Consider the following 55,806-nt stretch of genomic DNA (forward strand, 5'->3'; position numbering starts at 1 on the left):
CATCACCGCACAGATCAAGTAACACCCCACGTACTCCGGCTGTGCATGGCAGACCGGAACGGCCAACGCCCCGTCGCTCGCGACGGGGCGTTGCTTGTTTCCGAGGAGGGGAAGCAGGCGACGTCCGACGTGCCGCCAGTTACCTCGGCAATCGAGTTCGTTCACGGAGCGCGTGACCTGTGGCCCGCTCGTTCCAACGCACCCGCTCGCTCCCGTAGACACACTCGTGCTCTCCAGAGTGACCAAGGATCAGGTCACATCTCCACCTATCGAAGGTGCTCGGGCAGATCGTCGACATCGTGCAGCAGCATAGACACCACCACCGGCGCCCTCGTCTCACTGAACGATCCATCAACGGGCTGTCTCTCAGGAGCCGCCGCCCCTACCTCTCAGCAGTCAACCGAACGTGCGGCAGTTCCGTGGCGCACCAGGCTCGGCCGTCGTGTACGAACCGGACGGGTGGGTCACTTCGAATGATGAGCTGATGGGCGTGCTCGGGTTCATCGACGAGCGCGAGGGTTCGGACGGTCCCACCGGGGTCGAGCGTGATGATTTCCCTTCATGATGCTGCCAGCCTTCTGCTCCGGCCGATCGCGTCACGTTTTTTGCACGCGGACCGGTTGATGCTGCTCTGAGGCGTGGGCTGGACGGTAATGATGCCTGGTCACCGGCGCCGCGTTGCGGGTTCCCGCACCGCTCGTTCCAGAGCGGTACGTCGCGAGTAGCGTCAGCGGCGTCGTCCCTGGGTGGGACTGACGCGGGGACCAGAACGGACGACACATGCAGCGCTTCACACGCGCGGCAGCGATGACAGCTGCCACGCTCCTCACCGCCAGCGCGCTCGGATTCGTCGGGCTCGACGCAGTATCCGCAGCGACACCGACACCTCCACCTACCGGCGGGGTTCTGCAAATCCTCTCCCCGTACTACTCGGAGCGTGGCCTGCCACAGTTCGCCGATGGCGCGAACGTGCGACGGCTCGTCGCGGACACTACCCGCGGCATCGACGCGCGGATGACGGTCTCGAGCACCAGCAGCGCGTCGTTCATCCTGACGCCGCCGAGCGGGAAACCGTTGACGACCGGCAGCTACCGCCTCGTCGGGACGCAGCAGTCCGACCTCGCGAAAGTGCCAACGTTGACCGTCAACGGCGAGTACATCTACGGCGACTTCAACATCCTCGACCTCGCATCCGACCCCACCAACGGGGCTATCACCCGCTTTGACGCGGTCGTACCCGGGATCGGAGAGTTCCGGTTCGGGGAGGACCCGGCCGGATCCGTCGTCTTCGGCGCTCGGAACATCGTCTTCGCGAAGACGTTCATCGGCCTGCCGAAGACGACGCAGGTCGAGACGCTCCACAACACGGGGACCGCCGCGGTCACACTCGGAGCTCCGACCGTCACCGGGGTGAACGCGACGTCGTTCTCCGCCAGCAACAGCACCTGCAAGGCAACCCTCGCCGCCGGCGCCACCTGCACGTTCAAGGTCGGCTTCGCGCCGAAAGCTGCTGGACCCTTGAACGCGGCCTTGAGCATGAAGGTCGGCACGGCGACCAGGTCGGTGCCGCTGACCGGGTCCGCGTTCCTCGGCACGACGGGTATCTCCTCATCCGGGAAGGACATCGTCAACAACGGGAAGACAACGAAGGTCACCGGCGCGAACTCGGCGATGACGGTCGGAGCGGGTTTCGGAGGCTGGACGTTCAACGCCGACAACCTCGACGGCAGTGGAAGCGTTCTCAGAGTCTTCGTCGAAGGGCCCGGCGACGGCCCTATCCCCGTCGGCACGCGAAAGACCTACATCCACGGGCAGGGGAACGGGTACTCCCTGCTCACCACGGTGCGTTCCATGGGCTGCGACACCACCGGCACGGAAACCGTGAAGCAGTTCACCCTCGACCCGGTCACCGGGCTCCCGGACGCTGTGAACCTGTCGTTCACCCAGTATTGCGTCGACAAGAACGCGCAGACCGGTGCGCTGCAGTGGCAGGCACGCGCCGACATGACCGCACCGGCAGCGCCGACCGCAGTTACGGTGACGGCGACCTCGCCGCAGAAGGTCACCTGGAAGGCGTCCACGTCGAAGGACGCGAAGTCCGTCGTGGCACGGCTCGTGCAAGGCAGCGGGGCCGGCGCAACCTTGCAGAGCGGAACACCGCTCACCGTGTCCGGCACCTCAGCGACAGTGCCAGCCGTTCCGTCCGGTCAGCAGTACACGGTGGTGCTGTTCGCGGTGGACACCACCGGAAACGTCAGCAAGCCTGCCGTCGCCCGGTTCGGCACTCCGCCGGTGACCGTCACAGCCCCCGGCCGGCCGACCATCACCAACGTGACAGCTGGGAGCGGTTCCGTGACCGTCACGTTCACACCCCCAACCAGCAACGGCGGGCTGCCCATCACTAGCTACATCCTCGCCGACTACCGACACACCGTCACCGGAACGTCCAGCCCGCTGACACTGACCGGACTGCCCGCGGGGAACGACATGGTCTACGTCACCCCAGTGAACGCCGCCGGGAAGGGGACAGCGTCGTACTCCGTCCCCGTCACCGTGGGATAACTACGGCGCGACGACGAACGCCCCGACCACGTGACGTGGTCGGGGCGTTCGAAGCTCGTCTCGACCGGCGATCGTCGACCGGACGTGCTGGAAGCTCCGAAACCACGGCGGTTGACAGAATCGGGTCATAGCCTGCTCGCTCGCTAGATTGGGCGGATGGTCCGTGATCGTGAGCCCGGCGCGCGGCGGAACCGTGGCCGGCGACGACGTGAGGTGGCCGACCGAGTTGGTGGAGCCCTCCTACTTCCGGCCCAGGGCGGCTGGCTTGCCTTCGCACTGGGACGTGGGGGTGCCTGGTGGGCGGTATGGGCCGTCGTACTTGGGGTTCTCGTAGCCAGCGTCGTTTTCGTCGTCGTGCAAGAGCGGCGACGACCATCTGAGGGGCGACCAGGGTCGGTCTCCCCGCTCTTGCTGGTAGCGGCATCAGCGATCGTCGGATGGGTCGTCCTGGCCGTAGTCCTTTAGCGGCCACCCTGCACGACGGCGATCGGCGAAGGGTGCCCAGCCAGAGCCCTCGTCCACCGCCACCCCCGAGCCCTGCGAGATCCCGCCGGTATCGGATCGTCTGTTGAGCCGCTGGCGCACGCTCGGCTCAAGACCCCTATTGGCACGTGGGCGGGGCGCGCCGAGGTCCGCTTGTAGGGAGGAGGGAACGCAGGCGGATGTCATCGCTCAGGCACCGTTCACGCCGGCGGCGTCGTCCCTGCGCCCTCGGTGTCGTCCGCGCCGGCCGGTCCTGTCCCGGCCTGATCGAGGTTCTCGTGCGCGTCGCCCATGTCGCCGGTGGCCTTGCCGGCGGGGGAGAGCTCGAAGTGCTTGCGGACGGCGTTCGCCTCGGCAGGGGACAGGGTCTGTCCGACTCCGATGGATGGCGCGCCCTTGATTGCGTTCTTCGTGTACCCGACGTGCAGATCCGTACCGTCGAAGGTGGCGTCCTCGACCGGGACGAGCGCCTGGTGTCTCCCGAGCATTCCCGTCGCGACGCTGACGTAGGCAGCGCTTCCGTCCTCGTCGGAGGGGAACACTTGCGTCACCTTGCCGACCGACTCGCCGTCGCGATCCCGGACCGTCGCGCTCTCGACCTGATGGATGAGGCTCTTGGAGATCATGGGCGTAGTCAACGCCGTGCGCCTGACGCTTCGCGGTAACGCGTGGTTGGGCAGGAGGCGCGGTGCCAGCTGGCACCGCGGCTCCCGTCCGGCGCGTGGCGCGCATATGCCGGGAGCGGCGACTTCGCGATCAGCTCTCGAGGGAGGCTCGACGGATGGCACGGTGCGCCACCGGAATCGACAGGAGTGCGCCGCCGACGAGCACTCCTGCGGCCACGAGGACCGAGACCGGATGGCGGAGCGGAGCAAGGCTGATGCTGGTCAGGCACCACGCCGCGGTGATCGTCCCGCTGATGATCGTGGGACGCAGTGCCGCATGATGCCCGATGCGCCAGGCCGCATCGCTGGACATGGTGATCCGGGTCCGGACGCCGGCGAGATCGTTCCGAGCCAGCGACCCGTTCGCGGCTCTCCAGGTCACCCAGGTCACGAGTACCGCGGCACCGACCTCGAGAGCCAGCGCAAACACCATTGCTCCATCCATGAGTTCGACGCTAGTGTGCCGATGTATGAACGGCAATGTTTCGGTAGTCACCTCTTCGTCGCCGAGAAGGGCAGCGGACGGAATGTCGAGACCGACGGAGGACTGGGCGTGAGTCCTCTCGTCCCGACGGCGCTGGATGGTGCCGCGATGAGCGTCTGCTTCTTCGGGCTGTTGCTTGCCCTTGCAGCTCTCACGTCGTTGATCAGAGCCGCGTCACTGACGGGACGGCATCTGCTCGCCTGGGCTCTCGTCGTCCTCTTCGTCCCCTTCGTCGGTCCGGTGTCGTGGTTCGCCGTTCGGTTCCGTGGGAAGCGGCAGAGGCTCCGGTACCTCGATGACGACGCCTGATCCTCATCGAGTGGCGAGCGGTGCTGTTCCGAGCCGCCAGTCCCGAGTCCGGTCGCGGCGGATAGGCGCTGCAGACGCCCTGACGACGCTTCTGCGGAGGGAGAGATCAGGTGCGGACCCCGTGTGAACTTCGAGGGCTCTGGCGTGCGAGTCTTCGCACAGCTGACGGCTGGCGAACCGTCCGTGAGCCCCGTGGGCCCTACGCCACTGCCTCGATGCTCGAGTGGGGGAGCATCACGAAGGGACTCGTCGGCACGACGGCCTGGCTCACACTCGAGGTCGAGCGGCCGGTCGCGCACTACCTGCCCGAGGTGCCCGATGCCGAAATGACGGTTGCTGACCTCGTCCACCACACCTCGGGCTTGCCACGGCTTCCAGTCACGATGCACGATCGCCTGTTCGGCGACCCGTACCGAAAGGCCGTTGGCGTGCCTCTGGATCTCGGGACAGCAGTGCCGGTCACGCCGCGGGGCCAGTTCGCGTACTCGAACCTGGGATACGCGCTGCTCGGCGCGGTACTCGACGAGGTGCACGGCGACTGGTTCGCCGCTGTACGCCAGCACGTCCTCGAGCCGGCGGGGATCAGCTCGGCGGCCCTCGTACCGGCGGACGCAGACCGGGTGGCGCCGAAGCTCTTCGGTCGCGCGATCCAGCCATGGGCGCTCGGAGAATCGTCGTTCGCGGCTGCAGGTGGCGTCTGGTCCACGTTCGACGATCTCTGTCGCTACGCCGACTGGGCGCTCGAACCCGGAGTTGGACACTCCCGCACGGTGAGCTGGCAGCGGGAAGGAGCATCGATCTGGATCAACGGAGAGGTGCGAGCGGCAGGAGCGGTCATCGCCAACGCGGCAGGAGTCACCGCCGTGGTCCACACGCTCGCGAAGGCCCCGCGCGCGGCCGACGCGATCGCCACGGCGTTCATCGAGCAGGAGGTGCGATCGAAACGCGACGGCTGATGACCGAGCCGGTGGAGGCGGTGAAGGGTGACGGCAGCACCAACGCGACCTGTCGGCCGGGCCGCAGCCGCGCCTCCAGGCCGGATCGAGAGCCGCGCACGCGGCGGACGCAACGAACAGAGCGGCTCCTGCTTCTGGAGGGGAGCCGCCCTGCGGTTGATGACGACTAACGCGCCGACGGGACCGCCGCGCCGACGAGCTCAGCCCGCACGATGTCCGCCCCAGCGGACAGCGCACCGAGCTTGTCCAGCGCGGCCCCACGGGCGAGGGGAGCCATCCCGCAGTTCGAGCTCGGGATGAGCTTGTCGGCGTCGACGAACTCGAGCGCCCGACGCAGCACCTCCGCGACCTCTTCCGGGGTCTCCACGGTCTCGGTCGCGACGTCGATCGCCCCGAGCATGACCTTCTTCCCACGGATGAGTTCGACGAGCTCGAGGGGAACGTGCGAGTGGATGCACTCCAGCGACACGATGTCGATCGACGACTGCTGCAGGAGCGGGAACGACTGCTCGTACTGCCGCCACTCCGCCCCGAGCGTCTCCTTCCACTTGTTGTTCGCCTCGATGCCGTAGCCGTAACAGATGTGCACGGCGGTCTCGGCGCGCAGGCCCTCGGTGGCACGTTCGAGTGCGGCCACGCCCCAGTCCTGCACCTCGTCGTGGAAGACGGTGAAGGCGGGCTCGTCGAACTGGATGATGTCGACGCCGGCGTCCTGGAGCTCCCGGGCTTCCTGGTTGAGGATCGTGGCGAACTCCCACGCCAGCTTCTCGCGGCTCTTGTAGTGCTGGTCGGAGAGCGTGTCGATCATGGTCATCGGGCCGGGGAGCGCCCACTTGATCGGCCGGTCGGTCTGCGCGCGCAGGAAGCGAGCGTCGTCCACGAACACGGGCGCCCGGCGGCTCACGGCACCGACCACGGTCGGGACGGCCGCGTCGTACCGGTCACGGATCCGGACGGTCTCCTTGCGCTTGAGGTCAACGCCGTCCAGGTGCTCGATGAACGTCGTGACGAAGTGCTGGCGGGTCTGCTCGCCGTCGCTCACGATGTCGATGCCGCGGCGCTCCTGCTCGTGGACAGCTGAGCGGAGGGCGTCCTGCTTGCCCTCGGTGAGCGATGCGCCCTGCAGGTTCCAGGGGGACCAGAGCTTCTCGGGCTCGGCGAGCCAGGACGGTTTCGGCAGGCTGCCGACGATCGAGGTGGGGAGGAGAGACGTCATGCGGGTGCGGGTCCTGTCAGGAGAGAACGAGGTCAGAGGGAAACGGCGGCGTCGGCAGCGAAACGCGAGAGGAGCGCGTGGTGCGGCGTCACGAGGTGCTCCTCGGTCCACCGACCCTGGGTGATCCCGAGGCGGCTGCGCTCCTCACGGTCGTAGGTGACCGGGGTGGGCGTGAAGTCGGTGTGGTCGAGGGTGGGGCGGTAGGTGCTCCCGGCCGCGGTGTTCGCGGCGTAGATCTCCGGGCGGTAGATCTTCTGGAACGTCTCCATGGTGGCGATCGTGCCGATGAGCTGGAGGTCCGTGTAGTCCCCGGTCAGGTCGCCGCGCGTGTAGAACGCGAGCGGGGCCGACGCTCCGGCGGGCTGGAAGTACCGGACCCGCATGCCCATCCGGCCGAAGTAGTCGTCGGTGAGCGAGGAGTGCTCGTGCTCGTACTCGGCGCCGAGGACGGGGTGGACGTACCCGGTCCGGCGGTAGGTCTGGCTCGTCGAGACGCTGATGCAGACGACGGGCTCGGCAGTGAAGTCCGAGCGGAACGCGGAGGACTCCAGGAAGCGCTGGAAGAGCGCCCCGTGCAGCGCCCCGAAGTCCTCGGGCAGAGACGGCAGCGACGGCAGCAGCACCGAGAAGTCGTAGTCGCGCAGGTACGACGAGAAGTTGTTGCCGAGGATGCCGTGGTGGTGCTCGCCGGTGTGCTGGTCGACGATCGTGACGTCGAGCATCTCGAGCAGCGGGAACTCGGCGTCGGCTCCACCATCGGAGAACGCCAGTGCGGCCGAGACGATGTCGAGCTCCAGGCGGTAGCGGTCCCCGGCAGCCAAGAGGTCGTTCGCGCGTCCGTCGATCATCGCGAGCGCAGCACGGAGGTTCTGCTGACGGTGATCGCCGCGCGCCAGGTTGGCGAAGTTCGTGGTCAGCCGGGAGCTTTCGGCGGGGGAGTAGTCCTCGTCGAACCGGGTCCGGGTGATGCTGAAGGTGAGGTCGTTCGCCATGGTCGGCAATCTGTTCGTCGAGCACCCGAGGGCACTGGGGAAGGGGTTCCTTGATCATGACGGGAACCGCAGGCCATCAGGTAATACCGAGACGCTATGCAGCGGTATAGCCTCGGCCTATGGCTCGGGTTTCGAACGACATCACCCTGCAGCAGCTCCGGTACTTCATCGAGGTCGCGACCGAGGGCTCGATCAGCGCCGCGGCCGATCTGCTCTACGTGTCGCAGCCGACGATGTCCGCGGCGATGAAGGACCTCGAGACCCGGATCGGGCGTCCCCTCTTCGTGCGATCGGCCAGGGGGGTCGTGCTCACCGTCGACGGCGTCGAGTTCCTCGGGTACGCCCGGCAGGTCATCGAGCAGGTCTCCCTGCTCGAGCAGCGGTACGTCGGCCGGCAGCGGTCGCGCCGGCTGCTCGGGGTGTCCTCCCAGCACTACTCGTTCGCCGTGGAGGCTTTCGTCCGCATGGTCGAAGCCGCAGCTGCGGACGAGTACGAGTTCTCGCTCCGTGAGACGCGCACGTGGGACATCATCGAGGACGTCCGCACGCTGCGCAGCGAGGTGGGAATCCTCTACCGCAACGACTTCAACAAGCAGGTGCTCGGCAAGCTGCTGCGGGACGCCGGGGTCGTCTTCACACCACTGTTCGTCGCCGAGCCGCACATCTTCGTGGCCCGGCGGAACCCCATCGCGTCACGGGAGCGTGCGACCCTCGAGGACCTCGCCGACCTGCCGCGGCTGACGTTCGACCAGGGCGCGAACAACTCCTTCTACCTGGCGGAGGAGATCCTGTCGACGATGTCGAGCAAGCGGGAGATCCGTGTGTCGGACCGGGCGACGATCTTCAACCTCATGATCGGCCTCGGCGGGTACACGATCTCCACCGGGCTCATCAGCGATGACCTCGACCCCGAGATCGTCGCCATCCCCCTCGACGTCGACGAACGCATCGAGATCGGCTGGATCGCGCACGCCTCGGTTCCCCTCACCGTGCAGGCGCAGACGTACCTGGACGAGTTGCGCGCGGTGGTCACCAGTTACGGCGTCGAGCCGCTCGGGTAGGCCGGCGGTGGATCCGGTGGATCCGGTGGATCCGGTGGTTCCGGCGGTCGGACTGGAGGCCCGTCACGCGTCCGTCAGGAGGCTGCGGTCTCGATCATCGCCTTCACGTGCGGCGCGCTCCACCGCAGGAGCGCGTCAGCAGGTGGACTCTCGAGGTCCTCGCCCCAGATCGCGACGGCCGCGCCCGACATCGGAGCAGCGAGACGAGCTCCGGAATCGCCGTCCCACGTCCGGAGCGACCAGTGCTCGCGGAGATCGGCGACGGTGTACTCGCTGTCGGCCGGGTCGAGGTCGGTCGGCACCTCGTACAGGTAGTACGAGTTGTAGTTGAGCAGGTCGATCCCGGCCTGCTGCAGGTCGACCGCACTGGCCCGTCGCGCTCGGCGTTCGCGGCGCTCCGCTGCGTCCTCGGTGTCACCGTCGAAGCTCCAGTACGTGACGTGGATGCGCGGATCCAGTCGCCCGACCGCAGCGCGATCGATCCCGTCGTTCCAGGCCCACACCTCGCGGTTGCCGAGCGCGGCCGCCATCGCGTTCATCCACGCGACGCGTTGGACGGCGGTGACGTCGCCGCCCCATTCGTCTCCACCGATGTGCACGGTGCGACTGGACGGGAACGTCCGCTGCACCTCGGCGTACAGCTTGGTCGCCAGCGCGAGACTGCCCGGCGCCGACGGGTCGAGCTCGCTCTCGCCTGAACGGATGCGGTCGACCCACTTCGTGCCGTGCTCCGCCTCGAGCAGGGCGAAGGCGGCAGCCATGTGGCCGGGGGTGTCGACCTCGGGCACGATCGCCACGCCCCGCTTCGCCGCGTACTCGGCGATCGTGCGTGCCTGTGCGGCGCTGAGGAACGGACGACCGGTCACGCGGCTCGTGTAGACCCCGTGGTCGAGATCGGCGTTCGCGAGGGTCTGACCGAGGACCTTGCTCTCGATCCCGACGTTCTGGTCATCGGTGAGGTGCAGGTGCAGGAAGCGGCCGCCGTCGTCGGCGAGCAGGTCGATGTACCGCTTGATCAGTGCCACGGGGTAGTAGGCGCGAGCGACGTCGAGCATCACGCCGGTCTGGGGACGTGGTCGGGGCGTCGGCTTGGTGGTGACGGTCGAAGCAGACGTGCGGCAGTGCTGCCCGGAGTACGCACCCACGCAGGCGAGGACCGAGTACTTCCCGGCCGCGGCACGGGAAGGCGTCGTGCGGACCGCGCTGACCGTCGTGCTCGAGCCCGGGGCGAGTGGTTTCACCGCGACCCGGCCGAGCGAGTACTTCTCCGTGCCGGTCGACAGGGAGAGCCAGGCCGACGAAGCCGGCTTCCGCACCGAGGTGGTGTTCTTGACCTTCAGGGTGGTCCGGACGGCGCTGCCGGTCGAGGTGACGGTGGACGCTGCGGTGACCTTGGTGACCGTCACCGGCGACGCTGCGGTGTCCGCTGATCCGACGACCGCATCGATGCCGACCAGCGCTGCTGCCGACACGGCGATCGCCAGACCGACCGCGATGGTCCGTCTGACGGAGTGCGGCGCGGTCGCTGGACCGGCAGTCGGGTCCGGAGTTCCGGTGGAGGAAGGCACGGAGACGACGGTAGTTCACCAGGGTTGCGCGGTTAGCATTGCCCGACCCGGCGCCCGGTCGCGGACCACATCCCACCCAGGGGAGACAACGTGAACGGCCACGAGCGCACCACCGATCGCGGTCGGCGTCGCGGGGCGCCCCGGCTCGTCGCCGGCCTGGTCGTCGCAATCGTGTCGATCGTCGCGACGGGGTGCTCCGCGGCGAAGACCCCGGAGGTCGCCGAGCCGCTCGCGACCTGGAACGCCGCCGTGGCCGACCGGACCGAGGCGCCCGCGAACTGGGTCGCCCTGGGGGACTCGATCACCGAGGGGCAGGGCGCCTCGTCACGCTCCACCCGGTGGATGGACCTCACGCTCGACCAGCTGCGCACGGAGCACCCGACGAACGGGGTCACCGGAGGGGCCGGGTACCTCCCGGCGCAGTTCGCCGTGTACGAACCGGACTCGACCTGGGGTGACTGGGCGACGGCGCGCACGGGGGAGAGCCAGTTCGACATCACCACCCCCGACCTCGGCTACCGATCGGTCGGCATGCAGGCGGGCGCCTCGCGGAGCTACGGCTTCACGGGCACCGGGATCGACATCTGGTGGGCGCGCTACCCCGGGTCCGGTGACTTCACCTACAGCGTCGACGGAGCCGCACCGACGACCGTCGCCACGACCGGGACTGCCAGTACCGGGACGATCACGAAGGTGGACGGACTGTCGAGCGGGGAGCACACGGTGACCGTCACCGCCGTCGCGCCGTTCTCCTTGCTGGGGTTCACGATCTACGACGGCGACCGGGACGCGGGCATCCACCGCTACGACTCCGCGCACTCGGGCTCGACGATCGCGACGTTCACGAAGAACCAAGAGGGCTTCCTGACGGCGATGCGTCGTGCTGCGCCGGACCTCATCACCATCACGCTGGGTGGCAACGACGCGGCGAATCTCACACCCGACGAGCTCGGCGCCCAGTACGTGGCGTTCCTCGAGACGCTCGCAGCGCTCCCCTCGAAGCCCTCGCTGCTCGTGATCGGCGAGTTCACCCCGGCCTCGAGCATGACGGACGGCATGTCGAGCGAGTGGTCGAGCTACCTCGCCGAGATCAAGCGTGCCGCAGCGAAGGGCGGAGCCGCGTACGTCAGCATGGCTGACACCTTCCCCGAGGCCGACACTTCCGGGACGGGGATCTACTCGACGGACGGCATCCACCCCAACGACGAAGGGCAGCGTCGGATCACGAAGCTCGTACTCGCCACCCTGGCTGCGCACGAGGGTGACTGAGGGGCGGACGGGCGGGAGGCGCGGCGTCAGCGTGCTCCGTGCCTCCCGTCCGCCGCGTGGTCCGGTTCAGGCGATGGTGCTGCCGCTCCCCGGAGTGGTGCGACGATCCACTAGCGTGAGCGCATGGGGGAGCAACGCAACCACCAGTGGCTCGGCCCCGATGAGGACGCGTACCTCCGCCCGGCACGAGCGCAGCCTCGGACACCGTACGTCCCGACGAAGCCCGGCGCGATCGACCTCGTCGTGACCGCTGTCACGCTGGCCGTCACCTACGTCGCCGCGCCCCTCGCCTGGTTCTGGGTCGTGCTCAGCCAGATGGCCTTCGTCGGGTGCACGGACACCGCGAGGAACTGCAACGACGACGCGAGTTCGGTCGTCCTCATCGCGTATCCACTCGTCTCGGGTGTCATCGCCGTCGTCGGGACGTGCTGGGTCGTCGCCCGTCGGCGCCGGTGGCAACCGGGGTCCTTCGCCGCTCTCGGCACGCTCGCCGGCCTCCTGGCGGCCTTCGTCGTCGCTGAGTTCGTCACGGACGTCGCGTCCGGCGGCTACCTGTTCTGAACCGCCGGCCGGTCCGCCGACGCACGGTGGGCAACGGACTGGAGGCGCGGTGCAGGTGAGTCGATCGACTCACCCGCACCGCGCCTCCAGTCCGGGTCGCTGCGAACGCAGCGTCAGCGAGGTCAGCCGCGGATGAACGCGAGGATGTCGGGGTTGATGACGTCCGCGTGGGTCGTCAGCATGCCGTGCGGGTAGCCCTCGTAGACCTTCAAGGTCGAGTCGCTGAGGAGCTCGGCCTGCTTCAGCGAGGCGTCCGCGTAGGGCACGACCTGGTCGTCGTCGCCCTGCAGGACGAGGACGGGCACGGTGATCGCGCGCAGGTCCTCGGTCTGGTCCGTCTCCGAGAACGCCTTGATGCCCTCGTAGTGCGCGACGGCACTGCCCGTCATGCCCTGACGCCACCAGTTGGCGATGACCGGCTCGGACGGCGTCACGCCGTCACGGTTGAAGCCGTAGAACGGGCCGGAGGCGACGGCCTGGAAGAACTCGGCGCGGTTGGCGGCGAGTGCCTGGCGGAACCCGTCGAAGACCGAGATGTCGGTGCCCTCGGGGTTCGCGTCGGTCTTCACCATCAGGGGCGGCACGGCGGACACGAGGACGGCCTTGGCGACCCGGCCCTGCGGCTGACCGTACTTCGCGACGTAGCGGGCGACCTGGCCACCACCGGTGGAGTGTCCGATGTGGATCGCATCGTGCAGATCGAGGCGCTCGACGACGGCGGACACGTCACTGGCGTAGTGGTCCATGTCGTGGCCGGTGCCGATCTGCGAGGAGCGCCCGTGGCCCCGTCGGTCGCTCGCGATCACGCGGAAGCCCTCGGCCAGGAAGTACAGCATCTGCGCGTCCCAGTCGTCGGAGGACAGCGGCCAGCCGTGGTGGAACACGATCGGCTGCGCGTCGGCGTTGCCCCAGTCCTTGAAGTAGATCTCTGCACCGTCGTCGGTGGTCACGTAACCCATGGTCGGTCTCCTGTGGCTGGTGTTCGGTTGTGGTGGTCGGTGGGTGGTCAGCCGAGTTCGGCGATGGCGTCGGTGATGAACGCCGCGACCTCGGCGGGGTGCGTCTGCATCACCAGGTGTGGTCCGTCGATCTCGACCACCTTGCGGACCCCGGCGCGCTGGTAGCCGAAACGCTCGACGTCCGGGTTGATGGTGTGGTCGGCGCTGGAGACGATGCCCCAGGACGGCTTGGTCTTCCACGCCGCGACGGATGCGGGTTCGCCGAACGCAACCGCGGACAGCGGGCGCTGCGACACTGCGAGGACCTTGGCCTTCTCGAGGTCGAGGCCGCCCGCGAAGACCGCGGGGAAGGCGTCGATGGCCACCGAGACGTCGGTGCCGGGCTCGGCGCCGTCGACGGGGTAGGGCGCGTAGACGAGGTTCGCCGCGAGGTCGCTGTCGGGGAACCCGCCCTGGAGGGCGCCGAGGCTCTCGCCCTCCTCGAGCGCGTAGGCGGCGACGAACACGAGCCCGACGACGTTCTCGGCGACGCCTGCGACGGTGAGGATCGCACCGCCGTAGGAGTGCCCGGCGAGCAGGACCGGTCCGTCGATCTGCTCGACGAACGACTGGATGTAGGCCGCGTCGCCGGACAGGCTGCGGTTGAACACGGGCGGAACGAGGACCTCGTGCCCCTGATCGAGGAGGAGCTTCGTTACGGGCGCCCAGCTGGCGGCGTCGGCGAAGGCTCCGTGGATGAGGACGATGGTGGGCGATTCGGTCACGGTGCGGTCCGTCCCGGTCCACAGCCGGTGCCGTGGACCTCCGTCGGTGGTGGAAGCGTCTGCTTCCATCCGTGACGCTAGGGCCGCGGGCCGGCGGTGCACATCGGTCACGATGACCGAGATGTGGCGTCGTGTGACTTAGTCGTCCGCCGCGGTCGTCCCGGGGGCCAGAACCGACGGCAGCTGCTGCCTGGTCGAGACGCCGAGCTTCTGGAACGCCGCGTACAGGTGGGCGCCCACCGTCCTGGGGGAGACGAAGAGGTGTTCGCCGATGGCGCGGTTGCTCAGGCCCTGGGCTGCGAGCGTGCAGACCCGGAGCTCCTGCGGGGTGAGCAGGTCGATGCTGCGTTGCCCCGTCGTCGGCAGGCGCTCGCCCGTGGCCCGGATGGCGTCTCGTGTCCGCTCTGCCCAGATCGGTGCGGGCATCGCCTCGAACAGGTCCAGGGCTGCGTGCAGGACTGCTCGGGCGGTGGTGCTCCGCCCTGCGCGACGCAGACGGCGACCGAGTCGGAGGAGCGCTCGCGCTTGCACGTACGGGACCGGCCAACGATCGTGCTGCAGGGTCGCCCACGCCGACTCGAGGTCGTCGTCCGACAGGAGCGCGGTCCGGGCGGAGTGGACGGCCGTGCGCACCAGGGGAGCGTGCCACCGCTCGTGGAGCCGCTCGAGGTCCGCCAACCGCTGCTCGGCGTCCGGTCGGTTGCCGGACTCCAACGCGGCATCGACGTAGTCGTGGGAGGTCAGCACGGCGAAGGTCGGGTTGAACGCGTCGTCGTCGGGGTCGAAGAGACGTCGCAGGGGCTCGAGTGCGTCCGCTGCCCGGCCGGAGACCAGGTGCGCCAATCCGGTCGCGCCGAGCAGCGTTGCGCGCATCGCACTCGAGCGGAGCACCTGCGCGCCCGCCTCGGTCCCGCCGGCGATCCGCTCGGTGTCGGGCTGTTCGCCCTCGAGGGCGTCGAACCAGGCGAGCGCGCACCGCGCCGCGGCGGAGAACCCGGCGTCGCCCAGGTCCCGTCCGAGCGACGCGGCCTGCTGCGCGAGGGCGCGCGCCCGGGCGACGTCCCCGGCGAGGTACGTGGTCATCGAGGTCCCCATGAGGGCCTGCGGGAACGTCCGCAACTCGCCACGCGTCTGCATGCTCGCGAGGGCACGGTCGAGCAGGACACGAGCCGTGTCGATCTCGCCCACGAGGTTGAGCGCGTACCCGAGGAGCCACGCGGTCTCTTCGTCCAGGGCCGCGGGCGCCGCCGCCAACGCGAGCTCCAGCACACGATCGCCCCGGGCCAGCGGCTCGGTCCGGGCGGCAAGCAGGATCGACCGAGGGTCGTCCTCTGGAAGCGCGAGGGCTTCGACGACGACGAGCATCGGGTCGCCCGGGTCCGCCTCGGCAGTGTGGTCCCAGGCGATCGCGGCCAGGTGGAGCAGTGCGGCGGTGGCGTGTTCGACCCCGCCTGCCAGCTGCATCTCGGAGACGGCGTGGAGCGCCGGTCCGAGGTCGCCGACTGCCAGGCCCGTCCGACCAGTGGGCAGGGTCTCGGCGACCCACGCTGCGCGCGCCGCGAGCAACCCGGGAGGCGCCTCGCCGCGAGCCTGTTGCACCAAGAGCGACGCGTCTGAGGTCCTGCCGGACAGCCCGGCGAGTTCCGCCGCGACGATGCGACGCTCGACGCGTCGGGCCACGTCCGACGTCAGCTCGGCGGCACGCTCGTACGCCCGGCTCGCGACGAAGGTGTCGGACATCGCGGTCCGTTCGTCGCCGAGCGCGGCGATCTCGTCCGCGAGGGGATCGTCGTGACCGGTGGCGAGCTCGGCGCGCCACCAGATGGTCCGTGCCGGGTCGTCCTGGTGCTCGAGCACGAGCGACCGGAGGACAGCGGTGCGCTCCGGCGGTGACGCCACCGACAGGACCGCCGACTGCACGAGCGGGTGCCGGAACCGGATTGCACGGGGTGCGACCCACTCGAGGAGCGAGGCCGCTGATGCCTGCTCGGTCCAGGTCGGCGTCGGGAACCTGCCGATTGCGCGTGCGGCGACTCGGGCGGCTTCCTCGGCGACGGTGCCACCGGACAGTGCCACGGCGAGGATCGCCAACCGGACCCCTTGGTCGAGCTCCGTGTACCGATCCGCGAACTCCTGCTCGACCCGTCCGACGACGGGTCGTTCCCGCGTGCGCTCGGCCGCCGCAGTTGACCGGCCGAGCTCGTGCAGTGCCAGGGGATTGCCCTCGGCGCGGAGCACGAGGTCGCGTCGCGCTTGCCCCGTCGGCGCTCCAGGCACTCCGTCGAGCAGTTCGTCGGCAGCGGACTGGTCGAGTGGACGGAGGTGCAGGCGTCGGATGCCCGGGTTCTCCACTGCATCGGTGTTCCGCGTGGTCATGACGATGACGACCGGGTCCTCGCCGACGCGACGGGCCATCATGCGGAGCGCCCACTCGGAGGGTGCATCCATCCAGTGCAGGTCCTCGGCGACGATCAGGAGCGGACGTTCGGCCGCCGCGTCCGACAGCAGGGTCAGCGCGGCGAGTCCGGCGAGGAGCGGCGACGGCTGGATTCCCGTGGCGACCCCGAACGCGACGTCCAACGCCCGTCGCTGCGGCGACGGCAGGTTCGCGATGCCGCCGCGCAACGGGTACAGGAGCATGTGGAGCGCTGAGTACGGCTCCGCCGACTCGGCGAGGGTGCCGGTCGTCGTGAGCACTCGCAGTCCGTGGAGGCTCGCGTGCTCGAGTACATCGGCGACCAGCGACGACTTGCCGATGCCCGCTTCGCCGTCGATCACGAACGCGGAACCACCGCTGTCCACGTGACCGACCGCGTCTCGGAGAGCCGAGGTCTCCCGCTCACGCCCGATGACGGGCTGCGCCTTCGTCACGTCGTCAGTATGGCAGCGCTGCTGGACCGCAGTGAAGCGGCTCCGGCCGCCGAGCTCACCAGGAACTGGGCTTGTAGTCCTTCAGGAACACGCCGAACACGTCCTCGCCCGCCTCGCCCCGCACGATCGGGTCGTACACGCGGGCAGCCCCGTCGACGAGGTCGAGCGGCGCGTGGAAGCCCTCCTCCGCCAGCCGGACCTTCGTCGGGTGCGGTCGCTCGTCGGTGATCCACCCGGTGTCGACGCTCGTCATCAGGATGCGGTCGGTCTCGAACATCTCCTGCGCACTCGTGCGGGTGAGCATGTTCACGGCAGCCTTCGCCATGTTCGTGTGCGGGTGCCCCGGTCCCTTGTAGGCGCGGCCGAACACACCCTCCATCGCGCTGACGTTCACCACGTAGGTGCGGTGCGCCTCGCTCGCCGCCATCGCGGGACGGAGCTTCGAGATCAGGATGAACGGCGCGGTGGTGTTCGCGAGCTGGACCTCGAGCATCTCGAGCGGGTCGACCTCGTCAACGGCCTGCGTCCACGAGTTCACGTCGTGCAGGTCAGGCACGAGGCCGCCGGCGTCGATCGCGGTGCCCATGGCGAGGCGTTCGAGCGAGCTCGACCCCGGAGCCATGGCCTGCTCGGTCAGCTCGTCGGCCCTGGCTGCGGCGGCCGCGAGGATCGGGTGCGCCGTCACCGACCGGGCGAGCGCCTGCGGGTGCTGGTCGTTCGTGTGCCCGAAGGTCACGAGCTCGGGCAGCGCGCCGTCCGGCAGCGGCGCGAGTTCGGCGTCGACGAGGGGTTGGTACGCGCCGGGCGACCGGCGGACGGTCTGCGTCGCGTTGTTGATCAGGATGTCGAGCGGGCCAGCAGCGGCGACGTCCTCGGCGAGACCGATGACCTGGGCCGGGTCACGCAGGTCGATGCCGACGACCTTGAGGCGCGAGATCCAGTCGGCCGAGTCCGGCAGGCTCGTGAACCGGCGCACGGCGTCGCGGGGGAACCGCGTCGTGATCGTGGTGTGGGCGCCGTCACGCAGCAGGCGGAGCGCGATGTACATGCCGATCTTCGCGCGGCCGCCGGTCAGCAGGGCCCGCTTGCCCGTCAGGTCGGTCCGGGCATCACGCTTCGCGTGGCTCATCGCCGCGCACGAGGGGCACAGCTGGTGGTAGAACGCGTCCACGACCGTGTACTGCTGCTTGCACATGTAGCAGGGGCGTGACTTCAGCAGGGTGCCGGCGGTGGACGCCGTCGTCGAGGTGCTGATCGGGACCCCGCGGGTCTCGTCGTCGATCCGGTCGGCGGCTCCGGTCGCGGTGGCGGCGATGACGAGGCGGTCGGCCTCGGCGATGACCGCGCGTTTCTCGAGTCGGTGCGCACGCTTCACGGCCTTGAACATCTTCGCCGTGGCCTGGCGCACCCGCACGAAGTCGGGGTGCGTCTCGTCGATGTCGCTCATCTGCTCGAGCACCCGGAGCGTGGCGTCGAGGTCCTCGGGGAGGATGCCGCTGGGTTCGGGGTGCTCGGAGATCACACGGGATTCTACGTTGGATCAGGCCGCGTCGAGCTCCCGCGTCAACGCCGCCACGAAGTCGTCGATGTCCTGCTCCGACGTGTCGTACGCGCACATCCACCGCACCTCGTTGCGGCTGGCGTCCCAGTCGTAGAACCGGAAGTGCTTGCGCAGCCGCTCGGCCACCCCCGCGGGCAGCGTCGCGAACACCCCGTTGGCCTGGGTCTCCTGGCTGAACCCGACGCCCTGGATGCTGCCGTCGGCGATCCGGGCCTCGAGTGCGCCGCGGAGTCGAGCGGCCATGGCGTTGGCGTGCCCGGCGGAGCGCAGGTACAGGTCGTCGGACAGCAGCGCGATGAGCTGCGCGGAGACGAACCGCATCTTCGACGACAGCTGCATGTTCATCTTGCGCAGGTAGTGCAGTCCCTCTGAGGCGTCGGGGTTGAGCACCACGATCGCCTCGCCGTAGAGCATGCCGTTCTTCGTGCCGCCGAAGCTCAGCACGTCCACGCCGGCATCGGTGGTGAAGTCGCGCAGGGGCAGGCCGAGGGTCGCAGCGGCGTTGGAGATGCGCGCGCCGTCCATGTGCAGCGTCATGCCGAGCGGGTGGATGTGGTCCGCGATCGCCCGGATCTCGTCGACCGTGTAGGCGGTGCCGAGTTCGGTGGTCTGCGTGATCGAGACGACGAGCGGCTGGGCGCGGTGCTCGTCGCCCCAGCCCCAGGCCTCCTTGTCGATGAGCTCGGGGGTGAGCTTGCCGTCGGGGGTCTCGACCGGCAGCAGCTTGATCCCGCCGATGCGCTCGGGAGCACCCGCTTCGTCGGTGTGGATGTGCGCGGTCGTGGTGCACACGACGGCGCCCCACCGCGGCAGCATCGACTGCAGCCCGACGACGTTCGCGCCGGTGCCGTTGAACACCGGGAACGCCTGCGCCTGCGAGCCGAAGTGGTCGCCGATCACCTCGTTGAGACGGGCCGTGTAGACGTCCTCGCCGTAGGCGATCTGGTGGCCGTCGTTGGCCGCGGCGATCGCGTCGAGGATCTCGGGGTGGACACCGGCGTAGTTGTCCGAGGCGAAGCCCCGCAGGTCCAGGTCGTGGAGTCGAAGGGTCACTGGTTCATCCTAAGGAGAGCGAGAGCGGGAGACGGGCGCCGTTCACGTCGGCCGGCGGTGCCGTCCAGAGCCGCACGACCTCGTCGCCGAGCCGCTCTTCGAGACCGGCGAGGGCGCCGACGACGAACACGGTGGCTGCCGCCGAGTCCGGTGCGTCCTTCCGGAAGCCCTGGGCGACGGCACGGACCCACGCGTCGGAGGCGGCCTTGGCTGCTGCGTAGTTCGCGGCACCCGCGGTGGGGGAGTCGACGGCGGTGGACGAGACGAACGCGAGCCGTCCGGCCGGCGACGCCACCAGGTCGTCGTAGAACACGCGCGTGGTGTTCCGCAGGGTGCGGAACGCCCGGTCGAAGAAGTCCCAGTCGTCGTCCGACTGGCCGGCGATGCCGCCGCCCCCGCGCCACCCACCGACCAGGTGGACCAGCCCGTCGACCGGTCCTTCCGTCGCGCGGACCGCAGCCGCGAGCGCGGTGACCGCGCCGAGGTCTGCGAGGTCGCACGTGTGGGTCGTGACGCCCGGGACGGAGGCGTGCAGGGCCTCCAGTGCGTCTGGTCTGGTGCCGACCGCGACGACGGCCGCCCCGGCGGAGGTGAGTGCGCGCGCGACCGCCGCGCCGCTGGTGCTGGTCGCGCCCGCGACCAGCACCGTGCGACCGGACAGGGATCCAGCGCTCACGCGGCGACGTCCGGAACGGACGGAGCAGCGGGCGGAGCAACCGACGACGAGCCGGTGATGCCGGCCGTCGAAGCGATGACCGCAGCCATCTTCTTGTTCAGTGCCTCGTAGAACATCGACAGCGGGAATTCGTCGTCGAGCACCGCGTCGGTGTAGCCCTTGGGCATTCCGGCGAGCGTTTCCTCCGGCAGTCCCCGCGCCCATCTCGACGCCGGGTGCGGCGTGAGCGTCCGGGTCAGCATCTCGTACGCAGCGAGCCAGTGCGCCGATTTCGGCCGGTCGATCGACCGCCGGTACAACTCGTTGATCTGATCACTGAGCGCGATGATCACGTCGGGAACGGCATCCCAGTCGATGGTGAGCTGCGTGTCGGTCCAGTGCAGGACATCGTGCTGGTGCATCCACGCGAACAACAACTGCCCGCCGAGCCCGTCGTAGTTCCGGACACGGCTGCCGGTGATCGCGAACCGGAAGATGCGGTCGAAGACGACGGCGTACTGCACCAGGCGGGCGTGGTCGCGGATTGCGCGTTGCGCCTCGTCGAGATCTGCATCCGGCACAGCGGAAAGCGCGCGTTCGAGCCGCACGGATTCCCGGAACGCCGTCAGGTCGCAGCGGAGTTCTTCCAGCGAGTAGAGGAAGAACGGCATCCGTTGCTTGATCATGAACGGATCGAACGGCAGGTCCCCGCGCATGTGCGATCGGTCGTGGATGATGTCCCACATCACGAAGACCTGTTCCGTCAGCTCCTGGTCGTCGAGCATTGCTGCAGCGTCGTCCGGCAACTCCAGTTTGGTGATCTCCGCAGCGGCACGGACGACTCGGCGGTAGCGAGCGGCTTCGCGGTCCTGGAAGATCGCACCCCACGTGAACGTCGGGATCTCGCGCATCGCGACCGTCTCGGGGAACAGCACCGCAGAATTCGTGTCGTACCCGGGCGTGAAGTCGACGAACCGCAACGCGACGAAGAGCTTGTTGCTGTAGTCGCCCGCTTCGAGTTCCGCGATGAACCCCGGCCAGATGACCTCGACCAGGACGGCTTCGACGAACCGCGAGGAACTGCCGTTCTGCGTCACCATCGGGAAGACGACCAGGTGGCCGAGCCCGTCGACGCGGTGCTGTTGCGGCTGGAATGCGTTCAGTGCGTCGAGGAAGTCGGGAACGCCGAAACCGTCGCGTTCCCAGCGTGCGAAGTCGCGCTGCAGTGCAGCGAGGTACGCCGCATCGTGCGGAAAGAACGGGGCCAGTTCGGCAATGGCCGGGAGGATCGTGGCCAGGTGCTCGGAAGCGGTCGCGTGATCCGAGTGGTCGGGTATCGAGCCGTCGGCCGTCTGCAGCGCACGGAACGACACGACAGCGGCTTTCAGCCGCGTCCACGCGGGGTGCTCGGCGACCTCGCGCACCGACGGGCGGTCCTCGACGACCTCGGGTTCTCCGACGATGGCGCCCTGCGTGAACTCCTGGACGAACTGTGACATGTCGAACCTCCCGTCATTGGGCCGGCCGCGGATCTGCGGCGTGGTGGTGCGCTTGTCATGAGCCTAGGGAGGATCGGGGGACGCATTCTTGCCCATTTGCGGGGGTTTCGTGCGCGGCGCCGTTCTCCGCGCGGGAAAGTCGATCCCCTGCGCAACGCATCACCGCTCAGGTGTGGATCTGGTGCAGGAGCAGCGCCAGGCCGATCGCTGCGACGCAGATCAAGAAGGCGGCCGGGGCGGCCTTGCTCTTCGGGTCGACGGTGCCCGCGAAGCCCGACGCGGACAATCCGGCTGCTCCGGCTGCGACGGCAAGTGGCCAGCCACCAGCGACGAGTACGACGCAGGTTGTGGCGAGCAGGACTGAGCCGACCGCGAGACCAGTGCTGACGATGCGGCGGACACGAGACTTCTCGGACATGGGGCCTCCCTCGCTCGCTACAGTACTGATGTTTCACACGCCGTATGGTCGGATTCGGCGGTATGTTCGTCAGGTGGAAGAGAAGGAACCGCGCGACCGCACGGTCGACGAATCGTTGGTGTCACTCGCGTGCCTCGGTGCCCTCGGCCTCGGAGTCACGATCGTCGGCGGCCCGGACATTGCCTGGTGGGACGTGGGCTCGACGTTGCTCGTCCTGGGAGCGTTCGGGCTCCTCGCCCTCCTGCTCGCGTCGCGCAGGAGCGCTGTTCCAACGACCCTCCGCGTGCGCCGGGCGAACTGGCTGGGTGCAGCGATCGGACTCGGCGCGGGCGCCCTCGTGGGAACCGCGGTGTTCGGAGGATCGACTGCACTCGCCGCGCTGCTCCCGGTCCCGCTCGTGGCGATCGACGCCGTTGTCAGTCGGTCCGGCGGGGGACTGCGCGCCCGGTCGATCGTGCTCGGCCTGGCCGCAGCTCTCGTCGCTGTGGTCCTCTTCTGGAACTCCGACGTGCGCCAGGGCTTCTCCGACCTGGTCCAGGGATCGGTGGTCGCCGGCGTCCTGCTGGCGGTGGGGCTGGGTGTGTGGGGTGTCGTTCGGCGGCAGCGAGCCTGACGCGTGCGGCATGGTGGCCGTTCGGCTCCGCGGTGCCGACTCGGTCGATACGGTTGTCTGCATGGCACGCTTCACGCCCCCAGCCGCCGACGCGATGCGCGCACGACTCCTGCTCGCGGCACGCGACGAGTTCGCCGCGGCTGGGCTCGTCGGCGCCAAGATCGAGCGGATCGCCGCGGCGTCGTCGAGCAACAAGGCGCAGATCTTCCACTACTTCGGCAGCAAGGAGGGGCTGTTCGACGCGCTCCTCGCCCAGACCGTCGCCGAGACGTTCGACGAGGTCCCCGTCGACACCGACGACCTCGCCGAGTGGGCTGCTCGCCTGCACGACTCGTATGTCCGGCGGCCCTGGGCCGAACGGCTCGCGACGTGGCACCGCCTCGAGCGGGGGAGTGACGGTGCGCTCGAAGCCGTCATCGCCAGCAACGCCGAGGCCGTCGCCGCGGTCGAGCACGCCCAGCGCGCCGGGGTCCTGCCGCGCAGCTACCGGCCGGCGGTGCTGCTCGGTCTGGTGATGCACCTCGCCGCGTTCTGGAGCTCGAGTTCTCCCGAGTACGGCTCCTTGGTCGCGGCGGTCGCACCTGCGCGGCGTCGGCAGATCGTCATCGACGCGGTGAAGGCGCTCGTCGGGGGCTGACGTGTCGCACGGCCGGGCGTAGGGTTCGGCCCATGAGCAGCGACAACCGGTTCCTCCGCGCGACCTTCGGGCGGCCGTTGGTTTGGGTCGGCGTGCTGTGGCTCGCGGTCGGGGTGCTCTGGAGCGTCCTGGCGATCATCGAGCCGAGTGTCTTCCGCTTGCTCATGGCCGTCCTGTGGCTCGTGCTCGGCGGCAGCATGCTCGCCGTCGCACTCCGCGACAGGAGGCGCGGCCTCGGCCGGTACCAGCGCTAGTCGAGGCGGGCCGAGCGCGCAGGCAGGAACCGCACCGGGCCTCCCGTCAGCCTGCCGCGTCCGCGGCCACCCGCAGCGTCCGTTCCGCATCGTCGAGGTAGTCCGCCAACAGCGCCGACGCTCCCGCCTGGTCGCCGGCGCGCAACGCCGCGACGATGGCGTCGTTCCGGTCCACGAACTCGGCGTGGAACGACCCCGGGTCGTCGGTCGTCAGGAAGGCCAGCCGCATCTCGGCGAGCAGCCCGTCCATCAGGCCGTGGATCCGCGCGCTCGGGACCGCTCGGACGAGCTCGGAGTGGAACCGGATGTCCGCGGTGCCCACGCCGCCCCAGTCGCCCGCGGCGGCAGCGTCCCGTGCAGCCGTGACGGCCGCCGCGGCTGCGTCAAGCGCGGGTGACGTCGGCGAGCACGCGCGGACCGCGGCTTCCTCGAGCACCCGTCGGGCGGCGTACAGGTCCGTGACGTCCTCGGCGGAGAGGCGTCGCACGAAGACCCCGCGGTTGAACACGTGCTCGACCAGCCGGTCCCGCGCGAGCAGCCGGAAGGCCTCGCGCAGGGTGTTCCGCGACACCCCGAGCTGGTCGCTCAACCGTTCCTCGGACAGCTGCGCCCCGGGGGAGAACTCGCCCGCCGCGATCATGGTGCGCAGCCGGTCGGCCGTCGAGTCGGCACCGCTGACGGTTCGGGTCATGTCCCGATCCTGACACGGCCTCGGGCATCGCAGGTGCGAACCCCGCGCCGTGTGACCGTCGTGTTACAGAGCAGAACACCCCCTTGCGATTGTTGAACAATGCGGTCCAGACTGTCCCGCATGTTCGTCCTCATCGGCGTCGCCGTCGTCATCATCGGGTTCGCGTTGCGCATCAACGCGCTGCTCGTCGTGACCGTCGCGGGCATCGTCACCGCGGCCATCGGCGGGATCGGTCCCGTCGGCATCCTCACCGCGTTCGGCGACGGCTTCGCGTCGAGCCGGTCCGTCACGACCTTCGCGCTCGTCCTGCCGGTCATCGGCCTGATCGAGCGCTACGGGCTGCAGGACCAGGCCAAGCGCCTGATCGCGAAGCTCGACAAGCTCACGACGGGTCGTCTGCTGGCCGGGTACCTGGCCATCCGGCAGGTCACGGCCGCGGTCGGCCTCACCAGCATCGGCGGGCCGGCGCAGACCGTGCGGCCCCTCGTGCACCCGATGGCCGAGGGTGCGGCGATCAAGAAGTACGGCCGGATCGACGAGCGGATGCGCGAGAAGATCAAGGGCTACTCGGCGTCGTCCGACACCGTCGGGGTGTTCTTCGGCGAGGACGTCTTCGTCGCGGTCGGTTCGATCCTGCTCATCACGACCTTCGTCGACGCCACCTACGGCCTGTCGCTCGAGCCGATCGACCTGGCGCTCTGGGCGATCCCGACGGGCATCGCCGCCCTGCTGATCCACGGCACGCGGCTGCTGCTGCTCGACCGCACGCTCGACAAGATGGCCGCCGACGCACGCGTCGACGCCCCGGCGCAGGGAGCCGCAGCGTGATCACGAGTGAATGGCTCTACTGGCTCATCGGCGCGTTCTTCATCGCGGTGGCCGTCATCATCGTTACGGACACCTCGCACGCGAAGCGACTCGGCAACGCGGCGTTCTGGGGGATCCTCGGGGTCTCGTTCTTCTACGGCACCTTCGTCGCCGCGAAGACCGCGCCGTCGTGGGTGCTGGGCATCGCCGTCCTGGTGATGGTCGCGCTCGCCGGACTCGGGTTCACCGGGACCACCAGTCGCACGCGGGTCGCCAGCATCCCGGGTGCCGGAACGGGGGCGGAGACCGGCCCGGCCGAGCCCACCGCTGCCGCCACGAAGCCGGCCGCCAGCACGAGCGTCCTCGCCACGACCAGCCCCGACGAGCGCGCGGCGTTCGCCACCCGGTTCGGCAACAAGCTCTTCATCCCGGCGCTGGTCGTGCCCGTGGTCGCCGTCCTCGTGGCGACGCTCGGTCCGCTCGTCTCGATCGGCGGCGAACCGTTGCTCGCCGAGGGCAGCGCGACCCTGACCGGCCTGGGCATCGGGTCGGTGCTGGCCGTGGTCGTCGCGGTGTTCGTCCTGCGCCCGCCGGGGATCGCCACGCCCATCCGCGAGGGCGGCCGTCTCCTGCAGGCCATCGGGTGGGCGGCGCTGCTGCCGCAGATGCTCTCCACCCTCGGCATCGTGTTCACCCAGGCCGGGGTCGGCGACGCCGTCGGCACGATCATCAAGTCGATCCTGCCCGGCGGGTCGCTGATCGCCGCGGTGGTCGTCTACTGCCTCGGCATGGCGCTCTTCACGATCATCATGGGCAACGCGTTCGCCGCCTTCCCGATCATGACGGCCGCGATCGGCTGGCCCGTCCTGGTGCAGGGCTTCGACGGCAACCCGGCCGCGATCTTCGCCATCGGCATGCTCGCCGGCTTCTGCGGCACGCTCGTCACGCCGATGGCAGCGAACTTCAACCTGGTGCCGGCTGCCCTGCTCGAGATGCGGGACAAGTACGGTCCGATCAAGGCGCAGATCCCGACCGCCGCCATCCTGCTCGTCGTCAACATGGGAGTCATGTACCTTGTCGCTTTCTGATGCTGCCCCGATCGACCTGACCCGGGCCGCGTGGGCCGACCGCTTCGCGGCCGTCGCCGCCGAGAACACCACCCGCGAGTACCCGTACGCGGCACACCACACGACGTCCGGCCCGGACGACCGGGCGCTGCCGGTCGAGCTGCACCCCGCCTTCGCCACGTCGTACGACTGGCACTCGTCCGTGCACATGCACTGGCTCGCAGCGCGTCTGGTCGCGCACGGCCTGCCGGCCGACCTGGAGGCCCGGCTCACCACGATCCTGCAAGCCCACCTGAGCGCGGATCACCTGGCGACGGAAGCCGCCTACTTCCACACGACGCCGCACTACGAGCGCCCCTACGGGTGGGCCTGGCTCGCGAAGCTCGCCGCCGAGGTCTCCGCGTCCGAGGTGCCGGCCATCCGGCAGCTCGCCCCCGGGTTTGCGCCCGTCGTCGACGTGCTCGAGGGCCTCGTCACCCGCTGGGTCGACGGCGCTGCCCACCCGGTGCGGCACGGGGTGCACTCGAACTCGGCGTTCGGGCTGCTGCTCGTGCTCGAGGCCGCACGGGCGCTCGGCCGCGACGAGCTCGCCGCGACGGTGGAGCGGGCGGCGCGCGAGTGGTTCGGCGAGGACGCCGGGTGGCCGTTCGCCTGGGAGCGCAGCGGACACGACTTCCTGTCCGCCGGACTGGCCGAGGCCGACCTGATGCGCGCCGTGCTGACCCCGGCCGAGTTCGCGACGTGGTCGGACGGCTTCTTCGCCCAGGTGCGGTCGGGCGACGCGATCCTGCAGTCGACCGTGGTCCGCGACGAGAACGACCCGCAGCAGGTGCACCTGTTCGGGCTCGACCTGTCGCGAGCGGGATCGGCCCGGCGCATCGCGGACGCCCTGCGCGCCGGTGAGCTCGACGACGGGCTCGCGAGCCTGCTCGACGAGGCGGCGGACCGGCTGCTGGCCTCGGGTCTGGCCGCCAGCGTCGGCGAGGAGTACTACTCCACGCACTGGCTCGCGAGCTTCGCCTGGGACGCCATGGAATCACGCGAGCACGCCGCGCGCTGACCCTCGAACGAGGGGCATGGTCGCCGGTCCGGCGTGCTGCTGTCAACCCCCTGCATCGGTTGCAGAATGCACCTACCCTCGGTGCGCAGCCGAGATCCGGCTGGGTGCCCGAGGGGAACGGGTGCCACCAGTCACACCAGGGAGTGACACATGCAGCACCGCAGGATCAGGCGGACAGCACTCATCGCCGCACTCATCGGAGCCGTCGTCGTGGCGGCACCGCTCGGAGCGGGAACCGTTGCCTACGCGGGGGTCACCGCCCCGGTCGGCAACGTCGGCAAGTTCAAGCAGACCTTCGTCGAGAACTTCAGCACGACGGCCTCGGCCAACGGCCAGTTCGCGAAGACCTACGCGAACTCGTGGCAGCCCTACCCGGACGGGACGGGCGGCACGTACTACTCCGGCTCGCAGGTCAGCGCCCGCAACGGCTACATGGACGTCACGCTCGACGGCAAGCACGGAGCCGCGGGGACCTTCGGGACCCCGAACGGCGCGTGGTCGCACGTGGGCGGCAAGTTCAGCGTCCGCGCGAAGGCCACCGGCGGCGACGGGAACGGTGCAGCGTTCATGCTGTGGCCGTCGTCCAACGTCTGGTCGGACGGCGAGATCGACTACCCCGAGGCGAACTTCGAGGGGTCGCCGATGCTCCACCACCACTCGATGGTCGCCGGGCAGGAAGCGAACTCGACGAGCATGAGCACCGGGGTGACCTGGCGCAGCTGGCACGTCTACTCGGTCGAGTGGATCCCCGGCAAGTCGGTGCAGTACCTGCTCGACGGCAAGGTCATCAAGACGGTCACGTCGAACGTGCCGAAGACCGCGCACCGGTACATGTTCCAGGTCGGCAACTGGGGTGCCGCCGGGCACCTCGACATCGACTGGGTCAGCACCTACGAGTACACGGGCTGACCCACAGCAGGTCAGCTGGTCGCGATCGTCCGGGCGAACGTCCGCGCGACGGGCGGAGCGGCGACGATCGGTCCGATCGCTGCGGCACCGTCCGGGGTCGCCCGCCATGCCTCGTAGGCGTCGTGGGCGGCCCCGCTCGTCCAGGACTCGACGACGACCATGCGCGTCGGGTCGGCGTCGTCGACCAGCACCTCGAGGGACTCGCAGCCGTCGAAGGCCCGGGTCTGCGCGAGCGTCTCGCGGATCGCCGCCTCGACGGTGTCGGCGGGGACGTCGCTCCGGAACTGGACCTCGAGCAGGACGGTGATCGACATGTGGTGCACCTTTCGTCGGCAGTGTCCGACTCAACCCGCAGTGGCGCCGACCTGTTCCGGATCGGTCAGCGAGCCGGTCGTCAGTGGACGAACCGGAAGCGGATGGCGTCGCCCGGGCGGAGCTGCGCGGCACGGTCGACCGACTCCGGCGTGAGGACCGCCACGACGGGGTAGCCGCCGGTGACCGGGTGGTCGGCGAGGAACAGCACCGGGAAGCCCTCCGGCGGGACCTGCAGCGAACCGGTCTCCACCCCTTCGCTCGGCAGCTCGACCGTCACGGCGCGGACGAGTGGCTGCGGAGCCGTGGTGCGGACCCCCACGCGGTCGCTGTCCGACTCGACGGTGAAGTCCTGAGCGGTCAAGGTGTCGCGCCAGTCCGGCGTGAACCAGTCGTCGCGGGGGCCGGCGGTGATGTCGAGGACGACCGGGTCGTCCGGCCAGTGCTCGTCGGGTTGCGGCACGGCGTCGACGATCGGCCACGAGGCGCGCGCATCGCCGATCGGCAGGACGTCACCCGGCGACGACGGCGGAGGCCCGAGGCGTGCGAGCGAGTCCCACGAGCGACTGCCCAGTACGGGCTCGACCGCGAACCCGCCGAGGACCGCGATGTAGGAGCGCAGCCCGGCGGTGGCCGTACCGATCCGGAGCGTGTCACCCGGGGCGAGCATCAGGACCTCGTGCGAGGCCGCACCGCGGACCCGGCCGTCCGCCCGCTCGATCTCGACCGGGCAGGCGGCCCCGGCGGTGGCGGCGACCACGTACGCGTCGGTCTGAAGCGTGACGGAGCCGAGCAGGGCCTCCAGGACGGCCGCATCGGGACGGTTGCCGACCAGCCGGTTGGCCAGTGCTGCGGACCCGCGGTCGGCGGCGCCCGCCGCGCCGAGGCCCATGTCACTGAAGCCGGGGCGCCCCAGGTCCTGCGTGGCGACGCCGAAGCCGACCTGCAGGACGGTCAGCGCACTCATGCCGCACCCGCGTCGACAAACCGGACCCGTGTGCCGGCGGGTGCCAGCGCCGGCGGTTCCCGGTCGAGCGACCACATCGACACGTCGGTGCGGCCGATGAGCTGCCAGCCGCCGGGGGAGACGCGCGGGTAGACGGCGCTGAACTCGCCCGCCAGTGCGACGGCACCGCTCGGCACGGCGGTGCGCGACGTGCTCCGGCGAGGCAGGTCGAGTGACGGCTCGGTGCCGGTGAGGTAACTGAAGCCCGGGGCGAAGCCGCAGAACGCGCTCGTCCAGAGCTGGCCGGTGTGCCACGCGATCACGCGGTCGCGGCGCATGCCGGTCAGGGCGACGACCTGGTCGAGGTCCTCGCCGTCGTAGACCACCGGGATGACGAGGGGGTCCGCGGCGCTCGCCGCATCGGCGTCGGCGGACGGCACGACTCGTTCGAGTGCGCCGCGGAGTCTGACGGCGTCGGTCGTCGCCGGGTCGTAGCGGAGCAGCAGCGTCCGCGCGCCGGACACGACCTCGGTGAGGCCGGGCAGCCGAGCCGCGGTCAGCCCGGCGCGGAACGCGACGACCTGCGGCAGTGAGTCGAAGGTGGCGAGCAAGGCGGTGCGCCCAGCGGGCCGGAGGTCGAGGACGGTCACGGTGCGAACGGCGCGATCGCGACGCCGTGCTCGGTCAGCAGGGCTCGGATCGCGCGGGCCATCGCGACGGCACCGGGGGAGTCGCCGTGGACGCAGACCGAGTCGGCACTGACCCGCAGCTCGGAGCCGTCGACGGCGGTCGCGACGCCGTCGGTGACCATGCGGAGGACGCGGGCGGCGACCTCGTCTGGATCGTGGAGCACCGAACCCGGCGTGCTGCGGGACACCAGGGAGCCGTCGGGTTCGTAGGCGCGGTCGGCGAAGGACTCCGCGACCGCGCGCAGCCCGTGGCGTTCGGCAGCGAGCAGGAGTTCGGAACCCGGCAGCGCGAGCACCGCGAGCGAGCTGTCGACGTCGGCGATCGCCCGGACCACGGCCTCGGCCTGGACCGGGTCGGCGCACGCCGTGTTGTACAGGGCGCCGTGGGGCTTGACGTAGGTGACCGCGGTGCCGACGACCCGCGCGGTGGCGGCCATCGCGCCGAGCTGGTGCACGACGTCGGCGTGGAGTTCGTCCGGGGTGACGTGCACCGGACGGCGGCCGAAGCCGGCGAGGTCGCGGTAGGCGACGTGCGCACCGATCGCGACCCCGCGCTCGGCGGCAGCGCGGGCGGTGGCGAGCATGATCGTCGGGTCGCCGGCGTGGAATCCGCAGGCGATGTTGGCGCTCGACACGACGTCGAGCATCGCGGCGTCGTCGCCCATCGTCCAGGCGCCGAACCCCTCGCCGAGGTCGCTGTTCAGGTCGATCGTCGTCACGGGGACTCCCTGTCGTCGCGGGTTGTTGAACAATCTACCGAGCGGCGACTCCTCTGTCGACCGATCGGGGCACGCGGCTGGTGGGTGGATTCCGAGCAGCGGCACGTAGCGTCCGAGGTCAGCACCTGCCGGGGGCGTCGCCCTCGGTTCGACCACTGCACTGGAGCAGACCATGACCGACAGCAGCAACACGCACGACGACGACGCCAAGGCCCCCGTGAACGACTCCGAGGGCACCGAGAAGCCGGGCGGGCTCGGCGACGACAACACCATCCCCAACGACCCGGACGGCCTCGCCGCTGGGCACGTCGGGGACGACTCGCACTTCAACCCGGAAGAGGACGGCGAGAAGTAGGGGTCGTTCGTCGACTCGGAACGACGTCCTCGTTGTCGTACGACGACGGGGACGTCGTTCCGAGTCGACCCGGTGTCGTTCCGAGTCCCCCTACAACACCCGCTCCAGCAACCGCAGCGTCCCCGCGATGTCCACGTTCCGGTCCAGCAGCCACTGCACCTGCAGCCCGTCGAACGCCGCGATGATGAGCGACGCCACCTGCTCGAGGTCGGCGTCCGAGTGCCGCCCCGACGCCGCGAGCTCGTCGTGCAGCTGGGCGACCAGGTTCCCCCGCGCCTCGTCGAACCGTGCGGCGAAGAACTCCCGCGCCGTCTCGTTGCCGGACTCCACCGACGCCCCGAGGAGGGTCGTGTAGAGCGTCACGAGTGCCGGCTCGCTGACGTTCCGGTCGGCGACGAAGGCCAGTCGGGTGAAGACCCCGGCCGTGTCGCCGAGCGCCCGGTCCGAGGCGGCATCGCGTTCCCGCAGGACCTCGACCAGCAGCGCTTCGCGTGACGAGAAGTAGTGCTTCAGTGCCGCGTGCGAGACCCCGATCGCATCGCCGATGGCGCGCAGCGAGGTGCCGTCGATCCCGCGCGAGGCGACGACGTCGAGCGTCTGGTCGAGGATCTCCCGCCGACGCTGCACGCCCTTGGCGTAGGGGCCCCTGGTGCCGATTCCATCGTTGGAGGTCACGCGTGCCAATGTACCGGCGCAACAATCGGGACAAAAACTTCCGGTCGGAGGTTTCCGGTGCTACAGTCCCGATCACCTAGCAGCACTAGGTATTCGAGGGCCCCGAAGCCCCCTATGACTCGAGGAGGAGTCATGTCGACACCGACGTCGAAGGAAGAACCCACCCGCGGCATCGCCGGGACCGCATCGCCAGCGGTCACCGCAGCCGCCGGTGCCACCGCCTCGGACGCCGCGGCGCCCCGAGCGTTCTCGGTCGAGGGGATCACGCAGTCCGTCAGCACGATGCGTGTGGGCCGCGGCTACCTCTGGGGCCTCAGCTTCGCCCAGTTCGGCCTGTTCGTCGCCCTGCTCACGCCGGTCTTCGTGAGCATGTCGATCAAGGCGACCGAGCTCAACCCCACGAGCCCCGAGACCGTGGTCGGCTCCGTCCTGCCGTTCGGTGCCCTCGGCGCGCTGTTCGCCAACCCGCTGTTCGGCGCGATCTCCGACCGCACGCGCAGCCGGTGGGGACGCCGACGCCCGTGGATGCTCGGCGGCGTCATCGTCTTCGTCGGTTCGCTCGCCTGGCTCGCGTTCTCGCCGAACGTCCTGCAGCTCACGCTGGCCTGGGTCCTCGCGCAGGTCACGGCGAACGCCGTCCTCGCCACGCTGACCGCGAGCTTCGCCGACAACGTGCCGGAGTTCCAGCGCGGCAAGGCCTCGAGCGTCATCGCCCTGGCGCAGAACATCGCGATCCTCGCCGGCCTGTACCTCGCCGTGTACCTGGTCGGGAACCTGCCGGTCCTCTTCATCGCCCCCGGTGTCCTGGCGATCATCGCGATCCTCGTCTACTGCTTCGTGGCACGCGACGACCTGCCGACGACGCCGGTCAAGCCGTTCAGCTGGATCAACCTGATCAGCTCGTTCTGGACGAACCCGTTCAAGCACCGCGACTTCGGACTCGCCTGGTGGGGTCGCTTCCTCATCACCTTCGGCACGTTCATGTTCACGACGTACCGCCTGCTCTACATGCAGGACCGCATCGGTCTGCCGCAGGCCGAGGCCGTCGGGGTCGTCGCGTTCGGTGTCCTGCTCTACACGGTCGCCCTGCTCGTCAGCGCCGCCGTCTCCGGCTGGGTGTCGGACCGCGTCCAGCGCCGCAAGGTCTTCGTCTGGGGCTCCACCGCACTGACCGCGGTCGGCCTCGTGATCCTCGCCCACGTCGACACCGTCGGCGGCTTCTACTTCGCCGAGATCGTCCTCGGCTTCGCCTTCGGCATCTACGCCGCCATCGACACCGCCCTGATCGTCGACGTGCTGCCCGACCCGGAACGCCCCGGCAAGGACCTCGGCGTCATCAACATCGCGAACGCGCTGCCGCAGTCGCTCGCACCGGCCGTCGGCCTGTTCCTGCTCGGCATCGGCGGTGGTCAGAACTACACGCTCATGCTCTGGGGTGCCGGCGTCGCCGTCATCCTCGGCGCCCTCGTCATCCTGCCGATCAAGTCGGTCCGCTGACCAACGCAACCAGCCTGGAGGCGCAACTTGCGTCCGCAACGCGAGTCGCGCCTCCAGGCAGTCACCTGTACCACCCCCGGAAAGGACCCGACATGGCTCCCGCCATCTCCCTGCAGCTCTACACGGTGAACGCCGCGCTGGAGCCCGACCTCGACGGCGGCGTCCGCCGCCTGGCCGAGATCGGCTTCGACACCGTCGAAGCGTTCGCGTTCGTGGACCGAGCAGCGCAGCTCAAGTCCGCGTTCGACGCCCACGGCATCACCGCGAAGACCGGCCACGCGTTCCTGGTCGAGGAGACCATCCCGCTGCCCGACGGCACCGTGATGACCGCTCCGTCGCATGCCGACACCTTCGCCGCGGCGAAGGAACTCGGCCTCGAGATCGTCATCGACCCGTTCGTCGGGCCAGACGCGTGGACGACCCGCGAGGGCGTCGAGCGTGTCGCCGCACGACTGAACGCCGCCGCCGTCGAGGCCGCCGAGCACGGTCTGCGCGTCGGATACCACAACCACGACCACGAGCTCCGGCCGCAGATCGACGGGCAGCCCGCGCTGCAGGTGCTCGCGTCGCTGCTCGACCCGGCCGTGGTGCTCGAGCTCGACCTGTACTGGGCATCGGCTGCGGGCATCGACGTCGTCGCGTTCATCGAGGAGCTCGGCGACCGCATCGTCGCCGTGCACGTCAAGGACGGTCCGATGCGCGACGACATCTCCACCGCGACGATCCCCACCGACCAGACCCCGGCCGGCCAGGGCGACGTCCGGCTCGCCGAGGCCCTCCGTGCGGCGACGGCGCTCGAGTACGCCGTGATCGAGTTCGACGGGTTCGACGGGGACGTCTTCGACGGTGTGCAGCAGTCGTACGAGTGGCTCGCGGCGCAGCTCGCGCCGGCCGGTTCGTCGTCCGCATCGGAGGTGTCCGCATGACCCGCACCGGACGCGTCGGCATCGGCTTCATCGGCGCCGGCATGATCAGCGAGCAGTACCTGGCGAACCTCACGACGTTCCCCGACGTCGAGGTCGTCCGGATCGGCGACATCGACACGGAACGCGCCGCGGCGTCGGCTTCGAAGTGGGGTGTCGCGGCCTCGGGCGACGGCGCATCCGTGCTCGCCGATCCCGACGTCGAGATCGTCATCAACCTGACGCTCCCCGCCACACACGTCGCCGTCTCGATGGACGCACTGCGTGCCGGCAAGCACGTGTGGAGCGAGAAGCCGATCGGTGTGGACCGTGCCTCGGCCGCGTCGCTCGTCGAACTCGCCGACTCCCTCGGGCTGAAGCTCGGCATCGCGCCCGACACCGTGCTCGGTCCGGGCTGGCAGACCGCCAAGCGTGCGATCGAGGCCGGTGCGATCGGCACCCCGCTCACCGCGGTCACGAGCATGCAGTGGCAGGGGCCGGACGTGTTCCACCCGAACGCGTCGTTCCTCTACGCCAAGGGCGCGGGCCCGCTGTTCGACATCGGCCCGTACTACTTCACGGCGCTCGTGCACCTGCTCGGACCGATCGACTCGGTCGTCGCGACTGGGTCTCAGTCGCGGTCCACGCGGCAGTTGGTCGTCGGGCCGAACGCGGGCGACTCGTTCCCCGTCGAGGTGCCGACCCACGTCTCCGTCCTGACCTCGTTCGAGCAGGGTGGCAACGCACAGTCGCTGCTGTCGTTCGACACCCCGCTGTTCCGGCACGGCGTGTTCGAGGTCAACGGGACCGAGGGCACGATCGTCCTGCCCGACCCGAACACGTTCGGTGGCGGGCACCCGATCCGGATCGCGCGGCCGCTGACCGCCGATGCGTCCTTCCCCTTCTCGCAGGAGTGGGACGTGCTGCTCGACGAGGAGCCCACCGTCGGCCGTGGGCTCGGCGTGCTCGACATGGCGCGGGCCATCCGTGGTGGTGGCTCGCACATCGCGACCGGTGAGGTCGGGTACCACGTGCTCGACACCATGGTCGCGGTCGAGGAGTCCATCGCCGCCCGCTCGTTCATCGAGGTCGAGTCGACCGTCGCGCCGATCGCGTCGCTGCCCGAGGACTTCGACCCGCTCGCGGCGACGCTGGAGGGCGCGCAGGTCTGAGGGCTGGATCGACTGCCGGGATCGACCCGGAACGACATCCCCGTTGTCGCACGACGACGGGGATGTCGTTCTGCGTCGGTGTCGGTGTCGGCGTCGGTCTCAGCGCACCGCGTGCTGGCGGAGGGCGACGACGACCTCGTCGAGGAAGTCGTCGACCTGGTCCTGGTCGTAGCCCTCCCGGAACTTCGTGGGCTGGAACCGGGCGGCGGTCACCTGCTCCGGTGTGAGCGGATCCACCGACCGCCCCTGCTCGTACCCGGCGAGGGTGGTCTGGATCCGGTCGAGGAACGCATCGACCTCGCCCTGGTCGTAGCCCTCCCGCCACTTCGTCGGTCGGAACCGCTTGTCGGACACGTCCTTCGCGAGCATCTGCTCCCCCTTCTGCATGCCCGTCATGCTCTCACGGGCCTGCGAACGGGCAGGGGCAGCGGCGGTACTGGCAGCTCAGCGCTGTGGGAGCCGGCGGCCGAACACGGCGTCGAGGAACCGCGCGAAGCGGGACTCTGACGGCGGCGCGGTCGGGACCGCGCGCGTCGGCGACCGGAACGCCAGGTCGTGCAGCATGTTCCGCTTCGAGCCGTCCCAGTTCGCGAACAGGTAGGTGCCGCCGATGAACGACATGCTCCGGACCGGTGTGCGCTTCCAGGAGTCGGCAGCCACGTAGTAGCCGGTGTGGCCGGAGCGGATGTGCTGGATCACGGTGTCGACGTCGATGACGCTGGTGGTCGTCACGACGGCGGTGATGCCCGTGCGGTCACGGGCGACGTACTCGATGAGGTGTTCGGTCACAGTAGGACTCTTCGTCACAGAGGCGGGACGCCACGACGGTGAACGTGGCGAAGGGTGTTCGGAACCGCCGTTGCTTCCGACAGCAGAATACGTCCGGTTCGTCGTGGCGTCACCGGAATGTCCGACGGTCGCACACGCTCGAACGTTCAGACGGGCCGACGGACCATCCACGAAGCGATCAGGTCGACGGCAGCCGCGAAGTCGATGCTGTCCGGTCGGTTGAGGAAGGCGTGCCGGCTGTCGGGCAGGACGTGACGTTCGAGATCGACCCCCGCGGCACCGAGTTGCCGTGCGAACCGGTCGCCGGATGCGCGCATCGTGTCCCGCTCGGCGTCGAGCATCAGGGCGCGCGGGAACGTGCTGAGGTCCTCCGGTGCCGGGAACGCTCCGGCGCCGAGCGGCCCGGCGTAGGTGCGGTTCGCGGCGTCGAGCAACAGTGGAGCGTGCGTGATCCGCCGGTGCCCGCGCACGAGACGCTGCACCGCTGGGTCGCAGGGGATCCGCGCGTGGAAGAACCCGTACGCGAGCACGGCGCCGGCCAGCGCGGGTCCGGACGGGATCGCGGTGGTGGCGAGGCACGCTCCAGCGCTCGCGCCACCCAGCACCAGACCGGCCGGACACTCCTCTGCGAGCGAGTGGAGCACCGCCACGACCTCGTCGCGTGCATGCGGTGCACGTCGGCGTGCTCGTGGACCCGTCCGCCCGATCCAGGGCATGCCGGGCAGCGGACCGAGGCGGTAGTCGACGGTGACCACCGGGATGCCGCGGGCGCTGAGTGCCCGGGCCACGGCGTCCGACTCGGGCAGGTCCAGGTCGCCCCGGAAGAACCCGCCGCCGTGCAGCCAGACCAGGGCCGGAGCGGCTGCCGGATCCTGCGGTCGGTAGCGCCGGATCGGGACCGGTCCGTGCGGGCCGGGGAGCACGTCGTCCATGACGTCGACCGTCCCCACCGACGCCCCGATGCCCTCTCCCCGCATGCCAGCAGACTACGGGCCGGTAACGATGCGAGCGCCGACACGTCGGTCGGTGCACCGTGGAGTGGTGCGCACCTCGAAGACTGCTCTGTTCCTGACCGGCGCGGCCGTGGTCGCCCTGCTGACCGGCTGCTCCGGTGGCGGGGACGGCGGCGAAGGGACCCCGACCGTCACCGAGACCGTGACCGCAGCGCCGACGGACACGGCAGCCACCTCGACGCCGACGAGCACGCCGACACCGACGCCGACCCCCACCCCGACCTGTGGTCCCGCGACCGGCTCCGAGGCAGCAGCCGCCGGGATCGCTGCGCTGCCGTCACCCGCCGGCCTCGAGGACACCAAGTGGGACGCCGCGAACGCCGACTACACCGGCTACGACGCCTGCGCCTCACTGTCCTGGTCCGTCGTCGCGCCCGAGTTCGGCACCGCTGGCTCGCCGTACGCGATCCTGCTCTTCCACCAGGGCCGGTACCTCGGCACCGCGACCTCCGAGCAGTACGCGTTCGAGCCGGTCGTCGAACGATTGGCCGACGCCTCGATCAAGGTCACCTACACGTACGCGAAGGAGAACGAGGCGAACGCTGACGCCTCCGGTCGCACCACCGCGACGTACATCTGGAACGACGGCACCGAGCGCGTCGACATGACCGGCGAGGTCCCGCCCGCTCAGGGCTGATCGGCGGCAGCACCCCGACCGCCGAGCTCGCGCTGCAGTGCGCGGAGGACCCGAACGATCGTCGCGAGTTTGTCCGGGCCGCCCTCGAACCCGCGTCCGAGCGCTGGTCGTGGCTCCACCACGACGTCCTCGCCGACCGTCGTGCTGATCCAGACGCCGAAGTCGACCCGTTGTCCGCGTGCGTCCTTCGTGGCCACGGAGAACTTCCGGATGTGGGTCCAGGGCAGGTCGAACACCGGCTCCGCCCGCGACGGCGCCCACGCGTGCAGACCGGACGCGTCGACGGTCCAGATCTCGGGTCGGGGGCCCGGCAGGTCGTCGGTTGCCCGAAACCCCGACGCGGAGACCGGCAGGTGGAACCGGGGCGTGTGGCGTTCCCGGATCCGTGCCAGGGTGCGGCGATCGGTCCGACCGGCGCTCCAGGTCACCACCGCCAGCAGCAGGCCGAACCCGGCGACGAACAGCGGCCACAGGACGAAGTTGGCCTGTGTGCGGGCGCTGTCGAGACCGCGCAGGAAATCCGGCGACGCGAACTCGGCGACGAGCACGCCGAGCCCCGCGGCCGTCGTCACCGCGGCCACGAGCAGGACCGGCCCCCGCTTCGGCATCTCGCCGTCACGCAGCCGCTGCACCCACTGCTCGTCGGGTGTCGTCATCGATCGGCCGGGGCTCGACCGGAGCGCCCGGTGTCGTGGCGCGGATCGAACTCGCGCCGCAGCGACCGGAGCACCTGCATCAGGATGTGGATCTTCGTCACGCTCGCGCCGAACGGCCGCCCGATGACTGCGCGCGGCAGCAGCACGAACCGACCCACCGCCTCGGTGACGATCCAGATCCCGGTGTCGGTGCGTTGTCCGCGGACGTCCGTCGAGGCCAGCTCGATCGTCCTGACGTCGTCCCACACCAGGTCGAACACGGGATCGTCGCGCTCGGGTGACCACGCGTGGAGACCCGCCGCGTCGACCGTCCACAGCTCCGGCCTCGGGTCCGGGAAGTCGTCGGCGGCGTACGGGCCCGAGCGGAGGACGGGCAGGTGGAAGCGCGTTGTGGTCCCGTTCCGGCGGATCCGGTCCAGCACCACGCGGTCGCGCCGCCCGCGCAGCCAGGACAGCACCGCGGCCACGGGCCCGAACCCGAGCAGCAGCACCGAGAACAACGGCACGGCGAAGGGGCGTCGGGCGTCCGAGTGCAGGATGCCGTCGAGGTGGGTCGCCGAGAAGTACACCCCGATCCCGCCGGCCACCGTGACGATCGTGAGGCCGACCAGGAACGGCCACCGCTTCGGCATCTCGCCGTCGCGCAGCCGCTGCACCCACCGCTCGCCCGAGTACTCCACCGCACCATCCTGCCCGGCTGGACCGCACGACGGCCGCGAGCACGAGATGCTGTTCCCATGCAGTTCGCCCGCACCACCGCACCCGGTGTCGCCGTCGCCGTCGCGATCGGCCTCGTCGCGACCCTGATCGGATCGGTCGTCCCGGTCGTGGGCGGACCCGTCCCCGCCGTCCTGATCGGCGCGGTGCTCGGTTGGCTCGTCCGTCGGCGCACCGGCGGCACCCTCGCCGTGCTCGCTCCCGGCGTGAAGTTCTCGTCGAGTCGTGTGCTGCAGTTCGCGGTGGTCCTGCTCGGCGCGCAGCTGTCGATCGGCGAGGTCCTGCGCATCGGCGGCGAGACCCTGCCGGTCATGCTGACGACCCTCGTGGTGTGCCTCGGTGCCGCCTGGGGGATCGGCCGTCTGCTGCGGGTGTCGAGCGCCCTCCGCACCCTGATCGGCGTGGGGACCGGGATCTGCGGTGCGTCCGCGATCGCGGCCGTCACGCCCGTCATCGGTGCGGTCAGCGCGGACGTCGCCTACGCGATGTCGACGATCTTCCTCTGCAACATCGCCGCGGTGTTCGCCTTCCCCCTGCTCGGCCACGCCCTCGGCCTCAGCCAGCACGCCTTCGGCGTGTTCGCGGGCACTGCGGTGAACGACACGTCGTCCGTCGTCGCCACCGCGACGGTCTACGGTCGCCAGGCGACCGACACGGCGGTCGTCGTGAAGCTGGTGCGGACCCTGATGATCATCCCGATCGTCATCGGGCTGGCCGGACTGGAGGCCCGACGCGCCTCCCGCGAGCAGCTCGCGCCCGACACAGGGTCGCGCAGCGGGTTCCGTGTGTTCCGGTTGGTCCCGTGGTTCCTGATCGGGTTCCTGGTGGTGGTGCTGCTCCGGACTGTCGGGGTGCTGCCGGCTGACGCTGCTCCGGGATTCTCGACCGCGGCGTCGTTCCTCATCACGGTGGCGCTCGCGGCGATCGGCTGCTCGACGGACTTCGCAGCGCTGCGACGTGCCGGGTTCCGTCCGATGCTGCTCGGCATCGCGCTCTGGGTGCTCGTGGCGGGCACGAGCCTCGGCGCGCAGGCGGTCTTTGGCCTGCTGTAGAACGCGGAGCCGCGCCGGCGTCAGATGATCCGCGAGTCGATCACCGCCCGGTCGCCGCGGTACCGCGAGAACCCGTACTCGACGGGCGTCCCGTCCGCCAGGCACATCAGCCGCTCGATGTGGAAGATCGCCTGCCCGGGGTCGATGTCGAGCAGGTCGGCCGTCCACTGGTCGGCGTTCACGGTGCTCAGCAGCAGCCGCCGAGCCTCCGGACGCGCACCGGCCTTCCGGACCAGCACGTCCGGCACGTACTCGGTGAGCGGTTCGGCGACCAGGTCGGGGAAGCGCTCGTGCGGCACCCAGCTCGTCCGGACCCGGCTCGGTTCGCCGTCGAACGAGATGAGGCTCTCGACGAAGAACGCGCTGGTGCCGGTCATCTGCAGGTTGCGTCGGACGGTCTCCGGCGCGGTCACCTGCTGCACGCACAGGTGCACGATGCTGAGCCGGGGTGACTCGAACACGCTGCCGCCGGCCGTCTCGCCGTAGATCGTGACCTCGTCGGAGGTGCGGGCCAGGCTCACCGAGGCGACGGGCCGGACACCGAACGTGCCGGATCGCGGTGCACGGGTGAGCAGCCGCTGTTCCTTGAGCAACGTCAGCGCAGCCCGCAGGACGTTCCTGGTCGTGCCGTACAGGTCGAGCAGCTCCCACTCGTAGGGCAGCGGGCCGGTGAACCGGCCGGCGACGATGTCGGCCCGGATCAGGTCGGACACCTGGCGCGCCGCATCGGAGCGTCGGTTGAACCCGATCCAGTGCCCCGGCGCCGACGGGGTCGTCCCGACGCCCATGTCGGTCCAGGCCGCGGTCGGGGCGAACTCCTCCGGCACGATCCCGGTCACGAGGCCACCCCCACCGTCGAGACGTCGCCGGTCCAGCCGGCCCACCGCAGGAACTCCCGGGCCAGGCGCACCGGGTAGTCGGGCGCCTGGATGTCGAGCGAGACGAACACGCGTCGGTAGAACGTCGGTCCGCCGAGCAGGTCGACGGCGATGCCGAGGTCGACGTCCGGGCGCAGGTCGCCGGCGTCCATCGCGCGCTGCAGCATCGCGTTCACCCGCAGCCGCCGGTCCAGGTGCCACTCGGTGACGGCCTCGGCGACGCGCGGCTCGTGCGACGCGGTCTCCACGATGAGCGGGAGTGCGCGGCCGACCGGCGTCGCGACCAGGGCGTGCACCCACCCCCGGGTGAGCCCGAGGACCCCCTCGGCGATCGGGGCGTCCTGGATCGTGGGGATGTGCTCCTCCATCAACCGGATGACGGTCTCGGTGAGCAGCACCTCCTTGCTCGACCACCGCCGGTAGATCGTCGCCGCCCCCACCCCGGCCGCGTCGGCGACGGCCCGGATCGTGAACGCGCGCGGGTCGCCCTCGGCCAGGATCTCGACGCACGCCGTGTAGACGGCCTCGCCGACGGCGGCACTCCGAGGCCGACCGCGGACCGGCGCCGCGGTGCTCGTCACCGTGCTCGTCGCGGGGCTCATGCCGCGTCCCAGTGCTCGAGGACCCGGTCCATGCTCCAGACCTCGCCGATCTTGGCGGCGATGTCGAACAGGTTCGCCTCGTGCACGCTCGGCAACCGGTCGCCCACCGCCTCGCGCACGACGATCGGGACGAACCCGTGCTGCATGGCGTCCGTGGCGGTCGCGCGGATGCACCCGCTCGTCGACAGCCCCGCGATGAACAGGGTGTCCACACCGCGGGCGACGAGGTCGGCGGCCAGCGAGGTGCCGAAGAACGCACTCGGGTACTGCTTGGGCACCAGGGTGTCCCCGTCCTGGGGCTCGAGCCCGTCGACGAACGCCCCCGTGGACGCCCCCGGCAGGTACGCGGCGAGTGCCGGCACCTTGCGGAAGAACACCCCGGCGTTCGACCCGTCGGCGGACAGCGCCATGGTGGTGATCGCCACGTGCACCCCGGCGGCGCGGGCAGCGGTCGTGAGCTCCCGCATCCGCTCGACGGGTTCCTCGACCCCGGCGTAGAGCCCGCAGTCGGGGTCGACGTAGGCGCGGACCGGGTCGACGACGACGAGCGCAGCGCGTCGTCCGGGCTGCAGCGCGCCGGTGAACCCGGCCGCCGCGTAGTCCTGGTGGTCGTCGGTCATGGCGTCCTGCTTCCGTCGTGGGTGGTCGTTGCAAGGGTGGGGACGGTCACGTGGACGCCCCCGGCTCGGGGACCGGACCCGACCTGTCGGGCCGGAGTGATGCCTCCCGGTCGGGTGGTCCGAACGGACCGAACGCGACGATGAGCGCACCGAGGGCCGCGCAGCCGGCGAAGGTGAGCGCTGCGGCGCGGACGCCGTCGACGAACACCTGGACGTCGCCGGCCGGCAGGCCGAGCAGGCTGCCGTCGTAGGCGGCTGCCGCCTGGGAGGCGGACAGGCCGCCCGTCGCGATCGCGAGTCCGAGGGCCGTCGAGAACAGGAAGCCGGCGTTCTGCAGGGCGGAGCGGATGGCGTTGGCGATGCCGCGTCGGTGTTCCGGGACCCGGGTCATCAGTGCGGACGTGCTCGGCGTCATGAACACGCCCGTCCCGACCCCGACCGCGCCGAGGCCGGTGGCGGTGACGACGTAGGCGCTGCCGTCGGCGAGGGAGACCGCGAGCACCGCGGCGCCGAGGGCGATGAGGAGCATGCCGATGGTCGACAGGGTCCTGGCGGCCACGCGACGGGCGAGGAACCCCGCGGTCACGGCGGCGACGGTCGTGCCGATCGGGGTCGGGAGCACCCAGAGGGCGGCCTCGACGGCGTCCTTGCCGTCGACGGCCTGGAACGACAGGGACGCCAGCAGCACCAGTGCGTAGCTGGACAGGGCGCAGAGCCCAGCTGCGGAGAACAGGGTGATGGTGGCACGGTCGCGGAAGATCGCCGGGTCGACCAGGGGGTGCGCGACCCGGCGCTGGGTCCACACGAACACGCCGCCGAGGACGACTGCGCCCGAGGCCATCGCCACGACGGGCACCGCCGACCAGCCGATCGAGCCGCCCATCGAGACGGCACCGACGAGCAGGCCGACGGCCGCGACCGACAGGATCGATCCCGGCACGTCGAGGCGCTCGCCGGAACGGGGGCGGGTGCTGTGCGGGATCAACCGGAGCGACCAGACGAGTCCGGCGAGCGAGATCGGCACGCCGGCGAGGAAGATCCAGCGCCACCCGAAGGACTCGGCGACCAGCCCGCCCACGACCGGGCCGATGACCTGACCCACCGCGGCGACGGTGGCGTTCAGGCCGAGGCCGAGCGACAGGATCGACTCCGGGAAGACGTCGGTGAGCAGTGCGGTCGTGTTCGTGACGATGGCCGCCGCACCCACGCCCTGCACGAGCCGGGCGCCGAGCAGGACCGCGGCGTCCGGGGCGAACCCGCACGCGAGCGAGGCGAGCAGGAAGACGAGGATGCCGGCGATGTACAGGCGGCGCCGACCGACGAGGTCGGCGATCCGTCCGAAGACCAGGATCAGGGTGGTCGTGGTGAGCATGTAGCTGAGGAGCACCCAGCTGGACTGCACCGCGCTGGCGTCGAGGTCGCGGCTGACGTCGGGGAGCGCGACGAGCAGGGCGCTCGAGGAGATGAAGACGAGGACGACGCTCAGGCTCGAGGCGCAGAGCACCTGCCAGGCGCGTCGTCGGGCGGCGCCCTCGTCGATGGTGCGGCTACTGATCGGTCGGCCCTCGCACGGCGGACGACGGCGGCACCAGGCGGTGGTGCGTCGTGACCCGCTGGAAGGCGGCGGCCGCGGACAGCACCAGGCGGTCGTCCCACGGCCGCGCGACGAGCTGCACGCCGACGGGCAGACCGTCGGGCGCGGTGCCCGCCGGCATCATCAGCGCCGGGAACCCCACGTAGTCGAACAGGCGGGTGTTCCGGGGGATGACGTCGTGCAGGTTGAACCGCTCACCGTCGACGGACATCGTCAGGTCGTCGAGTCGAGGAGCGGTGGCCCCGATGCCGGGGGTGAGCACCACGTCCACGCCGGCCTCGTCCATCCGGGCGACCATCGCGGCCTGCACGAGCGGGCGGCGGCGGAGCGCCCGGAGGTAGTCCGCCGCGGTCGGCAGGAACGACACGTCGAACCGGGCTCGGGTCCCGGCGTCGAACAGGTCGGCCGTGGCGGCGTTGGCCTCCTGGTTCGCGGCGAGTTCGCCGTAGAAGACGGTCCAGCACTCCGCGTCGATCGACTCGAGATCGTCGAACTCGATCGGCACGAGGGTCGCTCCGAGGGCGCGGAACTGCTCGGTCGCGGCGGCGTGGGCGTCGAGCACCGCGGTGTCGACGCGTTCGGTGAACCAGCCGCGCGGCACCCCGATGCGGAGCCCCTCGACCCGTTCCGGTGCCGCCTCGATGAGCGGGACGGCGGTGAACGTCGTCGGGTCCTCGCCGTCGGACCCGGCGATGACCGCCAGGACGAGCGCGAGGTCCTCGGCGGAGCGGGCCATCGGTCCGACGTGGTCGAGGGTCCACGACAGGCTCGCGACCCCGGTGCGCGGCACGAGGCCGTACGTCGGCTTGATCCCGGTGGTGCCGCAGAGTGCGGACGGCACGCGGATCGACCCGCCGGTGTCCGATCCGAGCGCCAACGGGACGATCCGGGCGGCGAGCGCCGAACCCGACCCGGTCGACGAGCCACCGGTCCACCGCTCGGGGTCCCAGGGGTTCCGCACGGCACCGTAGCGGGCGTTGTGCGGCCCCCCGCAGGCGAACTCCGTCGTGGCCGCCGTGAACACGGGGATCGCGCCGGCTGCACGGAGTCGGGCCACGACGGTCGCGTCGGCCGGGGCCACACGGTCGCCGGTCTGGAGCGAGCCGCTCGTGACGATCGTCCCCGCGACGTCGATGATGTCCTTCACGGCGAACGGGATGCCCTCGAGCGGCCGGGCCTCGTCGTCCGCCCAGCGGCGGGTGGACTCGGCGGCGGCTGCCTCGGCCCCGTCCACCAGGCGCAGGACCGCGTCTGACCAGACGTCGTCGCTCGTCCAGTGCGGGGCGAGTGCGGCCAGGACGGCGGACGGGGTGGTGGTGCCGGAACGGTAGGCGTCGAGGAGCTCGACGACCGTGGCAGCGGCGGGGCGGGACGCCGACGGCGCGTCTGCGGGCCGGGCCGGGGTCGTGTCGGCGGCCGTGCCCGGTGTCGCCGCCACGGCCGGGGCCGCCTCGATCGCTGCGCCCAGGAGCCGGCCGAACAGCTGCGCACTGTGTGCCGGTTCCGCGCGCAGCGACGACGGGGCTGCCGGCAGCGGGTTCGCGCGGCTGGCGGCCAGCGCCCGGTCGAGCTGCGGGGCGATGGTGCCGCGGACCACGGCGGCGACGTCCGTCACGCGGGGACCGCCGCCGGTGCGTGGGCGTCGGCGAGGTACCGGAACACCCCGGGCTGGCGGTCGCGTCCGAGCGGGAAGTCGTGGCGTGCCGCGGCGACCTCGCCGACGTCGATGGTGGCCCGGATGATCGGCCCCGCCTGGTGGGCCGGTGCCGAGACGACCAGGTCGCCCCGCGGTGAGACGACCGACGACCGACCGAAGTAGCTCACGGTCTTGCCGTCGACGGTCTCCTCGCCACCGCGGTTCGGGGCGACGATCCAGGTCTGCGTCTCGAGCGCGCGGACCTGCAGTTCCTGGGTGAACAGGGTCTCGCGGAAGCCCATCGACGACACGAGCACGAGCATCACCTCGGCACCGGCGGCCCGCGATGCGAGCCAGTACTCCGGGAAGCTCCGGTCGTAGCAGATGAGCATCCCGAAGCGGGTGCCGAGCGCGTCGAACACGACCGGCCCGGAGCCGGCGGCGAAGTAGTGCTTCTCGTCGACGTCGGAGATCGCGTTGGTCGGGATCGAGGTCTTGCGGTACGACGCCACCTGCTCGCCGTGCACGTCGGTGCCGTGCACGAGCGTGCCGTCGGCGTCGATGAGCACGGCGCTGTTGTACTGCGCGTCGCCCGCGTCCTCGTACAGGCCGAAGGCGACGGCGGTGCCCAGACGCTTCGCCGCCGCTGCGAACCGTGCGGTTGCGGGGCCGGGGACGGGCTGCGCCCAGGCCTTGCGGCTGTCGTTGACCACGCCGCAGAAGTAGGGCGTGGTGCAGAGCTCGGGGAACACGACGAGGTCGGCGCCCTCGGCCGCCTGTTCGAACAGGGCGATGAGCTCGTCGAGCGCGACGTCGCCGTCGGCCGGGGTCTGTCCGGCCTGCACGACCGCGACCTCGATGACCGGTCGGCTCCCTGCGGCGCTCATGCGGTGACCGCGCTCGGAGCAACGGACTCCACGCCCTCGCGGGTGCGCATCAGCGGCTGGATGCGGGTGCCGAAGTCGTCCATGCCCTGCAGGAAGTCGTCGAACACGACCATGATGCCCTTCGTGCCCTCGACGACGGCGGCCTCGTCGAGCATCGCAGCGACCTGCTCGTACGAGCCGACCAGCGTGCCCATGTTCATGTTCACGGCGCCCTCGGGCAGGGAGATCCGCTTGGCGGTGTTGCCCTCCTCACCCTCGGTGTCGGTGAGCGCCTGGCCCGTCATCCACGAGATCGCCTCGACGTCGACGCCGTCGTTGTAGAGCGCCCACTTGGCCTGGGCGGCCTCCTCGGTCTCGTCGGCGATGATCATGAACAGCACGTACGAGCCGACGTCACGACCGGTCTTCGCCCGCGCCTCGATGAGGGCCTTGTTCTGGTCGGCGTAGGCGGTCGGGGTGTTCACGCCGACGCCCATCGAGAAGTTGTAGTCGGAGTACTGGGCGGCGAACGCCATGCCCTGCGACGACTGGCCGGCCGAGACGATCGGGATGTGTCCGGTCGGCTTCGGCAGCATCTTGCAGTCGTTCATCGTGAAGTAGTCGCCCTTGAAGTCGGACTCGCCGTGCTCCCACAGCTCCTTCATGACCTGCATGTACTCGGTCTGGTAGGCGTAGCGGCGCTTGAAGTGCACGTCGTCGCCGGGCCACAGACCCATCTGGTCGTACTCGGCCTTCTGCCACCCCGCGACGAGGTTCAGGCCGAAGCGACCGTGCGAGATCGAGTCGACCGTCGCCGCCATGCGCGCCGCGATCGCCGGCGGGATCGTCAGGACCGCGGTGGTGGCGAACAGGCGGATCCGCTCGGTGCGGGCGGCGAGACCGGCCATCAGCGTGAACGACTCGAGGTTCTCGTCCCAGAACCCGCTCGGGCCGCCGTACCCGTGCAGCTTGATCATCGACAGCGCGAAGTCGAAGCCGTACGCCTCGGCCTTCTGCACGATCTCGAGGTTCAGGTCGAAGGACGGCTTGTACTGGGGCGACGTGGTGGAGATGAGCCAGCCGTTGCTGCCGATCGGGATGAAAACTCCGATGTCCATGGGGGACTCGCTTTCTGTGGTGGGTGTCGAGCAGGGTGGGAGAGGACGAGGTGGGTCAGGAACGCTTCGCGGCGGCCTTGGCGGCGGTCGCGACGGAGTGCCGCCGGATGGTCTGCGACACGGCGACGGCGACGATCAGGGCGCCGCCGTAGAACAGCTGCTGCACGAAGTTGTCCGCGCCGAGCATCTGCAGGCCGACGACCCCGGAGAACAGGAAGTACACGGCGATGAAGGTGCCGATCGCGTTGAACCGGCCCGGGATGATGGCGGTCGCGCCGAGGTAGCAGGCGGCGAACGCCGGGAGCAGGAACGACTGTCCGCTCGACGGGTCCGCGCCGCCGAGCGTGCCGGCGTAGACGACCCCGGCGACCGCGGCGGTGAGGCCGGCGCCGACGAACGCACCGACCCGGAGCCGTCGCACGTTCAGCCCGGACAGTTCGGCGACGGTGCGACCGGTGCCGACGAACAACAGCCGTCGGCCGACCGGGGTGGCGCTCAGCACGACCAGGACGACGACGGTGGCGATGAGGCCGTACACGAACGCCAGCGGCAGCCCGGCGAGCCCGCGCCACCCGACCGTGGCCTGCACGAGCGCGGGGTCGATGCCCGTCACCGACGACGAGGCGCTCATCCACTGGATGATCCCGATCATGAACGTCGAGGTGCCCAGCGTGACGATGAACGAGTCGATGCGGAACCCGACGGTGAGCAGGCCGTTGACGAGCCCGACCACGACGCCGATGACGAGACCGGCGGCGATCGCGGGCACGAGCGGGACGTCCATCTTCGCGTTGAGCACGGCGATGGTCATGGCGGAGAGCGACATCGTCGAGGCGCCGGACAGGTCGAACTCGCCCGCGGTCAGCGGGAAGAGGAACCCGAGCGCCAGGATGAGCAGCACCGACTGGGACCCGAGGATGTTCTGCAGGTTGCCGAGGGTCGGGTAGGTGTCGGGCAGCGCGATGCTGAACGCGATGACGATGACGAGCCAGGCACCGAGCAGGGCGTACCGCTCGGTGTGCCCCCATGAGAAGCGCGGGCGGGTCGGACGGACGATCGAGGTCTCGAGGACGGGGTCGGCGGTGGTGGACATCAGGCGTTCTCCTTGACGAGGGAGGGAACAGCAGCAGGGGACGGAGCAACAGGGGACGGAGCGGCGGGTTCGGCCGCGTCGACGAGGCTCGCCACGACGGCGGCCGCGATGACGTCGCGGTCGACACGCTCGTCGGTCAGCACGTCGTGCACGCGGCCGTGGGCGAGGACGACGACGCGGTCGCACAGCTGCGCGAGCTGGTCGTAGTCGGTGGACGCGCAGACGATGGCGACGCCCTGCTCCGCACTCCGGCGGAGCATCGAGAAGATCGCCGCGCGGGCGCCGACGTCGATGCCCTGGGTCGGTTCCTGCAGCAGCACGAGCCGGGGGTCGTCCTGCATCCACTTCGCCAGGACGGCCTTCTGCTGGTTGCCGCCGGACAGCGTGCCGAACAGGGCGGACGGGTCGGCGGGTCGGACGTCGTAGTCACGGACGAGTCCCGCGACGTGCGACCGTTCCCGTGCGGGGGAGAGGCCGAGCAGCCCTCGGAGCTTCCCGAGGACGGGGAGCGTGACGTTCTGCTCGACGGACAGGGTGAGCGCCCCGCCCTCGCGCTTGCGGTCGGCGGGGACGTACACGACACGGCGGGCGATGGAGGAACCGGGCGAGACCCGGGTCAGGTCGATCGGGGCGGCTTGCACCCCGTCGTCCCGCACGGTGAGCGATCCGGTCGCGGGTCGTGCGCCGTACAGGCCGGGCAGCACGTCCTCGACCCCGGAGCCGGCGAGGCCGGTGATGCCGACGACCTCGCCGTCGGCGACGTCGAACGACAGGCCGTCGACGACACCGACCCGGAGGTCGCGGACCGCCACGACGGCGTCACCGGTGGTCGCCGGCCGAGGGGTCCTGGCGGCGGCGCCGTCGAGCCCGCGTCCGACGATGAGCGCGACGAGTTCCTCGGCCGTCGTCGTGGCGGTGTCACGGTGTGCCTGGACCCGGCCGGCCCGCAGGACGGTGACCCGGTCGGCGTGCTCGAGGACCTCCGACATGTCGTGCGACACCAGCAGTGCCGAGGTGCGGCCGTCCGCGACGAGGTCCTTGACGACCCGGAACAGCAGGTCGGCGTCCTCCTTCGGCAGGAACACCGTCGGCTCGTCGAGCACGATGAGCGCGCGGTCGTCACCGAGTTCGGCGACGGCCCGCAGGATCGCGACGAGCGCCTTCTGGGTGTCGGAGAGCTCGTCGATCCGTGCACGGGGGTCGATGTCGACCCCGTACCGCGCGAACAGCTCGGCGGCGGCGCGGTGCTCGGCGCCCCAGCGGACGAAGGGGCCCCGGCCGGCCACGACGGTCGCGAGCCGCAGGTTCTCGGTCACGCCCAGGGACGGGACGAGCGCGAGGTCCTGGTGGACGAAGCTGATCCCGACGCGGCGGAAGTACCCGGGCGGCACCGGCAGTGGCAGTCGGGCGCCACGGACCTCGATCGTCGCTCCCGGCTCCGGCGCGTAGGTGCCGGACAGGATCTTGATGAGGGTCGACTTGCCGGAGCCGTTCTCGCCGAGGAGCGCGTGGACCTGGCCCGGCAGGACCTCGAGGTCGACGTCGTCGAGTGCGGTCAGTCCGCCGAAGCGCTTCGTGAGTCCGCTGATCCGCAGCACCGGCACGGCGGTCACTCGGCCGCGCCCCAGATGGCCTCGTACCCGGTCTTGTACGCGTCGCCGTAGCCCTTGCTCGGCGCCGGCGGGGTGCCGGTCTCGTCGACGTTGTCCTTCGTGAAGACCTTGAGCGGGGTCTTCTCGTCGCCGTCCTCGATGATCGGGGTGTCCGTCAGGACGCGGCCGGCCTGGTCGAGCGTCGCGTACGCGAGCCACTCCATGTTCTCGCCGATGTCCATCGTGAGGACGCTGCCGTCCTGCAGGATCTTCAGCACGGCGGGGGTGCCGTTGTACGACGAGGTGAACACCTGGCCGGTCTTGCCAGCCGCGGTCACGCCGGCCTCGACGTAGAGGGTCATCGAGTCGTAGACCGGCAGCACGTAGTCGAGGTTCGGGTTGGACTGCACGGCGGACTGCACCGTCGACGAGATCTTCGTCGCCCAGTCGGCGACCGGCACGTTCGTCACCTTGACGCTGCAGCCGTCGCACTGCGCCTCGAACTCGTCCTGCATCGCCTTGACGATGCCGTCGGACGGGGGGACCTCGGAGGACGTGATGATCAGGACGTCGCCCTGACCCTTCGTCTCCTTGATGGCCCAGTCGGCGTTGAGCTTCGCGGCCTCGTGGAACGGGGCGGTCACCTGCGCGGCGACGAGGTCCTGCAGCTGGTCCGGCAGCGCCTCGCCGGTCTGGTAGGTGTGGCTGATCAGCACGGGGATCCCCGCGGCCTTCGCACGCTTCAGCGCCGGGACGATGAGTTCACCGTTGACGCCTTGCGCCAGCACGATGATGTCGGCGCCGCGGCTGATCGCCTGGTCGATGCCGGCGGAGTGCTCGGTGGGCGTGCCCTGGTTCGTGTACTCCATCCACTTCGCGCCGTACTGCTCGGCGACCTTCTCGCCGGCCTCGTCGACCGCGGTGATGAAGGGGACGGCGGACGAGTTCGGGATGTTGAAGATCGTCTTGCCGGCGATCCCCGACATGTCGAAGGGCTCGCCCTCGAAGGTGAACTCGGGGTCGACGCTGGCCGCCTTGATCTGGCTCGTGGCGTGCTCGACCCCGGCGGTGTCGTCACCGGAGCTCGTCGACGCGGTCGAGGTGGCCGAGCAGGCGGACAGGAACAGCACGCCGGAGAGTGCGGCGGCGAGGAGCGCGGGGCGGGGGAGACGCGTTCGGGACGGTGCGGGGGACGACATCGGTCGGGGACCTCCTGGACGGGTGGAGCAGGGAAGGTGCGGGGAAGCTGCAGCGGGTACGACGAACACCCCGCGGCGCGGGGTGGCGTGTGCAGGGAGCCGGGAGACGTTCACCGGCGGCGGGGCGTCGGGGTGACGCCGGCCGCTGCAGTGGGGCTGATGCGAATGTAACGGCAGTGGGGAGCCAGCAGGCGGTCGCCCGGTAACGGTCCTGTTAGGCGTTTGTTTCGCTGGTGTTAGGCCACCCGTCGCGCTGGTGCGCGCGGGGCGTCCGCCGCGTGGTTCCGCGGGGGACGACTGCGCCACCGAGGCCTGTGCACGCGCGGATCCGGGCGGTGACGGGGCGGCGACGGCGGGGCGAAACACGCCGGACGCATCCGAGGCGACTTCCGGTAACGGCGCTCTCACAATTCGCAGGCGACGGCCGTGCACGGCGGCTGGCGGAATGCCCGGGGCCCCCGGAAGCACAGCCCGGCTGACCGGGACATTCCGGCGTTGCCGGTCCGAGGGTCGCTGGCGTAACCCAGCCGATACGGATCCGGCACGACGGCGAAACGAACGAGCGGTGGACTGCACCAACGACCCGCAGCACCAACGACCGCAGCACCAACCACCACGACAGGAGCACCCCGATGATCACCACCGTCGTCGCCGGCAACCCCAAGCCGGCCTCACGGACGCTCGACGCCGCGACGGTCGTGCTCGAACGCCTCACCGGTCGCGCCCCCGACCACGTCGTCGACGTCATCGACCTCGGCGCCGGCCTGCTCGGCTGGGGCGACACGGCGGTGTCCGACGCCGTCCGGACCGTCGCTGGCTCCGACCTCGTGGTCGTCGCGTCGCCGACGTTCAAGGCGACCTACACCGGTGTGCTCAAGCTGTTCCTCGATCAGTTCGGCACCGGAGACGGGCTCGCCGGCGTCGTCGCGGTACCGCTCATGCTCGGTGCCGGTCCGGCCCACGCGCTCGCCCCGGAGGTCTTCCTCAAACCGGTGCTGGTCGAACTCGGCGCGACCGTCCCCGCCCCCGCCCTGTACCTGAACGACAAGCAGTACTCGGACCCCGCATCGACCGACGTCTGGCTCGCCCGCTGGCGGGACGTCGTCCTCGGTGCGACCGCCAGCCACCAGGAAGGAACCGCGTCATGATCAGCCCCTACTCCACCGAGGCCCCGGACCTCTCCGCACTCAAGCAGGCGTTCTCGGGTTTCCCGTGCGGTGTCGCCGCACTGTCCGCCGTCGTGGACGGCGAACCGACCGTGCTCGTCGCGTCGTCGTTCACCGTCGGGGTCTCGCAGGACCCACCGCTGGTCATGTTCGCCGTGCAGCACACCTCGACCACGTGGCCGGTGCTCCGCGACGCCGGCACGATCGGCGTCTCGATCCTCGGCGAGGGGCACGCGCAGGTCACGCGGCAGCTCGCCTCACGCGACAAGTCGGTCCGGTTCGTCGGGGTCGACACGACGGTCGCCGACACGGGAGCGGTCTTCCTGCAGGGGGCGCCGATCTGGCTGGAGTGCTCGGTCGAGCACACCTACCCGGCCGGCGACCACGACATCGTCGTGCTCCGGGTACTCGGACTCATGTCCGACTTCGCGCACAGCCCGCTGGTCTGGCACCGGTCCGCCTTCGCGACGCTGAGCGCCTGATCGGCGCGCTGCGTGCCGGACCGACGCTGCCTGCCGGGCTGGCACCGGGCAACGGACAGGAGGCCCGGATCACGTGAGCCGATCTGCTCACGTGATCCGGGCCTCCCGTCCACACCGCGGCGTCAGCCGCGCAGCGCCTCCGTCAGCTTCACGCGACTGCCCGTCCGCAGCAGCGCGTTCTCGTAGACGCGGGCGCCCACCAGCACGACGACGACCACCGCGGCGACCACGATCAGGAGCGACAGGATCGGCTCCCACCACTCGGCCGTGCCGAGGAAGATCCGCATCGGCATGCCGATCGGTGCACTGAACGGCACGTACGACATGATGCCGAGCACGGTCGGGTTGTTGTACGCGACGATGATCAGGATGTACGGGATCATCACGAGCATCATCACCGGCGTGGTGACGCTGCCGACGTCCTCCTGACGCGACACGAGCACGGCCGCCGCGGCGAACAGCGACGCGATGAGCACGAAGCCGACGGCGAAGAACCCGACGAACCACAGGATGCTCGGGCCGAGCATCGAGAACATGTTGTCCTGCCCGGTGACCGCCAGGGTGACGACGGCGGCGATGGCCACGGCGACGATCTGCGCGAACGCCATCACGCTGTTGCCGAGGACCTTGCCGGCGAGCAGCGCCCTGGCCGAGATCGCGGACATCAGGATCTCCACGACCCTGGTCGACTTCTCCTCGACCACGCTCTGCGCGATGGACTGGCCGAAGGTCACGGCCGAGGCGAAGTACACGACGCCGAACGCGATGGCGATGAGGTAGACGAGTCCGCCGGGCAGCGCGTCCGGGTCGAGCAGTTCGATCCGCGGTGTGACGCTCAGCGCGGAGACGACGTCGGTCGGGGCTTCGTCGAGGCCGACGACCTTGTAGCCGAGCGGGTCGTCGGACGGCACGATCGCCGCGTCGACGTCGCCGTTCTGCACGAGCCGTTCCGCGTCGGCGACGGAACCGGACTTCGTGACGTCGAGCCCGCTCGTGGTGGGCAGCGAGACGCTGTCGACCACGGCAACCGGCGTGGTGTCGTCGGCGGTGGCCTTGCCGACGATGCCGCCGACCACGATGGACGCGACGACCATGCCGATCAGGATGAGGGCGGAGACCACGAAGGCCTTGCTGCGGATGCGTGCCTGGATCTCGCGTGCGGAGACGAGCCGCACGGCCTGCACGAAGGAGTCGTTCATCGGATGACCTCCCGGAAGACTTCGCTGAGCCGCGGGACCCGCGGGGCGAACGACCCGACGGTTCCCTGCTGGACGGCCCGCTGCAGGACGTGTTGGGCGGTGGACGGGTCGGCCTCGAAGACGGCGTAGCCGCCGTCGAACTCGCGGACCGTCACACCGGGCTCGTCGCGGAGCCAGGCGACGTCGCCGTCGACCAGCAGCTCCCAGGCGGCGGGCCCGGCCTGCTTGCGGAGTTCGTCCTGCGGGCCGGCGGCACGGATGGTGCCGCCCGCGATCACGACGACGTCGTCGCAGAGCCGTTCGACGACGTCGAGCTGGTGGCTCGAGAACAGCACCGGGACCCCGCGCGCCGCGGTCTCGCGCAGGACGCCGAGCACGGTGTCGACGGCCATCGGGTCGAGGCCCGAGAACGGCTCGTCGAGCACCAGCACCTCGGGATCGTGGGCCAGGGCCGCGGCGATCTGCACCCGCTGCTGGTTGCCGAGCGACAGCTTCTCGACGGCATCGTCGGCGTGGCCGGTCAGCTCGAGTCGTTCGAGCAGCTCGGTGGTCCGCGTGGTCGCCGCGCGCTTGTCGACGCCGTGCAACCGGGCCATGTAGGTGATCTGCTCGGCCACCGGCATCTTCGGGTACAGCCCGCGTTCCTCGGGCATGTAGCCGAAGCGGCGGCGGTCGGCGGGCCGGACCGCGGTGCCGTCGATCGAGACGGATCCCGCGTCGGCCTGCAGCACGCCGAGCATGATCCGCATGGTGGTCGTCTTGCCGGCGCCGTTGCCGCCGACGAACCCGGTGAGGCGGCCGTTGCCGACCGTGAACCCCACGTCGTCGAGCACCCGGCGGTCGCCGAAGTGCTTGGTCACCCCTTCGATGGTGAGCATGTCGTACCCCTCTCGCGACGGCCTGCGCCGCCTGCGTCGACGCTATTGGCCGGGAGGCACGGGGCGCCTCCGCCATCCGGCGGGACTTGGGTGGGTGGTCGGCTCCACCGCGCGGGGGAGGGGGCGGGTGGGCTGCGTCGTCCCGCGGTGCCGTGGTGTGGCTCGGTGCGGTGCGGTGCGGTGCGGTGCGGTGCGGCGCGGTGCCGGATGCATGTGCATCTTCCGACGTTCCACGCGTCGAACGACTCACGTTCTGTCGGAACATGCACCCGCACGCAATGCGTGTGCATCTTCCGACGTTCCACGCGTCGAACGTCTCGTGGAACGTCGGACTTCGCGGCGGCGGCCGGTCGGCGAGTCGGGCTCGGTCAGCCGGCGACGCCGTGCTCGAACGCCCAGACGACCGCCTGGATGCGGTCGCGCAGCGCGAGCTTCTGCAGCACGTTCGACACGTGGGTCTTCACGGTGGCGTCACCGACGTACAGCTCGGCGGCGATCTCGGCGTTGCTGAGGCCCCGGGCGAGCAGCCGGAGCACTTCGGTCTCGCGCTCGGTGAGTCCGGCGGCTGCCAGCGCGCCGTCCGCGGTCCGCGCGCTCGCCACCGGTGCGGCGGTCGCACGGCTGATCACCCGGCGCGTGACGTCGGGCGCGAGCAGGGCGTCCCCGGCGGCGACGGTCCGGACGGCGTCGATCAGCCGTTCGGGGGAGGCGTTCTTCAGCAGGAAGCCGCTGGCACCCGCCTCGAGTGCGTGGAACAGTGCGTCGTCGCTGTCGAACGTCGTCAGGATGAGCACCGCCGGCGGGTCCG

Annotated in this window: 57 protein-coding genes and 2 pseudogenes (1 of these 59 only partly in view); 21 read left to right on the forward strand and 38 right to left on the reverse strand. The window is 70.3% G+C overall.

Translation table 11 applies throughout. The features are described from left to right. The first annotated feature begins 1,014 nt into the window (after positions 1–1,014). On the forward strand, positions 1,015–2,562 hold the full coding sequence (locus tag EDF33_RS08340; RefSeq protein WP_165918755.1) for a choice-of-anchor D domain-containing protein: 1,548 nt from the start codon (positions 1,015–1,017) through the stop codon (positions 2,560–2,562). A gap of 683 nt (positions 2,563–3,245) precedes the next feature. Here the strand turns inward: EDF33_RS08340 and EDF33_RS08345 are convergent. Together EDF33_RS08345 and EDF33_RS08350 are read right to left on the reverse strand one after the other, a co-directional pair. Then, on the reverse strand, positions 3,246–3,671 hold the full coding sequence (locus EDF33_RS08345; protein ID WP_132099789.1) for a PRC-barrel domain-containing protein: 426 nt from the start codon (positions 3,669–3,671) through the stop codon (positions 3,246–3,248). Between the two features lie 130 nt (positions 3,672–3,801). Continuing rightward, positions 3,802–4,143 (reverse strand): SdpI family protein, encoded by a 342-nt coding sequence (locus EDF33_RS08350; protein WP_165918756.1) that lies wholly within the window; start codon positions 4,141–4,143, stop codon positions 3,802–3,804. 120 nt (positions 4,144–4,263) lie between these two features. On the opposite strand from EDF33_RS08350, the gene EDF33_RS20110 reads away from it, so the two are divergent. Then, on the forward strand, positions 4,264–4,503 hold the full coding sequence (locus EDF33_RS20110; protein ID WP_165918757.1) for a PLDc N-terminal domain-containing protein: 240 nt from the start codon (positions 4,264–4,266) through the stop codon (positions 4,501–4,503). A gap of 110 nt (positions 4,504–4,613) precedes the next feature. Continuing rightward, entirely contained in the window at positions 4,614–5,459 is an 846-nt protein-coding gene (locus tag EDF33_RS08360; protein ID WP_279388050.1) for a serine hydrolase, read from the forward strand. Between the two features lie 166 nt (positions 5,460–5,625). Here the strand turns inward: EDF33_RS08360 and EDF33_RS08365 are convergent, their stop codons facing one another. Then, positions 5,626–6,675 carry a methionine synthase gene (locus tag EDF33_RS08365; RefSeq protein ID WP_132099793.1) on the reverse strand — a complete coding sequence of 350 codons (1,050 nt, stop codon included), beginning with the start codon at positions 6,673–6,675 and terminating at the stop codon, positions 5,626–5,628. A gap of 32 nt (positions 6,676–6,707) precedes the next feature. Continuing rightward, entirely contained in the window at positions 6,708–7,667 is a 960-nt protein-coding gene (locus EDF33_RS08370; protein ID WP_132099794.1) for a putative oxygenase MesX, read from the reverse strand. Between the two features lie 119 nt (positions 7,668–7,786). On the opposite strand from EDF33_RS08370, the gene EDF33_RS08375 reads away from it, so the two are divergent. Further along, complete coding sequence (locus tag EDF33_RS08375; RefSeq protein ID WP_132099795.1) at positions 7,787–8,728, forward strand: LysR family transcriptional regulator; 942 nt, start codon at positions 7,787–7,789, stop codon at positions 8,726–8,728. 74 nt (positions 8,729–8,802) lie between these two features. On the opposite strand, the gene EDF33_RS08380 is transcribed toward EDF33_RS08375, so the two are convergent. Next, entirely contained in the window at positions 8,803–10,296 is a 1,494-nt protein-coding gene (locus EDF33_RS08380; RefSeq protein ID WP_132099796.1) for a family 20 glycosylhydrolase, read from the reverse strand. 90 nt (positions 10,297–10,386) lie between these two features. Between EDF33_RS08380 and EDF33_RS08385 the strand changes: the two genes are divergently transcribed. Both EDF33_RS08385 and EDF33_RS08390 read left to right on the forward strand, forming a co-directional pair. After that, positions 10,387–11,565, forward strand: a complete 1,179-nt coding sequence (locus EDF33_RS08385) for a GDSL-type esterase/lipase family protein (RefSeq protein WP_165918758.1) — start codon at positions 10,387–10,389, stop codon at positions 11,563–11,565. A 123-nt stretch (positions 11,566–11,688) separates the two neighbouring features. Then, complete coding sequence (locus EDF33_RS08390) at positions 11,689–12,126, forward strand: hypothetical protein (RefSeq protein ID WP_131880301.1); 438 nt, start codon at positions 11,689–11,691, stop codon at positions 12,124–12,126. Between the two features lie 122 nt (positions 12,127–12,248). Here the strand turns inward: EDF33_RS08390 and EDF33_RS08395 are convergent, their stop codons facing one another. The 8 genes from EDF33_RS08395 to EDF33_RS08430 form a co-directional block, all read right to left on the reverse strand. Beyond that, on the reverse strand, positions 12,249–13,085 hold the full coding sequence (locus EDF33_RS08395) for an alpha/beta hydrolase (protein ID WP_132099798.1): 837 nt from the start codon (positions 13,083–13,085) through the stop codon (positions 12,249–12,251). Positions 13,086–13,132: 47 nt separating this feature from the next. Beyond that, positions 13,133–13,849: an alpha/beta hydrolase gene (locus EDF33_RS08400; protein ID WP_243692408.1), complete on the reverse strand. Its 717-nt coding sequence runs from the start codon at positions 13,847–13,849 to the stop codon at positions 13,133–13,135. Between the two features lie 138 nt (positions 13,850–13,987). Continuing rightward, positions 13,988–16,720, reverse strand: coding sequence for a LuxR family transcriptional regulator (locus tag EDF33_RS08405; protein WP_132099800.1), 2,733 nt, complete (start codon positions 16,718–16,720; stop codon positions 13,988–13,990). Between the two features lie 55 nt (positions 16,721–16,775). Next, positions 16,776–18,242 (reverse strand): SDR family NAD(P)-dependent oxidoreductase, encoded by a 1,467-nt coding sequence (locus EDF33_RS08410; RefSeq protein ID WP_132099801.1) that lies wholly within the window; start codon positions 18,240–18,242, stop codon positions 16,776–16,778. An 18-nt stretch (positions 18,243–18,260) separates the two neighbouring features. Continuing rightward, the gene (locus EDF33_RS08415; RefSeq protein WP_123939356.1) at positions 18,261–19,334 is read right to left on the reverse strand and encodes a low specificity L-threonine aldolase; all 1,074 of its coding nucleotides are present in this window, start codon (positions 19,332–19,334) and stop codon (positions 18,261–18,263) included. 4 nt (positions 19,335–19,338) lie between these two features. Then, complete coding sequence (locus EDF33_RS08420) at positions 19,339–20,010, reverse strand: SDR family NAD(P)-dependent oxidoreductase (RefSeq protein WP_243692409.1); 672 nt, start codon at positions 20,008–20,010, stop codon at positions 19,339–19,341. After that, the gene (locus EDF33_RS08425; protein WP_132099802.1) at positions 20,007–21,488 is read right to left on the reverse strand and encodes a DUF6421 family protein; all 1,482 of its coding nucleotides are present in this window, start codon (positions 21,486–21,488) and stop codon (positions 20,007–20,009) included. The genes EDF33_RS08420 and EDF33_RS08425 overlap by 4 nt, the downstream gene beginning before the upstream one ends. Positions 21,489–21,654: 166 nt before the next feature. Then, positions 21,655–21,906 (reverse strand): hypothetical protein, encoded by a 252-nt coding sequence (locus EDF33_RS08430; protein WP_132099803.1) that lies wholly within the window; start codon positions 21,904–21,906, stop codon positions 21,655–21,657. 73 nt (positions 21,907–21,979) lie between these two features. Here EDF33_RS08430 and EDF33_RS20115 point away from each other — a divergent pair, with 73 nt between their 5' ends. From EDF33_RS20115 to EDF33_RS08440, 3 genes are all read left to right on the forward strand, one after another. Then, on the forward strand, positions 21,980–22,519 hold the full coding sequence (locus EDF33_RS20115; protein ID WP_165918759.1) for a hypothetical protein: 540 nt from the start codon (positions 21,980–21,982) through the stop codon (positions 22,517–22,519). A gap of 61 nt (positions 22,520–22,580) precedes the next feature. Then, positions 22,581–23,156, forward strand: a complete 576-nt coding sequence (locus EDF33_RS20120) for a TetR family transcriptional regulator (protein ID WP_165918760.1) — start codon at positions 22,581–22,583, stop codon at positions 23,154–23,156. 32 nt (positions 23,157–23,188) lie between these two features. After that, positions 23,189–23,410 carry a hypothetical protein gene (locus EDF33_RS08440; RefSeq protein ID WP_132099805.1) on the forward strand — a complete coding sequence of 74 codons (222 nt, stop codon included), beginning with the start codon at positions 23,189–23,191 and terminating at the stop codon, positions 23,408–23,410. Positions 23,411–23,456: 46 nt separating this feature from the next. On the opposite strand, the gene EDF33_RS08445 is transcribed toward EDF33_RS08440, so the two are convergent. Continuing rightward, positions 23,457–24,101, reverse strand: coding sequence for a GntR family transcriptional regulator (locus tag EDF33_RS08445; RefSeq protein ID WP_132099806.1), 645 nt, complete (start codon positions 24,099–24,101; stop codon positions 23,457–23,459). A 120-nt stretch (positions 24,102–24,221) separates the two neighbouring features. Here EDF33_RS08445 and EDF33_RS08450 point away from each other — a divergent pair, with 120 nt between their 5' ends. The 4 genes from EDF33_RS08450 (at position 24,222) to EDF33_RS08465 (ending at position 27,944) form a co-directional block, all read left to right on the forward strand. Beyond that, positions 24,222–24,929: a DUF969 domain-containing protein gene (locus EDF33_RS08450; protein ID WP_132099807.1), complete on the forward strand. Its 708-nt coding sequence runs from the start codon at positions 24,222–24,224 to the stop codon at positions 24,927–24,929. After that, positions 24,926–25,996, forward strand: a complete 1,071-nt coding sequence (locus tag EDF33_RS08455) for a DUF979 domain-containing protein (RefSeq protein WP_132099808.1) — start codon at positions 24,926–24,928, stop codon at positions 25,994–25,996. The genes EDF33_RS08450 and EDF33_RS08455 overlap by 4 nt, the downstream gene beginning before the upstream one ends. Then, positions 25,983–27,035, forward strand: a complete 1,053-nt coding sequence (locus EDF33_RS08460; RefSeq protein ID WP_243692410.1) for a DUF2891 family protein — start codon at positions 25,983–25,985, stop codon at positions 27,033–27,035. Before EDF33_RS08455 ends, EDF33_RS08460 begins: the two co-directional genes overlap by 14 nt. Positions 27,036–27,185: 150 nt before the next feature. Next, the gene (locus EDF33_RS08465; RefSeq protein WP_131880326.1) at positions 27,186–27,944 is read left to right on the forward strand and encodes a glycoside hydrolase family 16 protein; all 759 of its coding nucleotides are present in this window, start codon (positions 27,186–27,188) and stop codon (positions 27,942–27,944) included. Positions 27,945–27,955: 11 nt separating this feature from the next. Here the strand turns inward: EDF33_RS08465 and EDF33_RS08470 are convergent, their stop codons facing one another. From EDF33_RS08470 to EDF33_RS08485, 4 genes are all read right to left on the reverse strand, one after another. Next, positions 27,956–28,258, reverse strand: a complete 303-nt coding sequence (locus EDF33_RS08470; RefSeq protein WP_132099809.1) for an antibiotic biosynthesis monooxygenase family protein — start codon at positions 28,256–28,258, stop codon at positions 27,956–27,958. Positions 28,259–28,338: 80 nt separating this feature from the next. Then, the gene (locus tag EDF33_RS08475; protein WP_132099810.1) at positions 28,339–29,223 is read right to left on the reverse strand and encodes a biotin-dependent carboxyltransferase family protein; all 885 of its coding nucleotides are present in this window, start codon (positions 29,221–29,223) and stop codon (positions 28,339–28,341) included. Further along, entirely contained in the window at positions 29,220–29,852 is a 633-nt protein-coding gene (locus EDF33_RS08480) for an allophanate hydrolase subunit 1 (protein WP_132099811.1), read from the reverse strand. Before EDF33_RS08480 ends, EDF33_RS08475 begins: the two co-directional genes overlap by 4 nt. After that, positions 29,849–30,610 carry a 5-oxoprolinase subunit PxpA gene (locus EDF33_RS08485; protein WP_132099812.1) on the reverse strand — a complete coding sequence of 254 codons (762 nt, stop codon included), beginning with the start codon at positions 30,608–30,610 and terminating at the stop codon, positions 29,849–29,851. Before EDF33_RS08485 ends, EDF33_RS08480 begins: the two co-directional genes overlap by 4 nt. A gap of 172 nt (positions 30,611–30,782) precedes the next feature. On the opposite strand from EDF33_RS08485, the gene EDF33_RS08490 reads away from it, so the two are divergent. Then, positions 30,783–30,965, forward strand: a complete 183-nt coding sequence (locus tag EDF33_RS08490; RefSeq protein ID WP_111086656.1) for a hypothetical protein — start codon at positions 30,783–30,785, stop codon at positions 30,963–30,965. Positions 30,966–31,055: 90 nt separating this feature from the next. On the opposite strand, the gene EDF33_RS08495 is transcribed toward EDF33_RS08490, so the two are convergent. Beyond that, positions 31,056–31,640: a TetR/AcrR family transcriptional regulator gene (locus EDF33_RS08495; RefSeq protein ID WP_123291735.1), complete on the reverse strand. Its 585-nt coding sequence runs from the start codon at positions 31,638–31,640 to the stop codon at positions 31,056–31,058. 132 nt (positions 31,641–31,772) lie between these two features. Between EDF33_RS08495 and EDF33_RS08500 the strand changes: the two genes are divergently transcribed. The 3 genes from EDF33_RS08500 to EDF33_RS08510 all read left to right on the forward strand — a co-directional run bounded on the left by EDF33_RS08500 (position 31,773) and on the right by EDF33_RS08510 (position 35,211). After that, a complete protein-coding gene (locus EDF33_RS08500) occupies positions 31,773–33,137 on the forward strand; it encodes an MFS transporter (protein ID WP_123939344.1) in 1,365 nt (454 codons plus the stop codon). A 92-nt stretch (positions 33,138–33,229) separates the two neighbouring features. Then, positions 33,230–34,063 carry a sugar phosphate isomerase/epimerase gene (locus EDF33_RS08505; RefSeq protein ID WP_132099813.1) on the forward strand — a complete coding sequence of 278 codons (834 nt, stop codon included), beginning with the start codon at positions 33,230–33,232 and terminating at the stop codon, positions 34,061–34,063. Next, on the forward strand, positions 34,060–35,211 hold the full coding sequence (locus tag EDF33_RS08510) for a Gfo/Idh/MocA family oxidoreductase (protein WP_132099814.1): 1,152 nt from the start codon (positions 34,060–34,062) through the stop codon (positions 35,209–35,211). Before EDF33_RS08505 ends, EDF33_RS08510 begins: the two co-directional genes overlap by 4 nt. 114 nt (positions 35,212–35,325) lie before the next feature. On the opposite strand, the pseudogene EDF33_RS20500 reads toward EDF33_RS08510, so the two are convergent. The 4 genes and pseudogenes from EDF33_RS20500 to EDF33_RS08525 form a co-directional block, all read right to left on the reverse strand. Next, positions 35,326–35,448 (reverse strand): annotated as a pseudogene (locus EDF33_RS20500) (DivIVA domain-containing protein); the annotation flags it as partial. Positions 35,449–35,484: 36 nt separating this feature from the next. After that, positions 35,485–35,580: pseudogene (locus EDF33_RS20505) on the reverse strand (DivIVA domain-containing protein); the annotation flags it as partial. Positions 35,581–35,655: 75 nt separating this feature from the next. Then, on the reverse strand, positions 35,656–36,000 hold the full coding sequence (locus EDF33_RS08520) for a hypothetical protein (protein ID WP_123939340.1): 345 nt from the start codon (positions 35,998–36,000) through the stop codon (positions 35,656–35,658). 146 nt (positions 36,001–36,146) lie between these two features. Next, complete coding sequence (locus EDF33_RS08525) at positions 36,147–36,977, reverse strand: alpha/beta hydrolase fold domain-containing protein (protein WP_123291740.1); 831 nt, start codon at positions 36,975–36,977, stop codon at positions 36,147–36,149. 64 nt (positions 36,978–37,041) lie between these two features. Here EDF33_RS08525 and EDF33_RS08530 point away from each other — a divergent pair, with 64 nt between their 5' ends. Next, the gene (locus EDF33_RS08530; protein ID WP_132099816.1) at positions 37,042–37,650 is read left to right on the forward strand and encodes an LppP/LprE family lipoprotein; all 609 of its coding nucleotides are present in this window, start codon (positions 37,042–37,044) and stop codon (positions 37,648–37,650) included. Here EDF33_RS08530 and EDF33_RS08535 read toward each other — a convergent pair. Both EDF33_RS08535 and EDF33_RS08540 read right to left on the reverse strand, forming a co-directional pair. Continuing rightward, entirely contained in the window at positions 37,641–38,306 is a 666-nt protein-coding gene (locus tag EDF33_RS08535; RefSeq protein ID WP_123291741.1) for a hypothetical protein, read from the reverse strand. The two genes, EDF33_RS08530 and EDF33_RS08535, sit on opposite strands and share 10 nt — an antisense overlap. Beyond that, the gene (locus EDF33_RS08540) at positions 38,303–38,986 is read right to left on the reverse strand and encodes a hypothetical protein (RefSeq protein WP_131921411.1); all 684 of its coding nucleotides are present in this window, start codon (positions 38,984–38,986) and stop codon (positions 38,303–38,305) included. The genes EDF33_RS08535 and EDF33_RS08540 overlap by 4 nt, the downstream gene beginning before the upstream one ends. 57 nt (positions 38,987–39,043) lie before the next feature. Here EDF33_RS08540 and EDF33_RS08545 point away from each other — a divergent pair, with 57 nt between their 5' ends. Then, complete coding sequence (locus tag EDF33_RS08545; protein ID WP_131921412.1) at positions 39,044–40,075, forward strand: putative sulfate exporter family transporter; 1,032 nt, start codon at positions 39,044–39,046, stop codon at positions 40,073–40,075. A gap of 20 nt (positions 40,076–40,095) precedes the next feature. Here the strand turns inward: EDF33_RS08545 and EDF33_RS08550 are convergent, their stop codons facing one another. From EDF33_RS08550 to EDF33_RS08595, 10 genes are read right to left on the reverse strand one after another with little or no spacing between them, the layout of a single operon-like run. Beyond that, entirely contained in the window at positions 40,096–40,914 is an 819-nt protein-coding gene (locus EDF33_RS08550) for a GntR family transcriptional regulator (RefSeq protein ID WP_131880348.1), read from the reverse strand. After that, the gene (locus tag EDF33_RS08555) at positions 40,911–41,555 is read right to left on the reverse strand and encodes a TetR-like C-terminal domain-containing protein (protein ID WP_132099817.1); all 645 of its coding nucleotides are present in this window, start codon (positions 41,553–41,555) and stop codon (positions 40,911–40,913) included. Before EDF33_RS08555 ends, EDF33_RS08550 begins: the two co-directional genes overlap by 4 nt. Further along, the gene (locus EDF33_RS08560; protein ID WP_131846591.1) at positions 41,552–42,175 is read right to left on the reverse strand and encodes an isochorismatase family protein; all 624 of its coding nucleotides are present in this window, start codon (positions 42,173–42,175) and stop codon (positions 41,552–41,554) included. The genes EDF33_RS08555 and EDF33_RS08560 overlap by 4 nt, the downstream gene beginning before the upstream one ends. 46 nt (positions 42,176–42,221) lie before the next feature. Beyond that, positions 42,222–43,679 (reverse strand): MFS transporter, encoded by a 1,458-nt coding sequence (locus EDF33_RS08565; protein WP_165918761.1) that lies wholly within the window; start codon positions 43,677–43,679, stop codon positions 42,222–42,224. Between the two features lie 43 nt (positions 43,680–43,722). Beyond that, positions 43,723–45,384, reverse strand: a complete 1,662-nt coding sequence (locus EDF33_RS08570) for an amidase (RefSeq protein WP_132099819.1) — start codon at positions 45,382–45,384, stop codon at positions 43,723–43,725. Then, complete coding sequence (locus tag EDF33_RS08575) at positions 45,381–46,292, reverse strand: carbon-nitrogen hydrolase family protein (RefSeq protein ID WP_132099820.1); 912 nt, start codon at positions 46,290–46,292, stop codon at positions 45,381–45,383. Before EDF33_RS08575 ends, EDF33_RS08570 begins: the two co-directional genes overlap by 4 nt. Then, positions 46,289–47,389 carry a pyrimidine utilization protein A gene (gene rutA, locus EDF33_RS08580; protein WP_131846595.1) on the reverse strand — a complete coding sequence of 367 codons (1,101 nt, stop codon included), beginning with the start codon at positions 47,387–47,389 and terminating at the stop codon, positions 46,289–46,291. Before rutA ends, EDF33_RS08575 begins: the two co-directional genes overlap by 4 nt. A 55-nt stretch (positions 47,390–47,444) precedes the next feature. Next, a complete protein-coding gene (locus tag EDF33_RS08585) occupies positions 47,445–48,482 on the reverse strand; it encodes an ABC transporter permease (RefSeq protein ID WP_123341179.1) in 1,038 nt (345 codons plus the stop codon). Continuing rightward, entirely contained in the window at positions 48,482–50,095 is a 1,614-nt protein-coding gene (locus EDF33_RS08590; RefSeq protein WP_243692411.1) for a sugar ABC transporter ATP-binding protein, read from the reverse strand. Before EDF33_RS08590 ends, EDF33_RS08585 begins: the two co-directional genes overlap by 1 nt. After that, on the reverse strand, positions 50,092–51,273 hold the full coding sequence (locus tag EDF33_RS08595) for a sugar ABC transporter substrate-binding protein (RefSeq protein ID WP_132099821.1): 1,182 nt from the start codon (positions 51,271–51,273) through the stop codon (positions 50,092–50,094). The genes EDF33_RS08590 and EDF33_RS08595 overlap by 4 nt, the downstream gene beginning before the upstream one ends. Positions 51,274–51,905: 632 nt before the next feature. Here EDF33_RS08595 and EDF33_RS08600 point away from each other — a divergent pair. After that, positions 51,906–52,421: an NAD(P)H-dependent oxidoreductase gene (locus EDF33_RS08600; protein WP_131880358.1), complete on the forward strand. Its 516-nt coding sequence runs from the start codon at positions 51,906–51,908 to the stop codon at positions 52,419–52,421. Further along, entirely contained in the window at positions 52,418–52,921 is a 504-nt protein-coding gene (locus tag EDF33_RS08605) for a flavin reductase family protein (protein WP_123673676.1), read from the forward strand. The genes EDF33_RS08600 and EDF33_RS08605 overlap by 4 nt, the downstream gene beginning before the upstream one ends. Positions 52,922–53,043: 122 nt before the next feature. Here the strand turns inward: EDF33_RS08605 and EDF33_RS08610 are convergent, their stop codons facing one another. The 3 genes from EDF33_RS08610 to EDF33_RS08620 all read right to left on the reverse strand — a co-directional run. Continuing rightward, entirely contained in the window at positions 53,044–54,120 is a 1,077-nt protein-coding gene (locus EDF33_RS08610) for an ABC transporter permease (protein ID WP_132099822.1), read from the reverse strand. Continuing rightward, positions 54,117–54,998 (reverse strand): ATP-binding cassette domain-containing protein, encoded by an 882-nt coding sequence (locus tag EDF33_RS08615; protein ID WP_123341174.1) that lies wholly within the window; start codon positions 54,996–54,998, stop codon positions 54,117–54,119. Before EDF33_RS08615 ends, EDF33_RS08610 begins: the two co-directional genes overlap by 4 nt. A gap of 368 nt (positions 54,999–55,366) precedes the next feature. Then, positions 55,367–55,806, reverse strand: the 3' portion of a protein-coding gene (locus EDF33_RS08620) for a response regulator transcription factor (protein ID WP_131921422.1). Its footprint extends 265 nt past the window's final position; only the last 440 of its 705 coding nucleotides appear in the window; its start codon lies beyond the right edge, outside the window — the gene reads right to left on this strand; its stop codon occupies positions 55,367–55,369.

Source organism: Curtobacterium sp. PhB146 (assembly GCF_004342995.1).
GTDB lineage: Bacteria > Actinomycetota > Actinomycetes > Actinomycetales > Microbacteriaceae > Curtobacterium.

Coding starts and splice junctions, on each gene's coding strand:
- EDF33_RS08425 (WP_132099802.1), bottom strand. CDS start 21,488: ATGTCACAGTTCGTCCAGGAGTTCACGCAGGGCGCCATCGTCGGAGAA.
- EDF33_RS08475 (WP_132099810.1), bottom strand. CDS start 29,223: ATGAGTGCGCTGACCGTCCTGCAGGTCGGCTTCGGCGTCGCCACGCAG.
- EDF33_RS08510 (WP_132099814.1), top strand. CDS start 34,060: ATGACCCGCACCGGACGCGTCGGCATCGGCTTCATCGGCGCCGGCATG.
- EDF33_RS08595 (WP_132099821.1), bottom strand. CDS start 51,273: ATGTCGTCCCCCGCACCGTCCCGAACGCGTCTCCCCCGCCCCGCGCTC.
- EDF33_RS08440 (WP_132099805.1), top strand. CDS start 23,189: ATGAGCAGCGACAACCGGTTCCTCCGCGCGACCTTCGGGCGGCCGTTG.
- EDF33_RS08365 (WP_132099793.1), bottom strand. CDS start 6,675: ATGACGTCTCTCCTCCCCACCTCGATCGTCGGCAGCCTGCCGAAACCG.
- EDF33_RS08505 (WP_132099813.1), top strand. CDS start 33,230: ATGGCTCCCGCCATCTCCCTGCAGCTCTACACGGTGAACGCCGCGCTG.
- EDF33_RS08610 (WP_132099822.1), bottom strand. CDS start 54,120: ATGAACGACTCCTTCGTGCAGGCCGTGCGGCTCGTCTCCGCACGCGAG.
- EDF33_RS08395 (WP_132099798.1), bottom strand. CDS start 13,085: ATGGGTTACGTGACCACCGACGACGGTGCAGAGATCTACTTCAAGGAC.
- EDF33_RS08340 (WP_165918755.1), top strand. CDS start 1,015: ATGACGGTCTCGAGCACCAGCAGCGCGTCGTTCATCCTGACGCCGCCG.
- EDF33_RS08600 (WP_131880358.1), top strand. CDS start 51,906: ATGATCACCACCGTCGTCGCCGGCAACCCCAAGCCGGCCTCACGGACG.
- EDF33_RS08535 (WP_123291741.1), bottom strand. CDS start 38,306: ATGACGACACCCGACGAGCAGTGGGTGCAGCGGCTGCGTGACGGCGAG.
- EDF33_RS08555 (WP_132099817.1), bottom strand. CDS start 41,555: ATGAGCCCCGCGACGAGCACGGTGACGAGCACCGCGGCGCCGGTCCGC.
- EDF33_RS08605 (WP_123673676.1), top strand. CDS start 52,418: ATGATCAGCCCCTACTCCACCGAGGCCCCGGACCTCTCCGCACTCAAG.
- EDF33_RS08525 (WP_123291740.1), bottom strand. CDS start 36,977: ATGCGGGGAGAGGGCATCGGGGCGTCGGTGGGGACGGTCGACGTCATG.
- EDF33_RS08390 (WP_131880301.1), top strand. CDS start 11,689: ATGGGGGAGCAACGCAACCACCAGTGGCTCGGCCCCGATGAGGACGCG.
- EDF33_RS08345 (WP_132099789.1), bottom strand. CDS start 3,671: ATGATCTCCAAGAGCCTCATCCATCAGGTCGAGAGCGCGACGGTCCGG.
- EDF33_RS08350 (WP_165918756.1), bottom strand. CDS start 4,143: ATGGTGTTTGCGCTGGCTCTCGAGGTCGGTGCCGCGGTACTCGTGACC.
- EDF33_RS08490 (WP_111086656.1), top strand. CDS start 30,783: ATGACCGACAGCAGCAACACGCACGACGACGACGCCAAGGCCCCCGTG.
- EDF33_RS08500 (WP_123939344.1), top strand. CDS start 31,773: ATGTCGACACCGACGTCGAAGGAAGAACCCACCCGCGGCATCGCCGGG.
- EDF33_RS08560 (WP_131846591.1), bottom strand. CDS start 42,175: ATGACCGACGACCACCAGGACTACGCGGCGGCCGGGTTCACCGGCGCG.
- EDF33_RS20120 (WP_165918760.1), top strand. CDS start 22,581: ATGGCACGCTTCACGCCCCCAGCCGCCGACGCGATGCGCGCACGACTC.
- rutA (WP_131846595.1), bottom strand. CDS start 47,389: ATGGACATCGGAGTTTTCATCCCGATCGGCAGCAACGGCTGGCTCATC.
- EDF33_RS08585 (WP_123341179.1), bottom strand. CDS start 48,482: ATGTCCACCACCGCCGACCCCGTCCTCGAGACCTCGATCGTCCGTCCG.
- EDF33_RS08445 (WP_132099806.1), bottom strand. CDS start 24,101: ATGACCCGAACCGTCAGCGGTGCCGACTCGACGGCCGACCGGCTGCGC.
- EDF33_RS08370 (WP_132099794.1), bottom strand. CDS start 7,667: ATGGCGAACGACCTCACCTTCAGCATCACCCGGACCCGGTTCGACGAG.
- EDF33_RS08465 (WP_131880326.1), top strand. CDS start 27,186: ATGCAGCACCGCAGGATCAGGCGGACAGCACTCATCGCCGCACTCATC.
- EDF33_RS08430 (WP_132099803.1), bottom strand. CDS start 21,906: ATGTCCGAGAAGTCTCGTGTCCGCCGCATCGTCAGCACTGGTCTCGCG.
- EDF33_RS08470 (WP_132099809.1), bottom strand. CDS start 28,258: ATGTCGATCACCGTCCTGCTCGAGGTCCAGTTCCGGAGCGACGTCCCC.
- EDF33_RS08450 (WP_132099807.1), top strand. CDS start 24,222: ATGTTCGTCCTCATCGGCGTCGCCGTCGTCATCATCGGGTTCGCGTTG.
- EDF33_RS08375 (WP_132099795.1), top strand. CDS start 7,787: ATGGCTCGGGTTTCGAACGACATCACCCTGCAGCAGCTCCGGTACTTC.
- EDF33_RS08545 (WP_131921412.1), top strand. CDS start 39,044: ATGCAGTTCGCCCGCACCACCGCACCCGGTGTCGCCGTCGCCGTCGCG.
- EDF33_RS08615 (WP_123341174.1), bottom strand. CDS start 54,998: ATGCTCACCATCGAAGGGGTGACCAAGCACTTCGGCGACCGCCGGGTG.
- EDF33_RS08575 (WP_132099820.1), bottom strand. CDS start 46,292: ATGAGCGCCGCAGGGAGCCGACCGGTCATCGAGGTCGCGGTCGTGCAG.